65 protein-coding genes and 2 tRNA genes (2 of these 67 only partly in view) are annotated in these 55,839 nt (G+C 47.0%); 47 read left to right on the top strand and 20 right to left on the bottom strand.

What is annotated here, in order from left to right; genetic code table 11:
* The 13 genes from D0C16_RS05660 to D0C16_RS05600 form a co-directional block, all read left to right on the top strand.
* Window positions 1–4,783: the 3' portion of a flagellinolysin gene (locus tag D0C16_RS05660; RefSeq protein ID WP_151031410.1), read on the top strand. It extends 1,241 nt beyond the left edge of the window; only the last 4,783 of its 6,024 coding nucleotides appear in the window; its start codon lies off the left edge, out of view; the stop codon is at window positions 4,781–4,783.
* A gap of 210 nt (window positions 4,784–4,993) precedes the next feature.
* Window positions 4,994–5,620, top strand: coding sequence for a MotA/TolQ/ExbB proton channel family protein (locus D0C16_RS05655; protein WP_151031409.1), 627 nt, complete (start codon window positions 4,994–4,996; stop codon window positions 5,618–5,620).
* Window positions 5,621–5,636: 16 nt separating this feature from the next.
* Window positions 5,637–6,062, top strand: a complete 426-nt coding sequence (locus D0C16_RS05650) for a biopolymer transporter ExbD (protein ID WP_151031408.1) — start codon at window positions 5,637–5,639, stop codon at window positions 6,060–6,062.
* A 120-nt stretch (window positions 6,063–6,182) separates the two neighbouring features.
* Window positions 6,183–7,244, top strand: coding sequence for a tetraacyldisaccharide 4'-kinase (gene lpxK / locus D0C16_RS05645; protein ID WP_225318920.1), 1,062 nt, complete (start codon window positions 6,183–6,185; stop codon window positions 7,242–7,244).
* Between the two features lie 31 nt (window positions 7,245–7,275).
* Window positions 7,276–8,037, top strand: a complete 762-nt coding sequence (gene kdsB / locus D0C16_RS05640; protein WP_151031406.1) for a 3-deoxy-manno-octulosonate cytidylyltransferase — start codon at window positions 7,276–7,278, stop codon at window positions 8,035–8,037.
* 2 nt (window positions 8,038–8,039) lie between these two features.
* On the top strand, window positions 8,040–8,513 hold the full coding sequence (locus D0C16_RS05635; protein ID WP_151031405.1) for a low molecular weight protein-tyrosine-phosphatase: 474 nt from the start codon (window positions 8,040–8,042) through the stop codon (window positions 8,511–8,513).
* A gap of 40 nt (window positions 8,514–8,553) precedes the next feature.
* On the top strand, window positions 8,554–9,576 hold the full coding sequence (gene murB, locus D0C16_RS05630; protein ID WP_151031404.1) for a UDP-N-acetylmuramate dehydrogenase: 1,023 nt from the start codon (window positions 8,554–8,556) through the stop codon (window positions 9,574–9,576).
* Between the two features lie 269 nt (window positions 9,577–9,845).
* The gene (locus tag D0C16_RS05625; protein WP_151031403.1) at window positions 9,846–10,499 is read left to right on the top strand and encodes a response regulator; all 654 of its coding nucleotides are present in this window, start codon (window positions 9,846–9,848) and stop codon (window positions 10,497–10,499) included.
* 33 nt (window positions 10,500–10,532) lie between these two features.
* On the top strand, window positions 10,533–12,371 hold the full coding sequence (gene uvrC, locus D0C16_RS05620; RefSeq protein ID WP_151031402.1) for an excinuclease ABC subunit UvrC: 1,839 nt from the start codon (window positions 10,533–10,535) through the stop codon (window positions 12,369–12,371).
* 105 nt (window positions 12,372–12,476) lie between these two features.
* Entirely contained in the window at window positions 12,477–13,028 is a 552-nt protein-coding gene (gene pgsA / locus D0C16_RS05615) for a CDP-diacylglycerol--glycerol-3-phosphate 3-phosphatidyltransferase (protein WP_151031401.1), read from the top strand.
* A gap of 118 nt (window positions 13,029–13,146) precedes the next feature.
* Window positions 13,147–13,220 (top strand) — tRNA-Cys (locus D0C16_RS05610).
* 36 nt (window positions 13,221–13,256) lie between these two features.
* A tRNA-Leu gene (locus D0C16_RS05605) sits at window positions 13,257–13,343 on the top strand.
* Window positions 13,344–13,499: 156 nt separating this feature from the next.
* A complete protein-coding gene (locus tag D0C16_RS05600; protein WP_151031400.1) occupies window positions 13,500–14,486 on the top strand; it encodes a site-specific integrase in 987 nt (328 codons plus the stop codon).
* A gap of 20 nt (window positions 14,487–14,506) precedes the next feature.
* Here D0C16_RS05600 and D0C16_RS05595 read toward each other — a convergent pair whose 3' ends face one another.
* The 19 genes from D0C16_RS05595 to D0C16_RS05505 all read right to left on the bottom strand — a co-directional run bounded on the left by D0C16_RS05595 (window position 14,507) and on the right by D0C16_RS05505 (window position 26,239).
* Window positions 14,507–14,770 carry an AlpA family transcriptional regulator gene (locus tag D0C16_RS05595; protein ID WP_151031399.1) on the bottom strand — a complete coding sequence of 88 codons (264 nt, stop codon included), beginning with the start codon at window positions 14,768–14,770 and terminating at the stop codon, window positions 14,507–14,509.
* A 10-nt stretch (window positions 14,771–14,780) separates the two neighbouring features.
* On the bottom strand, window positions 14,781–15,254 hold the full coding sequence (locus D0C16_RS05590; RefSeq protein WP_151031398.1) for a hypothetical protein: 474 nt from the start codon (window positions 15,252–15,254) through the stop codon (window positions 14,781–14,783).
* On the bottom strand, window positions 15,251–16,813 hold the full coding sequence (locus D0C16_RS05585; RefSeq protein WP_191968653.1) for a DNA cytosine methyltransferase: 1,563 nt from the start codon (window positions 16,811–16,813) through the stop codon (window positions 15,251–15,253). The genes D0C16_RS05590 and D0C16_RS05585 overlap by 4 nt, the downstream gene beginning before the upstream one ends.
* An 80-nt stretch (window positions 16,814–16,893) precedes the next feature.
* Window positions 16,894–18,087 (bottom strand): RNA-directed DNA polymerase, encoded by a 1,194-nt coding sequence (locus D0C16_RS05580; RefSeq protein ID WP_225318919.1) that lies wholly within the window; start codon window positions 18,085–18,087, stop codon window positions 16,894–16,896.
* A 164-nt stretch (window positions 18,088–18,251) separates the two neighbouring features.
* Entirely contained in the window at window positions 18,252–18,641 is a 390-nt protein-coding gene (locus D0C16_RS05575) for a four helix bundle protein (protein ID WP_151031396.1), read from the bottom strand.
* A gap of 40 nt (window positions 18,642–18,681) precedes the next feature.
* A complete protein-coding gene (locus tag D0C16_RS05570; protein ID WP_225318918.1) occupies window positions 18,682–19,314 on the bottom strand; it encodes a DUF1566 domain-containing protein in 633 nt (210 codons plus the stop codon).
* Window positions 19,315–19,404: 90 nt separating this feature from the next.
* Window positions 19,405–20,232 carry a DUF2303 family protein gene (locus tag D0C16_RS05565; RefSeq protein ID WP_151031395.1) on the bottom strand — a complete coding sequence of 276 codons (828 nt, stop codon included), beginning with the start codon at window positions 20,230–20,232 and terminating at the stop codon, window positions 19,405–19,407.
* A gap of 26 nt (window positions 20,233–20,258) precedes the next feature.
* The gene (locus D0C16_RS05560; protein ID WP_151031394.1) at window positions 20,259–20,591 is read right to left on the bottom strand and encodes a hypothetical protein; all 333 of its coding nucleotides are present in this window, start codon (window positions 20,589–20,591) and stop codon (window positions 20,259–20,261) included.
* A gap of 205 nt (window positions 20,592–20,796) precedes the next feature.
* A complete protein-coding gene (locus D0C16_RS05555) occupies window positions 20,797–21,282 on the bottom strand; it encodes a phage antirepressor KilAC domain-containing protein (protein WP_151031393.1) in 486 nt (161 codons plus the stop codon).
* A 10-nt stretch (window positions 21,283–21,292) separates the two neighbouring features.
* The gene (locus D0C16_RS05550; RefSeq protein ID WP_151031392.1) at window positions 21,293–21,613 is read right to left on the bottom strand and encodes a hypothetical protein; all 321 of its coding nucleotides are present in this window, start codon (window positions 21,611–21,613) and stop codon (window positions 21,293–21,295) included.
* A gap of 2 nt (window positions 21,614–21,615) precedes the next feature.
* The gene (locus D0C16_RS05545; RefSeq protein ID WP_151031391.1) at window positions 21,616–22,164 is read right to left on the bottom strand and encodes a hypothetical protein; all 549 of its coding nucleotides are present in this window, start codon (window positions 22,162–22,164) and stop codon (window positions 21,616–21,618) included.
* A 15-nt stretch (window positions 22,165–22,179) separates the two neighbouring features.
* Window positions 22,180–22,584 (bottom strand): hypothetical protein, encoded by a 405-nt coding sequence (locus D0C16_RS05540; RefSeq protein WP_151031390.1) that lies wholly within the window; start codon window positions 22,582–22,584, stop codon window positions 22,180–22,182.
* Window positions 22,585–22,586: 2 nt separating this feature from the next.
* A complete protein-coding gene (locus D0C16_RS05535; protein WP_151031389.1) occupies window positions 22,587–22,979 on the bottom strand; it encodes a sigma factor-like helix-turn-helix DNA-binding protein in 393 nt (130 codons plus the stop codon).
* Window positions 22,976–23,182 carry a hypothetical protein gene (locus D0C16_RS05530; protein WP_151031388.1) on the bottom strand — a complete coding sequence of 69 codons (207 nt, stop codon included), beginning with the start codon at window positions 23,180–23,182 and terminating at the stop codon, window positions 22,976–22,978. Before D0C16_RS05530 ends, D0C16_RS05535 begins: the two co-directional genes overlap by 4 nt.
* 56 nt (window positions 23,183–23,238) lie before the next feature.
* On the bottom strand, window positions 23,239–23,916 hold the full coding sequence (locus D0C16_RS05525; protein ID WP_151031387.1) for a DUF1566 domain-containing protein: 678 nt from the start codon (window positions 23,914–23,916) through the stop codon (window positions 23,239–23,241).
* 62 nt (window positions 23,917–23,978) lie between these two features.
* On the bottom strand, window positions 23,979–24,482 hold the full coding sequence (locus D0C16_RS05520; protein ID WP_151031386.1) for a DUF1566 domain-containing protein: 504 nt from the start codon (window positions 24,480–24,482) through the stop codon (window positions 23,979–23,981).
* A 62-nt stretch (window positions 24,483–24,544) separates the two neighbouring features.
* On the bottom strand, window positions 24,545–25,141 hold the full coding sequence (locus tag D0C16_RS05515; protein WP_151031385.1) for a DUF1566 domain-containing protein: 597 nt from the start codon (window positions 25,139–25,141) through the stop codon (window positions 24,545–24,547).
* 96 nt (window positions 25,142–25,237) lie between these two features.
* Window positions 25,238–25,696, bottom strand: coding sequence for a zinc ribbon domain-containing protein (locus tag D0C16_RS05510; RefSeq protein ID WP_151031384.1), 459 nt, complete (start codon window positions 25,694–25,696; stop codon window positions 25,238–25,240).
* A 132-nt stretch (window positions 25,697–25,828) separates the two neighbouring features.
* Window positions 25,829–26,239, bottom strand: a complete 411-nt coding sequence (locus D0C16_RS05505; RefSeq protein ID WP_151031383.1) for a helix-turn-helix transcriptional regulator — start codon at window positions 26,237–26,239, stop codon at window positions 25,829–25,831.
* 99 nt (window positions 26,240–26,338) lie between these two features.
* On the opposite strand from D0C16_RS05505, the gene D0C16_RS05500 reads away from it, so the two are divergent.
* Entirely contained in the window at window positions 26,339–26,530 is a 192-nt protein-coding gene (locus tag D0C16_RS05500) for a Cro/CI family transcriptional regulator (RefSeq protein WP_151031382.1), read from the top strand.
* A 428-nt stretch (window positions 26,531–26,958) separates the two neighbouring features.
* Here the strand turns inward: D0C16_RS05500 and D0C16_RS05495 are convergent, their stop codons facing one another.
* Window positions 26,959–27,183, bottom strand: coding sequence for a hypothetical protein (locus D0C16_RS05495; RefSeq protein ID WP_151031381.1), 225 nt, complete (start codon window positions 27,181–27,183; stop codon window positions 26,959–26,961).
* A 137-nt stretch (window positions 27,184–27,320) separates the two neighbouring features.
* On the opposite strand from D0C16_RS05495, the gene D0C16_RS05490 reads away from it, so the two are divergent.
* From D0C16_RS05490 to D0C16_RS05330, 33 genes are all read left to right on the top strand, one after another.
* Window positions 27,321–27,866 carry a hypothetical protein gene (locus D0C16_RS05490; protein ID WP_151031380.1) on the top strand — a complete coding sequence of 182 codons (546 nt, stop codon included), beginning with the start codon at window positions 27,321–27,323 and terminating at the stop codon, window positions 27,864–27,866.
* Between the two features lie 286 nt (window positions 27,867–28,152).
* Window positions 28,153–28,971, top strand: coding sequence for a hypothetical protein (locus D0C16_RS05485; RefSeq protein ID WP_151031379.1), 819 nt, complete (start codon window positions 28,153–28,155; stop codon window positions 28,969–28,971).
* Window positions 28,961–29,308 (top strand): antiterminator Q family protein, encoded by a 348-nt coding sequence (locus tag D0C16_RS05480; protein ID WP_151031378.1) that lies wholly within the window; start codon window positions 28,961–28,963, stop codon window positions 29,306–29,308. Before D0C16_RS05485 ends, D0C16_RS05480 begins: the two co-directional genes overlap by 11 nt.
* A 202-nt stretch (window positions 29,309–29,510) precedes the next feature.
* A complete protein-coding gene (locus tag D0C16_RS05475; protein ID WP_151031377.1) occupies window positions 29,511–29,990 on the top strand; it encodes a hypothetical protein in 480 nt (159 codons plus the stop codon).
* A complete protein-coding gene (locus D0C16_RS05470; protein ID WP_151031376.1) occupies window positions 29,990–30,304 on the top strand; it encodes a phage holin family protein in 315 nt (104 codons plus the stop codon). The genes D0C16_RS05475 and D0C16_RS05470 overlap by 1 nt, the downstream gene beginning before the upstream one ends.
* A 127-nt stretch (window positions 30,305–30,431) precedes the next feature.
* Window positions 30,432–30,875, top strand: coding sequence for a hypothetical protein (locus D0C16_RS05465; RefSeq protein ID WP_151031375.1), 444 nt, complete (start codon window positions 30,432–30,434; stop codon window positions 30,873–30,875).
* Window positions 30,872–31,255 carry a DUF1353 domain-containing protein gene (locus D0C16_RS05460; protein ID WP_151031374.1) on the top strand — a complete coding sequence of 128 codons (384 nt, stop codon included), beginning with the start codon at window positions 30,872–30,874 and terminating at the stop codon, window positions 31,253–31,255. Before D0C16_RS05465 ends, D0C16_RS05460 begins: the two co-directional genes overlap by 4 nt.
* Before the next feature lie 89 nt (window positions 31,256–31,344).
* Entirely contained in the window at window positions 31,345–31,539 is a 195-nt protein-coding gene (locus D0C16_RS05455; protein WP_151031373.1) for a hypothetical protein, read from the top strand.
* Window positions 31,540–31,541: 2 nt separating this feature from the next.
* Window positions 31,542–31,895, top strand: coding sequence for an HNH endonuclease (locus D0C16_RS24750; RefSeq protein ID WP_151031372.1), 354 nt, complete (start codon window positions 31,542–31,544; stop codon window positions 31,893–31,895).
* 104 nt (window positions 31,896–31,999) lie between these two features.
* Window positions 32,000–32,464 (top strand): P27 family phage terminase small subunit, encoded by a 465-nt coding sequence (locus tag D0C16_RS05445; RefSeq protein ID WP_151031371.1) that lies wholly within the window; start codon window positions 32,000–32,002, stop codon window positions 32,462–32,464.
* Window positions 32,461–34,200 (top strand): terminase large subunit, encoded by a 1,740-nt coding sequence (locus tag D0C16_RS05440; protein WP_151031370.1) that lies wholly within the window; start codon window positions 32,461–32,463, stop codon window positions 34,198–34,200. The genes D0C16_RS05445 and D0C16_RS05440 overlap by 4 nt, the downstream gene beginning before the upstream one ends.
* Window positions 34,201–34,346: 146 nt before the next feature.
* Window positions 34,347–35,489, top strand: a complete 1,143-nt coding sequence (locus D0C16_RS05435; RefSeq protein ID WP_255481995.1) for a phage portal protein — start codon at window positions 34,347–34,349, stop codon at window positions 35,487–35,489.
* Complete coding sequence (locus D0C16_RS05430; RefSeq protein ID WP_151031368.1) at window positions 35,479–36,357, top strand: head maturation protease, ClpP-related; 879 nt, start codon at window positions 35,479–35,481, stop codon at window positions 36,355–36,357. The genes D0C16_RS05435 and D0C16_RS05430 overlap by 11 nt, the downstream gene beginning before the upstream one ends.
* Before the next feature lie 7 nt (window positions 36,358–36,364).
* Window positions 36,365–37,756 (top strand): phage major capsid protein, encoded by a 1,392-nt coding sequence (locus tag D0C16_RS05425; protein ID WP_151031367.1) that lies wholly within the window; start codon window positions 36,365–36,367, stop codon window positions 37,754–37,756.
* Between the two features lie 68 nt (window positions 37,757–37,824).
* Complete coding sequence (locus D0C16_RS05420) at window positions 37,825–38,109, top strand: hypothetical protein (RefSeq protein WP_151031366.1); 285 nt, start codon at window positions 37,825–37,827, stop codon at window positions 38,107–38,109.
* A gap of 11 nt (window positions 38,110–38,120) precedes the next feature.
* Entirely contained in the window at window positions 38,121–38,543 is a 423-nt protein-coding gene (locus D0C16_RS23980) for a hypothetical protein (protein ID WP_191968652.1), read from the top strand.
* Window positions 38,544–38,565: 22 nt separating this feature from the next.
* A complete protein-coding gene (locus D0C16_RS05410) occupies window positions 38,566–38,982 on the top strand; it encodes a hypothetical protein (RefSeq protein WP_151031365.1) in 417 nt (138 codons plus the stop codon).
* A 6-nt stretch (window positions 38,983–38,988) separates the two neighbouring features.
* Window positions 38,989–39,786, top strand: coding sequence for a sialate O-acetylesterase (locus tag D0C16_RS05405; RefSeq protein ID WP_151031364.1), 798 nt, complete (start codon window positions 38,989–38,991; stop codon window positions 39,784–39,786).
* Window positions 39,783–41,420 carry a head-tail connector protein gene (locus tag D0C16_RS24385; RefSeq protein ID WP_225318917.1) on the top strand — a complete coding sequence of 546 codons (1,638 nt, stop codon included), beginning with the start codon at window positions 39,783–39,785 and terminating at the stop codon, window positions 41,418–41,420. Before D0C16_RS05405 ends, D0C16_RS24385 begins: the two co-directional genes overlap by 4 nt.
* Window positions 41,421–41,771, top strand: coding sequence for a phage head closure protein (locus D0C16_RS05395; RefSeq protein WP_151031363.1), 351 nt, complete (start codon window positions 41,421–41,423; stop codon window positions 41,769–41,771).
* Window positions 41,771–42,292 (top strand): HK97-gp10 family putative phage morphogenesis protein, encoded by a 522-nt coding sequence (locus D0C16_RS05390; protein ID WP_151031362.1) that lies wholly within the window; start codon window positions 41,771–41,773, stop codon window positions 42,290–42,292. The genes D0C16_RS05395 and D0C16_RS05390 overlap by 1 nt, the downstream gene beginning before the upstream one ends.
* Complete coding sequence (locus tag D0C16_RS05385; protein ID WP_151031361.1) at window positions 42,292–42,654, top strand: DUF3168 domain-containing protein; 363 nt, start codon at window positions 42,292–42,294, stop codon at window positions 42,652–42,654. Before D0C16_RS05390 ends, D0C16_RS05385 begins: the two co-directional genes overlap by 1 nt.
* 159 nt (window positions 42,655–42,813) lie before the next feature.
* Window positions 42,814–43,521 carry a phage tail tube protein gene (locus tag D0C16_RS05380; protein WP_191968651.1) on the top strand — a complete coding sequence of 236 codons (708 nt, stop codon included), beginning with the start codon at window positions 42,814–42,816 and terminating at the stop codon, window positions 43,519–43,521.
* Window positions 43,522–43,658: 137 nt separating this feature from the next.
* Window positions 43,659–44,060, top strand: a complete 402-nt coding sequence (locus tag D0C16_RS05375; protein WP_151031359.1) for a phage tail assembly chaperone family protein, TAC — start codon at window positions 43,659–43,661, stop codon at window positions 44,058–44,060.
* Entirely contained in the window at window positions 44,060–44,335 is a 276-nt protein-coding gene (locus D0C16_RS05370; protein ID WP_225318916.1) for a hypothetical protein, read from the top strand. Before D0C16_RS05375 ends, D0C16_RS05370 begins: the two co-directional genes overlap by 1 nt.
* 4 nt (window positions 44,336–44,339) lie before the next feature.
* On the top strand, window positions 44,340–48,668 hold the full coding sequence (locus D0C16_RS05365; protein ID WP_151031358.1) for a hypothetical protein: 4,329 nt from the start codon (window positions 44,340–44,342) through the stop codon (window positions 48,666–48,668).
* A complete protein-coding gene (locus D0C16_RS05360) occupies window positions 48,665–49,555 on the top strand; it encodes a hypothetical protein (protein ID WP_151031357.1) in 891 nt (296 codons plus the stop codon). The genes D0C16_RS05365 and D0C16_RS05360 overlap by 4 nt, the downstream gene beginning before the upstream one ends.
* Before the next feature lies 1 nt (window position 49,556).
* Complete coding sequence (locus D0C16_RS05355) at window positions 49,557–50,240, top strand: hypothetical protein (protein WP_151031356.1); 684 nt, start codon at window positions 49,557–49,559, stop codon at window positions 50,238–50,240.
* A gap of 10 nt (window positions 50,241–50,250) precedes the next feature.
* Window positions 50,251–51,468 carry a hypothetical protein gene (locus D0C16_RS05350; RefSeq protein WP_151031355.1) on the top strand — a complete coding sequence of 406 codons (1,218 nt, stop codon included), beginning with the start codon at window positions 50,251–50,253 and terminating at the stop codon, window positions 51,466–51,468.
* An 8-nt stretch (window positions 51,469–51,476) separates the two neighbouring features.
* Entirely contained in the window at window positions 51,477–51,887 is a 411-nt protein-coding gene (locus D0C16_RS05345) for a hypothetical protein (RefSeq protein WP_151031354.1), read from the top strand.
* A 633-nt stretch (window positions 51,888–52,520) separates the two neighbouring features.
* Window positions 52,521–53,054: a sigma-70 family RNA polymerase sigma factor gene (locus D0C16_RS05340; RefSeq protein WP_225318915.1), complete on the top strand. Its 534-nt coding sequence runs from the start codon at window positions 52,521–52,523 to the stop codon at window positions 53,052–53,054.
* Window positions 53,051–54,016, top strand: coding sequence for a FecR domain-containing protein (locus tag D0C16_RS05335; RefSeq protein WP_151031353.1), 966 nt, complete (start codon window positions 53,051–53,053; stop codon window positions 54,014–54,016). Before D0C16_RS05340 ends, D0C16_RS05335 begins: the two co-directional genes overlap by 4 nt.
* Window positions 54,017–54,240: 224 nt before the next feature.
* Window positions 54,241–55,839, top strand: the 5' portion of a protein-coding gene (locus D0C16_RS05330) for a TonB-dependent receptor (RefSeq protein ID WP_225318914.1). It continues 786 nt past the right edge of the window; 1,599 of the gene's 2,385 nt are visible here — the first part of the coding sequence; the start codon lies at window positions 54,241–54,243; its stop codon lies off the right edge, out of view.

Here is a 55,839-nt window from a genome sequence, read left to right as displayed (position 1 = left end):
ATCGACAATCACTGTCAAAGCCGCTTTTGACGCATCGGGTAATTTTTCCGCTGGTGCTGTTGAATCCATTAAGTTCCTGAGTGGTGGCGTATGGGATGCTGCAAAAATAAAAGAAGAAGCGAGTAAGATTTATCCAAACTTGATTAGTGGTACTGACTCTAATGATATCTTGATTGGCTCGGGTGCAAATGAAGTCATCGAGGGTGGTGGCGGTGTTGACCAACTTCGCGGTATGGGCGGAGATGACCGTTACATTTTTAATCGTGGTGATGGCATTGATGTTATAGAGGATTCTGGCGGTTTTGATACCTTAGTTTTTTCCGATATTAAATCCACAGATGTTTATGTTCATCGCATCGGAGGAGATAATTATTTCATCCTGAAGAATGGTGAAATGGTCAGGGTTTCCGGTTTCTTGAATGGTGGTGAGCTGGATAAAGGGTACCAAATAGAAAAAGTTATTTTTGCAGATACGGTTTGGGATGCCGCAACCATTGAGCAAAAAGTTCTGGAAAGTCGTGCATTGGCAAACGTTAAGTTTGGCAGCAACTCATGGGATGAGATTGATATTTCTACCGCTAGTTCCGTTGAAATTTATGGGTTGGATGGTGATGATTATCTTCAAGGTGGGGCGGGTAACGATACTATAGACGGGGGTGCTGGATTAAATTTCCTGGAAGGGCGCGAAGGTCGTGATACTTACCTTATTGGGGAAAATATTAGTAAAAATTTTATAGAGAATTTTCGTGGCGATGCGGACCGAGTGCTATTTGCTGAAGGTATATCACCCGACGAGGTTAGGGTAAGGCTCATCCCAGGACGAGACGAATCCTACCTGGAGAAGGGTGTTCTTTATAAATACATCATTCCGCATAATAGATATTGGAATCTTGAACTTGTGTCAGGAGATTCCGTTACCTACATCGATAGCTTATTTAAGTATGATCCTCAAACATATGGCGCTGAACTGGAAAATGCTTCTTTACAAGTCGGTTCTGTGGAGTTTTTTGACGGGACCGTGTGGACATATAGTGACTTGATAAGGCAAGCACTAAAAGCGTCTAGTGTAGATGATGCCATTAACGGCACTATTGCTGCTGATCTTGTCAATGGGTTGGAGGGTGCTGACACAATTAAATCCTATTCAGGAAATGACTCTGTTAATGGTGGCGCGGGTGATGATCGAATTGAAACCGGGCGTGACAATGATGATATTTCCGGCGGGTTAGGTAACGACTCTTTATCGGATGAAATGGGCAATGACCTTTATCGTTTTGCTGCCGGTGATGGGGTAGATACCATTAGTGATTTACACGGCCTTGATGCGCTTATTTTCGGAACGGGAATTACCAAAGAACAAACTTCGTTGACTGTTGAGGGTAATGATCAAATCGTCACATTCGCAAATTCTACTGATAAGATAATTATTAAGAATGGCGCGTTACCTGCTGGCAATAATTATACAGACCAACGAATTGAAATTTTCCGCTTTGAAAATGGCGATGAATGGAATTTTGATCCTAAATCAATACCGCAGCGCAAAGAGGGTAATGCGAATGATGAGGTGTTGGTTGGAGGTTATGGTAACGATACGCTAATAGGAAACCAGGGTAACGATACTTTGCAAGGCGAAGCCGGCGACGATGAATATCACTATAAAACCGGTGATGGATTTGACTTGATACGGGATACCGGCGGTACTGATAAAGTGATATTGGGTGCTGGCATTACGTCAGACAAAGTTAGTATCCGTCGCAGTTTCAATGCGTTTATCGTTAGCGTAGATGGGCAGGAGGCTTTTACTATTGGCAACCCATACAGTACAGACGAATTTGATGGGGACGCTTTTATTGAATCATTGGTGTTTTCAGCAACTGGTGAAGTGTGGGATCAACAAACGATAATTAGCAAATCATTAATATCAACGACCGGCAATGACACCTTATATGGTTCTCACCTAAGTGATGTGATTGTGGGTGATGCAGGCAATGATGAACTCTATGCTGCTCAGGGTAATGATACCTTGATTGGTGGAGTCGGAAATGACTACCTGGTTGGTGGAAAAGGTGATGATGTGTACCGGTTTGAGCAAGGAGCGGGTACGGATGTTATCAATGATATTACTGGCAATGATGTAATTGAATTTGGGAGTGGAATTCTTCCTGCTGATATTAGTGTTACTCGAAATGAGTTCGACTTAATCTTAAAAGTTAAAAATTCCAATCCCATTACTATTAATGGCTTCTTCGAATCTACGGGTAGTGCCATCCGTTCAGTGAATCTCATACAAGCTATTGAAGAGGTGGTTTTCTCGACGAGTGAGCGTTGGTCACTTGATCAGTTATTGGGAAAAATATCATTCCTGGGAACCGATTCTGCCAATACAATTTATGGTTTGGATACCAATAACGTTATTGACGCAAAAGGTGGTAATGATAGTGTATTCGCGGGAGGCGGAAACGACACCGTGATTGGTGGCACTGGTATGGATACTCTACACGGAGAGGCAGGCGACGACCTGTTGCAAGGTGGTGACGGTAATGACTGGTTATATGATGCCTATGGAAGCAATATTTTTGAGGGCGGGAAAGGTAATGACATTATATCAATGTCCTATCCAGGGATTGGACAACAAGCCGGTTCCAGTGTTATCCGTTTTTCTTTGGGTGATGGCGTTGACGAAATCGATGCACCAACATCAAGTCCCGTCGTTATTGAACTCGGTGCGGGTATTACGGCAGATATGCTGGCCTTTAAATCCTATTTTGTGGATGAAAGCGATGGGTCAGTTGAAAACAAAAATCGCATCGATTTACTGATACCAGGAAAAGCAGATCAAATGAATAAGCTGTTGGATAATGGATCCTATAGTTTCAAGTTTGCAGATAATACGTACTGGAATGGTGAGCAGGTCGTTAAAGCGATTAATCAATCTAAGGCTTTTTTATCGAATGACAGGCGAGTAATAATTGGTTCTGCACGACCAAACTCTAAAATATCTATTTCGTATTTAAATAAAGATAACACCCTCACAAAATACCCGATAATTCAATCCGATGCGACGGGGAGCTATCAATTAGATTTTGGTTTTGGAATTGTGGATACCAAGCGGATCATTATTTCCAGCCAGGATTCCAGTGGGAACATATTGCCAATTACGGTGTTTAATCCTGCTATTGATATGAGTATTCCTCCAGCACCAACAGCAGAGCTGGATTCATCGGGTTATGTCATCAACGGTTTTGCTCGCCCGGGAACCTCAATTCATGTGCTAACCAATGGCAACCATTTGGGGTATGCAAGTACTGACAAAATTACGGGTGCTTACTCGTTTATTTCGCCACTAAGGTTGGTTCATGGCGAAACAATTTCAGTGCTTTCAATTGTGAGCGGACTAATTCAATCAGCGCCGGCAACGATATTAGTTCCTAATTCTTCAGTTGCAGCAGATTCAACGCCTCCAAGTATCCCAACAGGTAATTTTGACCCACAAGGAGCGAGTATTAGTGGATCTGCAGAACCGGGAACTTTGGTATTTATAACTCCCGTGTTTGGTTCGCGAGTCCTTGGTAGTGCCATTGTTGGTCAGAATGGTAGCTACGGCATCCAACTAAGTGAATCAATCATTGATGGTAGCTCTGTCAGAGTTGTATCTGTTGACCAGGCCAATAATCGATCTTATGGAGAAATTAAATCTTCGGATTTGACGATTCCGATGCCGGTCTCGGCCAAATTTGATACTACCGGAAAATATATTTCTGGTAGTGCGGAGTCATCAGTAACGGGTGGGCATCAGGTTGTTGTTATGAATAGCACCAATACCACGGTATTGGGGACCATAATGCTTCCAGCATACGAATCAAATTATAAAATCACCTTGACGACCGCGTTAAAAAATAATGAACAGGTTAATGTTTATGTAAAGGATGCCGCCGGTAACACTTCATACGCCACAGCAATCAATGCCCCTGATACAACAAAGCCTTTGGTGCCTGAGGCTGCTTTTGACACAACCGGTAAATACATCACTGGGAAAGCGGAACCTGGTAGTACTGTAATTGTTAAAAATGCTGCTGGCACTCAATTAGAAACAACAACTGCTAATGCCGCTACTGGCGAGTACTCAATCACGTTAAGTACTGCGTTGATTAATAAAGAAACGGTGAAAATCACTGCCAAAGATGCGGCGGGAAATGTATCTGACATCAAGTCGTTAATCGCGCCTGACAAAACGCGTCCTGCTGCACCTTCGGCAAGTATTAATTCTGCCCGTAAAGTAATTACGGGTAGTGCCGAAGCGGGTAGTATTGTGGAGGTTAAAAACACCTCCGGCTCGTTATTGGGTAGTGTGACTGCCAATGCGACCACAGGGGCATACTCCATTACCCTGGGAACGGCGTTGACTGTCAATCAAACGGTGAATATTACGGCGAAAGATGCGGCTGGTAATATTTCATTACCAAAATCGCTTACTGTATCTGCTGTAGCAAAAAATCTCATTCCATCGTCTGTACTTGCTGCTACGTTCGACCTCGGCAGTATGATCGCGAACTATGAGGCGGAGTTTGAAAATGACGCAGTGTTTGAAAATAGCAAGTCGGGGCGAGTAGCTGATGAAACAATTACTTTGCACGACGAGTTAACAAACCTGCGTTCCGGTGGAGTCAATATTGATTCACTCGTTCAGGCTATTGCCAGTTTTGATCCAACTGCTGGAATGAGTTTGCATAATAAAAGCTTACCCATAGATCAACATAACATGATGTTAGCTGTTGAAAGTTAAGCCATTCCAGCTATCCGGCGAAAGACTCATTTCATGATTCGAGTAGCCGGAATCTGAATAGCAGTTTTTTCTCCGCATTCCGACATGAAACTTCTTCACACATTTGCAGACAAAGCAGGCTAGCCCATGGCAATTGGCGTGGCATATGGTATGTTACGCCGCGTTTAAGTCTGGCGCTGCGCCTAGCCCAAGAATAAGAGGAAGCTGTCTGTGATAGAGATTTTTTTAGCCGGTGGTATTTTGATGTGGCCGATCCTGGCCTGCTCGCTGATTGTGATTGCCATTAGCGCAGAGCGCTACTGGACACTTAACCCCGCCAAAATTGCTCCTAAAACCCTGCTTGCACAGGTGTGGACCTGGATTAAAAATAACCAGCTGGATGCAACCAAATTGCGCGAGCTGAAGCAATCTTCTCCTTTGGGTCAAATTTTGGCCGCGGGTCTTAGTAACTCTAAACACGGCCGCGAAGTGATGAAGGATTCGGTACAGGAAGCGGCAAGTCAGGTTATCCATGAACTGGAGCGCTACGTAAATGTATTGGGTACCGTGGCCAATATCGCCCCCTTACTGGGGTTGTTGGGGACTGTGTTCGGGATGATCCAGACCTTTAACGCCATTATGTTGCAAGGTAATGGCGATACAGCGGTATTAGCAGGCGGGATTTCGGTTGCGCTGTATACCACTGCGGCGGGTTTGATTGTGGCAATTCCAGCGACTATTGCGCACCGGTTTTTCCAGCGTCGTATTGATGCGATTGTGGTGACCATGGAAGACGAAGCGATTAAGTTGGTCGATGCGCTGCACAGCGATCGCCGTGTTGATGTGAAATTGGTTTAAGGCGCGGAGTTCTATTGTGAAATTCCGTCGCCAACGCACTGAAGATGAAGGTATCAACCTGACCCCACTGATCGATGTGGTGTTTCTCCTGCTGATTTTTTTTATGGTTTCTACAACCTTTACCAAGCGCACCCAGCTGAGCGTGGATTTGCCAGAAGCGGTGGGGGAGCAGAGCAGTGAATTACCCAAACAAATCGAAATTATGATTGCCGCCGACGGTAGTTATGCGGTCAATGATCAAGTCTTGGTTAATAGCAAGGTGGAAACCTTAAAAACGGCGATTACCAAGCTTTCTGAAGGTAACAACAAGGTGCCTCTGGTGATTACGGCGGATGCCAAAACACCTCACCAGGCCGTGGTTCAGGCGATGGATGCCGCCGGGCAACTCGGCTTTGCGCATCTAAGCATTACTACCCGTCAACCCGAGCCTGAAAAAGACTAGCGACTCGGCTACAATCATCGTCTGGAAGCAATCGACAGATTTTATTTGATTCAGCGAACTTTTTAGCTGGCTGCCACTGCAGCTGGTTGTAAAAGTCCTTTTTGTTTTACAGGCCGCCCATTGAGTTCTCGATCATCCCAAGCTTCATCTAATCCTCAAAGCCCATGGCTCGCCGCTTGGTATGGTGCTGCGCGCTGGACGTTTTGGTTGTTGCCAGTGATGTGGTTGTTTATAGCGCTGGCGGGATTTCGCCGCTTGTTGATATTACGCTACCAGAAAAAAGACCTGCCTACTCCGGTGATTGTAGTGGGGAATATCTCGGTCGGTGGAACTGGAAAAACGCCTTTGATTATTGCCCTGGTGAAAAGACTGCAGGCGCAGGGCTATCACCCGGGGGTGATGAGCCGTGGTTACGGTGGTGAAGCACCTTCTTATCCTTATTTATTAACATCGGCCAGCACTGCCAACGAAGCGGGTGATGAGCCGCTGGCGATTTTCCAGCAAACTAATGCCGCGGTTGTTGTGGGTGCGGATCGTATTGCCAATGGCAAAATGTTGGAGGATCAAGGCTGCGATATTTTGTTAAGCGACGATGGTTTGCAGCATTATCGTTTGGGCCGCGATATCGAAATTGCAGTGGTGGATGGTCAGCGCGGTTTGGGTAATGGTTGGCGTTTACCTGTTGGACCTTTGCGCGAATCTGCGGCGCGTTTGAAAAAAGTCGATTGGGTTGTAGTGAATTCCCCCTCGAACAATTTTGCGCTGCCGGCAGTGAAAGGCGAAACCCTATTTTTTATCCCTATGCAGATCCAGCCGGGCGAATTGATTCAGTTGAATTCAGGCAAAAAAATTGCGCGTACCGATTTGCCAAATCAAATAACGGCGGTTGCCGGTATTGGCAATCCCCAGCGTTTTGTGAATACCCTGGAACAATTGGGATTTCAGCCTCATTTGCATGCGTTTTCTGATCATCATCATTTTGTGGTGGATGATTTTAAATTTTCCAATGAGTTACCTGTGGTAATGACCGAAAAAGATGCGGTTAAATGCCGGGCATTCGCGCGGGACCACTGGTTTTATTTGCCGGTAAGCGCCGAGTTGCCTGAATCATTTTGGTCGGCATTGGCGCAAAAGCTGGAGCGAGTGATTGTGCGTAAACAATCCCGCTTTCCCCTGAAATAATTTTTTTGCATCTTCAGATTGGGTCAAAAATATGAGCTTCTATGTTGTGATTCCAGCGCGCTTTGCCTCTACGCGCTTACCAGCGAAACCACTCAAAGAGATTGCAGGCAAACCCATGATTCAACACGTGTATGAGCGTGCCTGCGAGAGCGATGCGGTAAAAGTTATTATTGCAACTGATGATGCGCGGATTGAGGCGGTGGTGAAAGCGCTTGGTGCGCCTGTCTGTATGACTTCGGTTGCGCATAATTCCGGTACAGATCGTTTACAGGAAGTCGCAGCGAAGCTCGGCTTAAAGCCTGACGACATTATTGTTAACGTGCAAGGCGACGAGCCCTTAATCCCTCCTGCCGTTATTAATCAGGTCGCGAAAAACCTTGCGGAAAACACCTTTGCCAGTGTGGCTACCTTGAGCGAGCCAATTCATACGCTTGAAGATTTTCGCAATCCCAACATCGTAAAAGCCGTTGCGGATCATCAGGGTAGAGCGCTGTATTTCAGTCGCGCGCCCATCCCTTGGCCGCGCGATCATTTTGCGCAGACAGAGGTAAACACTTTGCCTGCAGAGTTTCCGGCGCAACGCCATATTGGTATCTATGCCTACCGAGTGGCATTGTTGAATCGGTTTATTACTTGGCCGCAAGCGGCGCTGGAAAAAATTGAATCCTTGGAGCAATTGCGTGTTCTGGCGAATGGTGAGGCTATTCATATCGACGAAGCCTGTGCGCAGGTTCCCGGCGGTGTAGATACCGAAGCAGATTTGTTGCGTGTAAAAGCCTTGTTGGAAAATTAACTATGACTAAGGTGTTATTTGTCTGCTTGGGTAATATTTGTCGCTCGCCAACGGCGGATGGCATTTTTCGCGAGCTGGTTAAACGTGAAAAATTGGATCAAAAAATTATCGTGGATTCCGCTGGTACCGGGGATTGGCATATCGGTAAAGCTCCTGATTCCCGTACGGTCGCGGCGGCAAAAAAACGCGGCTATGATTTGTCTGTTTTGCGCGCGCGCCAGGTAAGTGGCGCTGATTTTGATGAATTTGATTATGTGCTGGCAATGGATAATGCCAACTTGCGCGATTTGCAGCGACTAAAGCCGGCGCACTATTCTGGCCATCTGGGTTTGTTTTTGGATTATGGTTCAAATAAAAGTCATCGTGAAGTTCCCGATCCGTATTATGGTGGTAGCGATGAGTTTGAATTGGTATTGGATTTGGTAGAAGAGGCCGCTGAAGGTTTGTTGGCTCATATCCGGCAACGCCTCTATTAATGGTCGTTCAATTCACTTTTTAAATTCTGCAGGTTTTGCCGTGCCACTTTTTTTGCCGCATTTTAATATCCAGAAATTTAATACCCTCGCTGTACCAGCGATGGCAAATTTCTTTGTCAGTGTACAAAGTGACGAAGATCTGCGTGAAGCGATTGCATTTTCAAAAACTGAAAAGTTGCCACTGTTGGTTTTAGGTGGTGGTAGCAACATTGTCTTGCGTGACGATTTTCCCGGTTTGGTTCTGCACATGAAAATGCGCGGAATGGATCTGGTTGAAGAGAATGATGAATTTGTCTGGTTAAAGGTGGCGGCGGGTGAGAACTGGCATGGGTTGGTAGAGCACACGCTGGATAACGGTTTTTATGGATTGGAAAATCTGTCGCTCATTCCGGGGAGCGTTGGGGCTGCGCCTATCCAAAATATTGGTGCTTACGGGGTTGAGTTGAAAGATGTATTTTCCGAGTTGAATGCGTTGAATATTCAATCCGGATTGATGGTGACCTTTACGAACGAGAGTTGTCAGTTTGGTTATCGAGATAGTATTTTCAAACAAGCGCTGAAAGATCAGTACATCATCACTTCAGTAACCTTCAAATTGCGCAAAATGCCTCGCTTGAATCTGGAGTATCCAGCACTGCGGGCTGCTATGGCGGGCGTGCCAGTAGAAGAGGTTACTCCGGAGCAGGTGAGTGCGGCCGTTGTTGCCATTCGCCAGTCAAAATTGCCTGATCCGGCACAGATTCCCAATGTAGGTAGTTTCTTTAAGAACCCCATCATTCCCGTTGCTCAATTTGAAAAGCTACAGTCAGTCTTTCCTGCGCTGGTGTCTTATCCGGTTGATACCAGCCACGTAAAACTGGCTGCCGGTTGGTTGATTGATCAGGCCGGCTGGAGGGGGCGGGACGTGCAAGGCGTGAAAGTGCATCAGGACCAAGCACTGGTACTGACAAATCCGGGGAAACTTGAGGGTAAATTTATCCTAGAGTTGGCCGATAGTGTGGTTGCCAGTGTTTGGGAAAAGTTTGGTGTTGAGTTGGAAATGGAGCCCAGGGTCTATCCCTAAAGCCTGCGCCACAGAAAGCTGTGGGCAACGGAAAACTCCCTTCGTTCATCATTTTGGTGCATAACCGAAATTCCTGAAGGATGCGATCTGTATAAAGTAATAAAAAACGTTCATCTTCCTGATTATTGGCATTTAACCAAGCTTAAAAGGGGCATTTAAGAGTGGTAGTTTGTCCAGACACTCACTACAATCTCTAAAAATGTGCCAGCGAATGGTTGGGCATCAATAACAACAGTGTCATGTATCCGGTTTCGGGTTTGGGGGCTAGTTTGACAAAGATTCTCGTAGTCGATGATCACGATCTAGTTCGCATGGGGATAGTGCGTATGCTAGCCGACATAGACGGCTATCAAGTGGTTGGGGACGCCAAGAGCGGTGAAGAGGCGGTCACAAAGGCGCGTATTCTAAAGCCTGATGTAGTCCTGATGGATGTTAAAATGCCGGGGATGGGCGGCCTTGAAGCCACCAAAAAGCTATTGACCGTGAATCCGGTAATTAAAATTATTGCGGTCACTGCGTGTGACGACGACATTTATCCCACTCGTTTGATGCAAGCGGGTGCGGTTGGCTACGTCACCAAGGGCGCTGAATTTACTGAAATCACCGATGCGATCAATAAAGTAACGCGCGGAGATCTCTACATGAGCAATAGCATTGCCCAGCAGCTTGCGCTCAAGACATTCTCTGGCGGAAACAATCAGGAGTCGCCGTTTGAAAAGCTGTCCCAGCGTGAATTGCAAACGGCCATGCTGATTGCCAATGGTCAAAAGGTGAATGATATTGCCAACACCTTTTGTGTTAGCCCTAAAACAGTTAACTCTTACCGCTATCGTATTTTTGAAAAGCTCGATATCAATAGTGATGTGGAGCTGACCTTACTGGCAGTAAAACACAATCTTCTCGATCCGGAAGCAGTTGTATAAACGACTGCTTTTTCTTTCTGCAGACCTGTTTCAATGACGCAAGACAGCGCTGAGTTTTTTGATTCTTCTCGTTTCCTCGCCAATACCACCCAGCAACCAGGTATCTACCAAATGTTTGGTAGTGATGGTGCAATTTTGTACGTGGGTAAAGCTAAAAATTTAAAAGCGCGCCTTTCCAGCTATTTTCGTAAAACCGGTTTAACACCCAAAACCCAGGCGTTGGTTGCACGGATCGCGCGGGTAGAGGTCACCGTCACCGCAAGCGAGACAGAAGCCTTAATCCTCGAACAGAACCTAATCAAATCCAATCGTCCGCCCTACAATATTTTGCTGCGTGACGATAAATCCTATCCCTATATTTTTATTTCCAGCGGTGAAGATTACCCGCGTATTTCATTTCATCGTGGAGCAAAGAAAAAACGTGGCGATTACTTCGGGCCATTTCCCAACGTGGGGGCGGTAAAAGAGAGTTTGAATTTTCTGCAAAAAACTTTTCGTGTGCGTCAGTGCGAAGACAGTGTATTTAATAATCGCACCCGTCCATGCTTGCAGTATCAAATCAAGCGCTGTTCCGCGCCCTGTGTGGAATTTATTTCACCCGACGATTACAAAACCGATTTGCATCATACCCAGCTGTTTCTAACGGGTAATAGCGATAAATTACTCAGCGAGCTTGCGGATCAAATGGATTCTGCCGCACAACAATTGCAGTTTGAGAAGGCGGCTGCTTATCGCGACCAAATTACAGCGTTGCGGACCGTACAGTCACAGCAGGTGATTGAAGAGGGAAATGGTGATATTGATGTGATTGCAGCAGAAATGCGTGCAGCGGCAATTTGTGTACATGTTTTATTTATTCGTCAGGGGCGAATTCTTGGTAGTCGCAGTTTTTATCCATCATCAACTCTGGCTGAAACCCCGGCGGAAATTCTCGCTGAGTTTATTCCGCAATTTTATCTGGCAAGTAGTGGGCGTGAAATTCCGCGCGAAATTATCGTAAGTCAATCGCTCGATGAGGTGGAATTAATCAATGAAGCCTTGCAGCAAGCCGTCGGGCGCCAAGTATTTATTAACCATCAGGTACGCAGTCATCGCGCCAAATGGTTGCAGATGGCGGCAACGGCGGCACTGCAAAATCTCATCGCCCACGTAAACAGCAAGAAAAATTCCCTGGATAGGTTTGTTGCCTTGCAAGAGGCGCTGGGGCTGGATGAAACGCCGCAGCGCTTGGAATGTTTTGATATCAGTCACAGCAGCGGCGAGTTAACCGTTGCAAGCTGCGTAGTGTTTGATACTAATGGGCCGCTCAAATCCGATTATCGTCGGTTCAACATTGAAGGAATTACCGGCGGTGATGATTATGCCGCTATGGAGCAAGCGCTAACACGTCGCTATACACGCATACAGAACGGTGAAGGTAAATTACCTGATATTCTGTTAATCGATGGTGGTAAGGGCCAGCTAGGCAAGGCGATAGAGGTGTTGGGTGAGTTGGGTGTGCAGGGCGTGCAGCTGGTTGGTGTTGCCAAAGGCACCACACGCAAAGCAGGTTTTGAAACCTTGTTTGATGGCGGAACCGGGGCAGAAATCGTATTGCCGGGTGATTCACCTGCTTTGCATTTAATTCAGCATATTCGGGATGAGTCGCATCGTTTTGCCATCACCGGTCACAAGCAGCGACGCGATAAAAAACGTAAGACATCAACCTTGGAGGGTATTCCAGGCATAGGCGCTACGCGCCGGCGGGAATTATTGAGGCATTTTGGCGGCTTGCATGAAGTGCAGAAGGCTAGCGTGGATGATCTGGTGCGCGTGAACGGTATCAGCCAGAAATTGGCGGAAGAAATCCACGCGTTTTTCCATAATGAATGATATTTTTAGTGCGTAACATTTAAGTTGCGGGATGTGTAAGCCGCCTTGCTGGTGTATTATCGCGCTCGTTTTACTGATTTGTTCATCTGGCCCAGAGAATTGCCTATGACGCTTGCCAACCAATTGACCCTGATGCGGATATTCCTGATCCCATTGTTTGTTGTGGTCTTTTACCTGCCATTCGGTTGGGCCCATTTTGTCTCTTCCTTGATTTTTAGCGTCGCTGCAATTACTGATTGGGCGGATGGTTACGTTGCACGCAAATACAATCAAAGCACGCCCTTTGGTGCTTTTCTTGATCCGGTGGCGGACAAACTGATGGTTGCAATTGCGCTGTTGCTATTAGTGACATTGCACCATGATTCGGTATGGTTTGTCGTTGCTGCGGCAGTTATCGTTGGACGTGAGATAATCATTTCGGCGTTGCGGGAGTGGATGGCGGAGTTGGGGCAGCGTGCGAGTGTTGCGGTTTCATACATAGGCAAGATAAAAACTACGCTGCAAATGACTGCCATTATCGTGTTGCTAATGGATGTTCCATTATTGATGCCGCTAGGGTTCATCTCGCTTGCGGGTGCAGCGGCCCTGACACTCTGGTCGATGGTTCTATACTTGCGCGCCGCTTGGCCTTATTTGTTGCCCAAAGCCCCTGATTAATAACGTCTTTTAATCGACTTGCGCGGCATTTGATCAAACCGTAAAAAACCTTTGGTTCAGTTATATAAAAGACTAGGATTTTCAAAATGAGTCCGCTAGAATTGCGGCCTCTCGAAAAGGCGCGATAGCAAAGCGGTTATGCTCTGGATTGCAAATCCAGCTAGTCCGGTTCGACTCCGGATCGCGCCTCCATTTTTTATCTTTTACGTACCGACGTAAAAGCACTCCGCCCGAGTGGTGAAATCGGTAGACACAACAGATTTAAAATCTGTCGATCTTTTGGTCGTGCCGGTTCAAGTCCGGCCTCGGGCACCATGTTACACCTCTCAATTTATCTCAAATAGCCACGAACCCATGCGGTGCAAGGGTTTCATGGTGTTTCTGTCGTTTTCCTTCCTCGCTTTTAAACTCATTTAATCGTATATTCTTACGTATCACTTACGTATTTTTTACGAATGGGTTTACGTATTTATGGCGACTTTTAGGAAAAATGGAGATCGGTGGGTTGCGGAAGTATGTGTTAATGGTATTCGTAAATCAAAGACCAAGGATACAAAGGCTGAGGCTAAGAGCTGGGCTGCACAGGCGGAAATTGATTTTGCTGAGCTGGTGGATGGCTTTAATACTACCATAACGTTCAATGATGTCTTTATACGCTATGCCAATGAGGTTTCAGAAAAGAAGAAGGGCGCGCAGTGGGAGATTGTGCGTCTAAAGATGTTTGCTCGTTTTGCGATTGCTGGTGTTCGCTTGGTTGATTTGCGGCGAGAAAATTTTGACCAGTATATTGATGATAGGCTTGTGACTGTTCAGGCTTCCTCGGTTAATAGAGAGTTGAACCTTATGAGTCATTGCCTAACCCAGGCGCGGCGGTGGCGATTAATGGATCATAATCCAATGACTGATTTGAAGCGGCCAAAGAATCCGCCTCATCGCGATCGGCGTATTTTTGATAAAGAGATAGAGGCGTTGTTGGTTGTTCTCAGGTATAGCGAGCAATCAGAGGTTAGGCAGCAGCAACAGCGGGTCGCGGTCGCATTCCTGTTTGCCATAGAGACAGCAATGCGTCTGGGTGAGATATGCTCACTGGTTGCCGATAATGTGGATCTGGAGGCTCGTACTGCGTTTTTGCCAGATACCAAAAATGGTACATCGCGGACTGTTCCCTTAAGTCGGGAGGCTGTCAGGCTATTGAATCGTCTGCGGCCTTGGCCTGAGCGGGGTGCGATATTGGGCGTGTCATCCAAAACTGTTACTACGTTATTTGCCAGGGCGGTAGGTCTTGCTGGGATAGATGATTTGGTTTTTCATGACTCCAGGCACGAGGGTACAACACGGCTTGCGGGCAAGCTTCCAAACGTATTGGATTTGGCTCGTGTTACTGGGCATAAAGATATTAAGCAATTGATGACCTATTACAATAAAACTGCCGCTGAATTAGCGATGCAATTGGATTGATATTAGATGCAGGTATTCTCTTAGCTGGCTCGTTTGTGAGTGGCTACCCATTCCTGGATGTCAATGGCGTACCAGCGTGCATGCCCTCTGCCGCTGTCGCTGGGCAGCTTGATTGGTGCCGGGAAGTTGTGAGACTTGCTTAGTCGATCAACGTAATGCCGTTCGCTTACCCCTAAATACTCTGCGCATTGCTTAGCTGTCCATATTATTTTATCTGCTGGTGGCAATAGCTGTAGTTTTCGTGCAACGGCATCTGCTAATTTCTCATAGTCAATTTCGTTCATGTTGCTGCCCTTAATTAGCCAATATTGTGGCTTTCCAGCCTTCGTCGTAGATGTGTAATGGGTTTTGTTTTTCTCGCGCAGGATCCCTCACGTTTAAGTTGATAACGTCCTGCAACTTGTTGATCGATGTATTTTTTTCTGTGTATGCGTAGCTGTTTTCGTAATACTCGCCCAGCTGGGTTTTGCAATAGAAGGTGTATTCAACTTCCCAGTGCAAGCTCCATCCGCAAATTGCCTCAATGAGAATGTCGGTGTTTTGATTAAGTAATTGCGTTGCCTGTTCAAAATTTACCGTCTTGATTATTCCGTCTGCCCATGAGTCTATCCATTGCAATTGTCCTCCTATGATTGCGCTTGCCAATATTTTCTTTTGGCATTTGCTGAGTTTGGCTGCGCTATTTGTTGTGATCGGATTGGTTGGTGCTGGGGTTGTTTTTCCTTCTGCCATTGAGTGCCAGGCGGCGTACATTTTTAATTTCATCACGCTGCTTTCCTGTTGGCTTGTGCGTTGAAGTTTGCTCGCACAAGGGCTTCGGAAAGTGCTGGACACACGCTGTTGCCGCACCTAGCAACTTGTTTGTATTTTGGTATTGGAGTCCCGGTTGCGTCGCGATCAATAATGTAATCGCTAGGGAATCCTTGCGCGGCAAATAATTCGTGCGGCTCCAGCATCCGCATGCCGATATCGACAATTTGGTATTGCTCTCCCCGGACTGTCACTAGTCCAAATCGATCTTGTGCGGTCACTGTGTGGAGTGGCTCGCGAAGGCTAACTCCTTCTTTTTCATTGCCGTAGTACTTGATTAAAAATGCGCGTACTTCGCCTACGTGACCGCCACCAGCGGTGAGGGTTGGCAATGGATCTTCTACGCTTCTGCCGTCGCAGTTGTTGCGCAGGTGAATAAGGTTTGTTGTTACCAGTGCATTGTGATCAACGGCAGTTACTGTGTGCAGTGGCTCATCTGTTGATGATCCGGGGCCCGTGTAATTTCCACCGAAGTGTTTGGCCAAAAATGCGCAAACGAGACCAAAGCGGTTCTCAGTGGTTTGGGTTGCAATTGGTTCGGCTAATGCACTGCCGCGCGCCTCTGTTTCGGATTTCGCACCGTAATATTTCGTGATATGTGGCATCACTAGGCAATGTTCTGCCTTGGTGGTGATCGTCGTTAATGGCTGGTCTGTACCATACTGCATTCCGTCTCCGCCAAATCCTTGCTGGCCAATTCGCACAATGAACGGCTTTGGATTATTGATAACGTAACGTTGAATGCCGCGCGCAATTCTGCGTAGCGTGTTTTCCGCGAGTGGCTTCTTGCGGCCAAAAATGGACGGGCAGGGGATTGACCAGTCAATAATATCCGCAGCGGTTTTCCACTTCTTCAAGCCGGATTTTTTAAAATCCAGTCGCGCTGGGTTGCCGTGGGTTGGAATTGGCCAAATAATTGGCAGGCCATCGCGGCGAGCGATAAGGAAAAAACGCTTGCGAATAGTCGGGGCGCCAAAGTCACTGGCGACCAAGTTTCGCCATTCTACTTCATAGCCTAATTGCTCTAATTGACGAACAAAGCTCGCAAAAGTTTTTCCCTTGCGCGCAGGGCAGGGTTTTCCATCAATCACGGGGCCCCAGGTTTTAAACTCTTCCACGTTTTCAAGCATGATAATGCGGGGGTGCACGGTCGCAGCCCAGCGCATTGCAACCCATGCGAGTCCGCGAATTTCTTTATTGACTGGTGTTGCGCCCTTCGCTTTAGAAAAGTGTTTGCAATCGGGAGAAAACCACGCAAGCCCTACCGGTTGGCCATTCGTTACTTCGCGTGGATCAATATCCCAAACGCTCTCGCAATAGTGCTTTGTATGTGGGTGATTAATCGTGTGCATTGCGATTGCGTCAGGATCGTGATTGATTGCAATATCAACCGGGCGGCCAAGTGCCATTTCAATTCCTGTGCTTGCGCCGCCGCCGCCAGCGAAATTATCCACGATTAGTTCATCCAGCCATAAATTAGCTTGCGGACTGCTGCGATATTTTTCAAAAATAGTCATTACTTATCCCCAGTAAATGGCTAGCACAACGCCAAGCAAAATCTGAGCAACAATTGCTGCTATGCAAATAGCATTGATGATCATTGGTTTAATTGGCTTCGGTGACATAGGTATTTTCCATATGTTTTTGTGAGGTTTTGGTTAACGGCTTTTCCCTTTAAAAACAGGGTTTTTGCAAGCTTGCGGCGGGCTTGGAAATTGTTGGTTGCTTGACGCAGCAGGCCAAAATAGCTGTTGGCAGTTTCGCGCAATTCGGTGGCCGGCTTTTTCGCTACCTGGTTTAGTGCGTGATTTAGTGTTTTCTTTCTGGTTGTGCGGTGCCATGGTTTTATGACTTGGCCAACAAAATCCACGCCACGTGAAACTGGCTGCAAGATGGTTTTACTGGTGTTTAATTGCGCTGCTAGTCTTTCCGGTAAAAATTTCTGAATTTTTTTATAGCAATCGTTCAGCCATTGCGCGGATTCGTGAAGTATTACGAAGTCATCAACATAGCGAATGTAATGCCTGGCTTTCAATTCGTGCTTGGCGAATTGGTCCAGCTCATTTAAATAAATGTTGGCAAAAAACTGGCTGCTTAAATTGCCAATAGCGAGGCCTTTGTGTGCAGGCTGGCTGTAAAGGCGCTTATGCGCAGGCACTTTATTTAATGTGTGCGGCGAACAGCGTAGCTGGTAATTTTGTCTTGGGTCGTGGTGCAATATTTTAAGTGTGAGCGCTAGCCACCACGGATCGCTAACTTTTTTTGCGATCAGCTCTGCCAGAATATTTTTATCGATGCTGACAAAAAAGTTCGCGAGGTCACATTTGAGGTAATAGCAGTCTTGCTTCCAGTTTTGAGTAGCGCTGCGAATTTTGGCTTCCAGCCTGTTGGCGCCGTACAATGTGCCCCGGCCTTTAATGCAGGCACAACTGTCAGCAATAAATTGTGCTTCGATTGCTGTGGCTATGTGGTTATACATCAGGTGATGGACAATGCGATCACGAAAATCAGCGGCCCACACTTCGCGTGGTTTTGGATGCGTTATTACAAAGCAAATGCTTTGTCCGATTTTGTAGGTTCCGTTTAGTAATTCATGCTGTAGTTGAACCAGGTTGCGCTCTAAATTTTGCTCAAACAGCAGGGCGCTGCGGCTGTTACGTTTTGCTTTCCGGCAATCGAAATACGCCTGGGCGAGGTCGCCCAGGGTAAAGGGTGCAGCAGTTACATCTGCGGACTGCTCGCGCCGCGTAGCGGCAATTCTTGTTGTTGATGTTCTGGTTGCCGTTCTCAAAGTTCTGATTCCACGCGTTGTTCGCTGAGTACTGGGTTTTGTCATGCTATCTACGTCGCGCTGCCGATTGCTCAGTGGCGAAACTGCGCCGGGCCTATGCGCATGGTGCGATGGTTCCCGTTGTGCGCTTGGCGGTGGCTTTTGGCCAGCGGCATGACCAGATATTAAACGCACAGGCTGAGCTGCCCTGACGGCTCAGCAGCGGGCGCAGCTGCTATTTGCTGTTTTTTCCATCCTTGTGCTTGTTTACCAACTGCATCGGTGTATTCGATAACCTGGGCGTATTGCTTTGTCGATATAAAACGCATATCGCGGGAAAGGCGAAGTGTTAGCTCTATAATTTGCAAATGTTCCAGTAGTTCATCGATATGCGGAATTTTATTGGTGGCCACATTTGCGCGAAAAATTAGCAGTGTGATCGCCATGCACTCCTTCCGAATTTCATCACCCATCAAACGCTTAAAGTCACGTGGAAAGCTTGCAGTGATTTTTATTGCGTTGGTGAGCAGGTCATACGCCGTTTTGTAGATTGGTAGATCCTTGTGTAATGCCATAAAAATATTCGCTAAGCGCGCTGCGCGCGCAGTGAGTTAATTAAATGGTTGAATTGGTTAATGGGTAATATCTGCGGACTGCTCGCGCCGCGTAGCGGCAATCCTTGCTGTCGACGTCCTGGTAGCCGTCCTCAAAGTCCTGAACCCACGCGTTGCCCGCTGAGTACTGGGTACTGCTCCAGTGCCAAACATCATTGAATAATTCCGGGCAGTTCGCATACATCAGTGATTGTTCCCGGCGGGCCGGTAGATAAAAATCGTTATGGCCTTCAATGATTACGCCTGCGGCCCAGGATGCTGCCGGGTGATCGGTGCCGGATTTGAGCAGGGCTGTGGTGTTTGCGAGGCCATCGAATTCAGAATTAGCGCCTTCGGTTTCACTTTCATAACCACCGTATTCAATGCGATCAGTTTTGCCTGCATCATCTGTGGCAATGATCAGGTAATAATCTGGCTTGCCGTTTTCGCCGCGTATGAGGCCTGCGTTAACGCCGCCTTGCTTTGGCCATGGTTGGCCGATTGCTGGGATTGTGAAGATCGCATCATTGATTGCTTGGGTTAATGCGTTTGCTTTCTGGCTTGCGACAGTTTGTTCTGCGCAGCCAGGTATTGATTCAATAGCGAGGCTTACTTCATGGCTTTGCATTAATAATGGATGGCGTGAAATATCCATGGTTTTCTCCGTTAGTGGTTGTTGGGCAGGTTTAAGCACTCTTTAAAAAAGTGTTTAAACCTGCCCACCGCGTGTGCAGTGAGCGATTTTTTATCCTTTGAACGTTCCGATGTAAGTTGGAATTTTGGGGTCAAGCGTAGCCAGATTTTTTTCAATTACTGACTTGAATTCTTCGGTCATCTCCTCCTTGTGTGTCTCGGCTTTAATTAGTCGTAGTGTTAGCATTGGTGAGCGGTCGGTTAATACGCCGAGGCGCAGCGCAAATGCTCTTGCTGGAAGTTCTTTGTATGGTGTGCATGTGAATACGATGATGGCTGGCGGCATGTTCTCGCTTTTCACGTCGATACTTTCCATTGTGCTTTTGCTTGCCCCAAAGTCTCTATCGTCGCTTTGGCTTTTGGCGATGGCTTCAATGGTTATGCTGCGGATTGCGTGGAGCGCTTTGGATATCTTAATTGCGTCGCGCTCGCCGTCTTCATTTTCTTGCCCGAAGCAGGTAATGAAATCTCGCCAATCTTCAATGAATTCTGCAACACTTTTTTGCGAAAGCTGAGATCCTATTATTTTATTGAGTGCGATATAAGGCGCGGTTTGCTCCAGCTGAACAATGGCTTTGTTGTCGCAGTGGCCTGGTGTTTCTTCATCGCCAAAATTAAAAATTGCGGTTGCGTTCATTTCGTCTGCGTTAATAAAGCAGGCTGTACCATTTTTGTTTTTAGATTTTGCGTAGTTTGCAAAAGCGGTTACTGATTTTGTGCTCATCAGTCCGCGAAAGCGATTGCGGATCTCTTCGTACTGCTCGAGATTGTGAATTACAAAATCATTCGGTAGGGCTGCTAATTTTTGGGATGTAAGAGCGTTATTTGCATTTTCAATTTGCTTGCCCAATTGAATTTGCTCTATTGCTGACTTATCCATTTTGGTTTCCTGTGGTTTGGTGGTGATTAAGATTTTACTTCTGTTTTTCCGCGCATATCGAACATCTGTGTTTGATTCTCGGGGAAGAGACTGAGCTTGCCTTTCTGGCCAACATACATAACAGTATCCGTTGTGTTCTTTTCGGATTTTTGCCCGTTAAGTGTTGGTGCTTTAAAGTCAATACTGTGCGTTACTTTTGCTTGGCTGCTGCTAATAGGCTTCATTTTAAATTTGATTGTCACTTCGCCTTCGCGGTTATTGGTCATTACCAATGAGGCCGTTTCATTGATTGTGCGTTGCAGCTTTTCTTCAAAGGTGCCTGCGCCAAGCTCCGCTAAAAATTCAGATATTTCGCTCATTCCGATTTTCTCCGTTGGTTGTGAAAGTGTTCTTCGCAAACTTGCTTTGCTTCGTCCAGCGTTCCTTTATAGGAAAGTGCTGGAGTCTCTGTTTTACTGCCCGGTGACCAGGCGGCGTATTGGCCTGGACATTTACTGGTTGCTTTACTGATGCGGTAACCGGCATCGCTTTGCATGAACCAATTGGTTTTCTGTTGCCATTCCACTAACTTGCTTTGCCCCATAGGGTTTGTTGCAGTTCTGCCATTGTTTGCTCGCGTGACTTATCGCTTGCTGCGCGGTCAAACGGTGCCTCCCTGTCTGGTTCTTGATGATCATCGGTTTGGTTTGATTGCGGGTTCGCTTCTGGTGACTTTTCCACAACAACCAGGCGCGTCTTTTTAATTTCAGCCGCTGCCGATTTCATGCGTTCTATTTCAATTTTTAGTGCGGCAAATCCGATTTGCGTCAGCAGCATTACGCGATAACTTTTACTGATTTCTTTTTTCCCTTTGAGGCAGTAGCCGCGCTCTTGTGTGCATAAAAATCCGTTATTTGCAAATTCTCTACGCGGCAAGTTGATTGCATCGCCGCTTACATTGAGCCAGCCCAATTCGCGCATGGTTTTTAGAAGTGCGCGCTTGCTTATGCCAAGTAACTTGGCAGCGGCTTCTGCATCGTGACAACCCGCGGGTAGGTGGTTCTGGCTCATGGTTATATCCTTACTGGTGCGTGCTATCAGCTACGCTGCGCGCGTGGAGCATTGATGCGTAGGTGATAACGGCGGTTAGGTCGCCACGGTTGTAGGCGGCATCAAGCAGGTTTTGAAGGTGCTCTGTGTTGCACTCCTTTTCGTTCCACCATCCTTGTTTGCCTTTTTTGCGTGCTGTTTCCAGTTCGCTGCGGATTACCTGGCGGGAGAAGTTTGCAAGCTCGCGATCCGCGCGGTCTTCTGCTAGAAATCGCTCGGTGGTCGCAAGGCTTTTGCGGATTGCAAGCATCTGCATGGCAAATATTTGATTGGGTGAGGTTCTGTTGATCATGGTTACGCGGCCTGTTTTTGGTTGGTGAGGTTTGGCAAAATCGCTTTTATGTCTGCACCGGTAGTGTTGATACCTAGCGGAATGCTCAGGTCATCCGGATGTTTATTTAGAAAATGGATTGGGGTTTTGTTGTCGTAGTGACAAAGATGGATTAACAGGCCGCCAGCGCTTCTCAGCCATTCAGCTTCCATTTCGGTTTTAATTCCGGATACCAGGTGGCCGTTAAAGATTTGTGCGTGCATGGTGCAGGCTGATTGTTTAATGGCGGATTCTGCTCGCTTGATAAAAAATGTTTTATTCATGGCTCGTAGATTAAATGCCAGGGAGGCTTCCGCATCGGCAATGGTGGTACCCAGGTTTTCAATGAGCATTGTTTGGGGTGTGTCATGTTCCAATTCGGTGGAGTGAATGCCGGTTAGTGCTGCTAGCATATCCAGCACAGGTTGGCGCATGTTGATGTGCTCAATGTTGTAGTGCTCAGTGATAGTGCTTGCTGCGTTTCGCGCAACAGCATTTGTAGGGCTGCTAATTCCGATTAGAATTTTTTTCATTGTCGTGATTCCTTTTTAAAGTGGTAATGCCAAAACGTCAGTGCGCTTTAGCAGTTTTGCGCCAGAGCTTTTATCGGTTACTGCAACGGTTATTGCTCCGTCTGCTACTCGGCGAGTTATCCACGACCTTGATTTGTTAATAAGCTTTGCTGCCATGGTGATGCTAAGTAATTCGTGATCGTTGTTGCATGACTTTCTTGGTCGTGGCGTTCCCATTGATTCTGGGGTTTCTCCAACAATGACTGCGCCATGCGCTACCGCGCCAATGCTGCTGTTAATTTCTTTAATGGATCCGCCGCGTTGCAGGAAAGTATTAATCTGCTTTTCAAGTTCTTCGTGCGTAAGCTTTTCATTCGTATTTGAAGAGCTTTGGCAGTCAAAGCGTTTTTGAAATTCCGGCCGGTGTGCGTGTGGCTGCATAATTAACCCCATAGTTTTTTATTGTTTCCGCCGCGCTGGATGCGAGCGGTTTGTGTTGTTCTGGTGCGTGGAATTCGAACATTGGTGTTACTATCTGGCGGGTTAATACCAAAAATTCCAACGAAAAAAAGAGCAAATGACAGCATGCGTAATGTCTGGCTTAAAAATGCCTTGGTTACCAATTCGCTGCTGCTATTCGCCTTCAGCTTGAAAAATAATATGTTGATGGCCTGCTCAACATTTGCAGCGCTGCATTGCAGAGTGCTGGCGATTTCTTTTGCGGTAAGGCCGAGTGCGCGCATTAATAGAATTTGGCTTTGCCGTGGCGGCAGGCCTTCAACAATTAAATTGCCTAGGGTGTAGCCGGTTTCAGTGCGTTGCGGTAACGGTCTCATGCTGCGCGGCCTCCGCCATCAAACGGTGGGTGATCAAATGTTTTGTAATGAGTTGGTTTGGTGTCACGCATTTGTGGCTTTTTGCCATTTTTTTGCACTAACACACCAAATGTTTTTCCAATTACAGCGCGCAATCCGGTGTTTTCTTGCAGTTCTGCAATGCAGTTCGGATTCGTTGCTGTGGGGTGAATTAAAACGCTCACACACACCTCCAAAATCGTAAAGCGCTGCGCGCTATTGGTGAAATTAAATGGTTGAATTACTCAATGATTAATATTCTGCGGACTGCTCGCGCCGCGTAGCGGCAACCCTTGCTGTCGACGTCCTGGTGGCCGTCCTCAAAGCCCTGATTCCACGCGCGGTTCGCTGAGAACTGGGTACTGCTCCAGTGCCATTCCGGTTTCAGGTGTTCTGGTAGGTTGGCGAATAACAAATTGTTTTCGCATTCGCTTGGCCAGTAGTAATCTTTGTGTCCGCCAATTAAAAGGCTGCTGATGTGGCTCGCAATTTTATTTTCGGGGTCGGCGGCCAAAATTAATCGGGTGTTGTTTTTCCCATCGCGGCGACTGAATTCACCAGGAATTTGCGAATTAGATTTCCCCCATTCGCCTTTAATTTCTATTTCGACGGACGGAATAATTTTTTTGCATTGGTCGCCAAGCGCGGTTACATCAACAGCATCTACGGCGAGGATCAAATGCCATTGGCGGCTTCCGTCGCGCATGATTCCTGCGTAGTAGCCGCCTTGACCGCTCCAATAATCGCCAATGCGAGGTGGTTTATTTGAGATTTCTTCCGTTGGGTTTTCTGATTTGTAATTGCCCATGCACAAATCCAGTGTTCCTGAGCTATTGGTTAGGCTAATGCGTAGCGATTCACCTGCACCAGGTGCAGATAGCGCGGATTTAACTGCATCAATAAGAGCGTTATGGTTCATGGCTTTTCCTTTAAAAGGAATCGTAAAGCGCTGCGCGCTATTGGTTAGGTTAAATGGCTGAATTACTCAATGATTAATCTGCGGACTGCTCGCGCCGCGTAGCGGCAACCCTTGCTGTCGATGAGCTGGCCGCCGTACTCAAAGTCCTGAAACCACGCGGTGATCGCTGAGTACTGGGTACTGCTCCAGTGCCAAACTTTTTCAACGTGTGCTTGCGCGTTTGCGCAGATGAGGTTTTGTTCAAAATTTGCAGGTAGGTAAAAATCGGTGTGGCCATCTGCTTCGTGCTTGGTGATATCCAGCAGCAGTTGGTTTTCTGGTTCGGCAGCCAGGATTAATTGGGAGTTGTGTTGACCATTGCTAAAGCTGAATTCGCCCGGGATGGTCTCGCCATAGTTGCCCCATTCACCTTCAAAGGGTTTGGTCGCCATAATTAGTGCGATTTGTGTTTCGCCATCCAGCATTTGGCCAATATAAATACCGCCTTGGCCGGGCCAGTAGGTGCCTATGCGGGGCGGGGTTAAATTATTTTTTTCTGCACTAACTTTTTCTTGGTTGTTTTGCATGGTTATCTCCGAAAAAACGTAAAGCGCTGCGCGCATTTGAATGCAGTTTTTAAATGGTTGAATTACTCAATGATTAAAATTCTGCGGACTGCTCGCGCCGCGTAGCGGCAATTCTTGCCGTCGACGTTCTGGAAGCCGTACTCAAAGGCCTGAGTCCACGCGTTGTCCGCTGAGTACTGGGTACTGCTCCAGTGCCAATCTTTTTTGAAGTGGCCTTGCAGGTTGATGCAGCAGAGGTTTTGTTCGAATTGCGATGGCCAGTAAAAATCGTTGTGGCCTTCGATATTGAGTGAGGTGCAGTGCAGTGCGATTTTGTTGGTTGGGTCGGCAGCCAAAATTAATTTGGTGTTGTGCAGGCCGTCGCGGGTGCTGAATTCGCCTGGTATTTCCACGCCCATTTGACTCCATTCAGCGTCTTCAATAAGTGCATCGCTGGTGATGGGAAGGATCAAATGCCAGTGGCGTAATTGGTCGAAGATAACTCCGGCGTACATGCCGCCTTGGCTGGGCCAGTAGGTGCCTATGCGTGGTGGGGTGAGTGTTTGCGCGGCGTCGCCAAAGTCGATGTTTTCATCGGTGCTATTGGCAATAAGCGGGTTTACCTGGGTGGATTCTGCGCTGAGCAGGGTGGAAAGCGTGGTTTTGGTTGTGTCTTGCATGGTGTTTCCCCATCGGTTGGTGATACGATGGGGATAAATATAAGCAATGCTTTTATATTTGTAAACAGCATTGCTTATATTTTGTTTGTGGCGGCGTTACTTTGTGCTGTTAACTGTGATTAATGTTCCGTCCAGCTTTGCTGTGGCAATAATGTTTTCGACTGCATATCCGCCAAAGCTGTTCTTGGCTCGGTATTTCATGGAGATGGTAACTGTGTCGCCTTTATCGCTATATCTGGTTTCTATGTGTTCGTATGAGTCTGGGTCTTTGAGATTTTTCTTAACGTAGGCTTCTAGCTGCCGGTGTGAGCCATCCCAGGGGCTAAACGCTTTTTCAACAGTTTCGCGTCTTAACTCTTCTGGTGTTTTTGGTTTGTCTGGTGCTTTTGGTTTTTCGGTGCATTGGGAATAGATGATTGATATAAAGATGATCAGGACGATCATTGACCCGCATCCGAATTCCTTGTTACGCAAAAGCTCTTTGCCGCAGTGGGGGCATGATTTTGCTGAGCTACTTATTTGAGTTCCGCATTCTTTGCATTTAACCAAGGCCATATGGTTTCTCCAGTCAAATTATTGGCTATAAATAAACATCGCAATATATCAATTTTAGATTGGATTATTAAAAAGGGGATGTTTTTGTGACTGAAGAAGAGTTTTTGGTGATTGCGTTTAGATCTATGAATCCTAATCAGAGGGAGTTGTTTTTGCGGTATGCTCAAGCGTTACGCGATAGGCTGGAGACAGTTCCGCAACTTGAAGCAGAGCTTTTTTACTTGCTTCGTCATGACGGCCAGTCATGTCCCTGTAAGCTGCGATAAGGGCTTTTTCTTCTGGGGTTATGGGTAGGATGTGCTCGCAGTCTGGGTCTAAATCCTGGAGAGTGCATCCAAATTCTTTGGCGAGCAATATAAGCGCTGGAAGGTTAAATGGGATTTCGCCGTTGAGGTACTGACCTATAGCGCTTTGGCTCATCCCTACGGCATCTGCCAGTTTTGACTGTGTAAGCCCGTTGTCTTTTTTACACCGTTGAAAATGTGCCATCGCACGCTGTGCAATTTCTAATTCTGCTGGTGATAGTTCGCGTCGTTTTTTCATCTTCAAATTTTAATAAGTCATGCTAATAACAACAAACAAGCATTGCTGTTGACTAAAATACAAGTATTGCTTATATTTCATCTCTCAAGAGAGGTGTATATGAAGAAAATTCCCCTAAGTGAGTTTTGTAGTAATCAGTCTCAGTTGAGAGCGGCGGAAATCATTGGGTGTTCGCAGAGTGCTGTATCTCAGATGCTCGCCAGTAAAAGGGCTGTGTTCATAATTGAAAATGATGATGGCTCTTTTGGTTGTGAAGAAATCAGAAAGCCGAAAGCCAAAAAGGCCGCTTAACCGTCCTCCCTGTGGGTGCGACGGCTTTTTTGTTTCTGTGCGTTTTGCCTGGTGCATAAGGTTCTCCGGTTGATGGAGTGCATTGTGCTATTTCGCGCCAGTGTTGTTCAGTCTGGTGATTAATATGTTTTTTTATACAGGGGGTTGTTATGGATTTGTCGGCTGTTCTGATTTGTGTGGCTTTTGTTGCTTTTAATTCTTGGAGTCTTTGGTGTGGAAAAAAGAGCCGTGACAAATTTTATGCCGATGATATTCAGCGGCTTACTCGTTACATTGAGGCGTGCCAATGGGTTGCATCCATGCGTGTGAGCCCGGTTGATATCGATTGTTACTCATTATTTAGGATGAGTGAATCAATGCGAAGGTGGGCTGACGAAACGGGTAAAAATCCATTGGAAATTTCCAGCTTTAGGGATTATTGCAATTGGTTAATAACACCCGTTAAGCCTGAGAATTCCTAGATAGAACGTTCCGCATCCCAATGCAGTTGACCAAACCCATTTCCAGTGCTCAAGGTAAAAATTCCAAAGATTATGTGCAAGCTTGGAGGTCCAATGTTTTTGATGAATACCGAAAACAAGAGGACTGTTTGGTGGCTCCGGAATGTAGGTTCCTATCCACCATGTTTTGATCTGCTCAAGCAGTTTTTTCATGATTAATCCTCCGAAGATTAATTTTGAGAAAGGGGCTGGGTGCTCTAACACCTAGCTCCACCTTTTTTTAGGCGGAATTGCCAATACTGTCGGCTTTTTTAGTTCTTGTATAGAAATTTTCTTTTATAGGTAATTTGATGAAAGATTTCACTCCAACAAAAGAAACGATAAGTCTGCATGGCCTTGGATTTATCCAGCTCAAGCTTGGCGGTAACCAGCGCCTGCATGTGTGGCACCCTGATTTGCCGCGCCGTAAGTGCTTTGATTTTAGCGCTATTCATAATCACCGATTTAGCTTCACTAGTCGGGTTCTGAAAGGTGTTCAGAAAAATATGCGTGTCGATATTGAATTGGCAAAAGGTGGTTCGCACCAGGTTATTAGCCACAATGGCCCGCGCAGCGAGCGTGGAGGGCGGGCTAGCTACCCGGTTGCTGAATGCAATATTTATCGGCGCGATGCTGAAGAATATTGCGCTGGTGAGCGTTATGTAATGCCTGCGTATGAATATCACTGCACGCCTTGTGATGGCATTGTGATTACGTTGATGCAAAAGCACGAGGAAGGGCAAGTTCACGCGAATAGTTTAATTGTGAGTGGGGTGGATTTTGATTACGACTTTGATCGTTTTCAGTTGTCCCCGGCGCAGCTTTATGAGTTTGTTGTTGATGCATTTAATAGTTAGTGTGGGTGCTTAAAATGAATTTTCGCGATTTATTTGGGTTTCCAAAAAAGCAAAGTGCTAACCGGTTTGATCCGTGGGCTTCTGATGCTGCTGCCAGGCGTGCTGCGGGTTGCGTAGATGGTTATGCGCATGTGCATTCAATGCCTTGCGTTGAATCGTGCAGGGTGCATGGTATTACACTTGCGCAATTGTATAGCGCGCGTAATGGCTATATGAGTCAGCGCAATACCAGGGCATTAGTTGGTTTTATATGAATTGGAGTTGGAGTGCTGAGGAAGATGCGGCAATGGATTACTTGCCACACGCAGCCCAGGTGCTCTATTTGCGCGTTCTGCGGCGGCGTATGGATTTTAATACTGGTGTTGTTGGTATCACCTGTAGATTAAGTTACAAGCTTATTGGTGAGTGGTTGGAGGTTCGGCCACCGGCAAAGAGTACTAAGCCAATCATTAGGCTTACTGTACAAGCTATTAGGACTGCATTGGAGCAGTTAGAAAAAGCTGGCTTGATTAAGCGTGTTGAGAGCGATGGTGAGGTGCTTCCGCTTGTTTTTTTGCTCCCGTTTGCACGCACGGGATTAATCCGCGAGAAATATGAACAACAGGATGAGCAACAGCAGGGCCACGTAAGAGCAACAGCAATTGACGGTGCAGCTAAGCAGATAATTAAAACGCTTTTTTTATCAAATAATTCAAGTTGTTATCAATCAAAAAGTGCTGTGGATAACTTGCCAAAAACATCCCTAAAAATGGCAATGAGCAACAGCAAAAAACCGGATGAACAACAGGATGAGCAACAGACCTCCGGTATGTCTAGTCTTGGTCTAATTAATAATATATCTACTGCGCGCGGTAATAATTGTTTGATTGCGGATGACTGGTTGCCCGGTATTGCAGTAGTTGAACAGGTTGTAATTGATTTTGGGTTGCCTCCGGTTTTTATAAAACGCAAAGCAATAGAGTTCAGGATTTTGTGGCGTGAGCAGAATGTGATTGCCCTGGACTGGGATCGTTATTTTTACGGTGCGTGTAAAAACAAAATATCTGAGGCTGATGGGGAGTTCTTATCAGCAATAAAAAACAACAGGAGGCCGCATGCCGGGTAATGATATTGATTCGATTTTGCGTGAGTGGGCCAAATGGAGTAGGGGTGGCTTTGGGGCCTTGGGTGCGAGCGCGTCAAGCTGGGTTGTTGATGTGCGTAAGGGTGTGGTGCCGAATATTAGTGATGATCTTGCGTTGCAGGTTGATGCGGCTGTGATCGCGCTGGGTGAGCATGATAAAAATCTACGTTACGTTATCGAGCTGAGTTATGTGCGGCGGCTTGGTGTTATTGAGATTGGGCTGAAGTTGAATTGCTCTCGGTCAAAAGTTGATAAGTTTATTGCTCAAGGCTGTGGGTTTATTTCCGGTCGTTTAAGTGTGTTTAGTGATGCCGCTTAAAAATATTTTTGAAAAAAGCTTGAAAAGTGCGGCAGTGCAAGTGTAAATTCTCGCTATGCTTGTGCAGAGCTACACACTAAAGGCCGGTTGAAGAAATTCACCGGCCTTTTTGTTTGCCTTGTGCTTGCTGTGTGTGTTGAATTTACAATGAGTCCTGCCCTGGAGTGATTGGCTTCAGGGCTTTTTTATTTCTGGGGTTTGCATGATTGGATATGGTTTGGTTTCGCTAGCGCATGTGAAGCATTACGCCCAGGCTGTGTGCAATATTCTTGGCTCTGGTGAACAAAATGCTGCGGTTTATTTGTTGTGTGAGACGGCGGCAGCAGAAACCCAATTTGGAACCTATGCAGATCCCACCCCAAATGGCGCTGGTCGCGGCCTCTATCAATGTGATCAGCTGCCCTTCAAAGATGTTCAGTCACGTACAAGTGCTGCGGATGCAGCGGCAATCAAATTGGCGTTTGATATCGATATTAAAACTGTCCAATGGGATGATCTGAATTTTTCCCCGTTACTCGCAACCATTATTGCGAGATTGCATTACAAGTTACGCCCTGGGGCAATACCTCAGACCTTGAAGCAGCGTGCTGCTTACTGGAAGAAGCATTACAACAGTGTTCTTGGCAAGGGTACGGTTGAGCATTACGTCGATAGTTCTCTCAAGTACAGGAATTATTACTGATGGACAATAACGGCGATCACAACTGGCTCGGCTATTTGCTGTGCCTTGGTATTAGCTTGTGGGGTGGTTTAATTAATTACTTGAGTCGCCTTCGCGGCAATGGTGTTTTATTCAGTTGGGCAGAGTTTGTGATTGAGATTGCGGTTTCTATGTTCGCGGGTTTTATTGTCGGCTTGGTTGCTATGTCGTGGGATTTGAACATCATGATGGCCATGGCATTGGCTGGCATTGGTGGTCATGCCGGGAGTCGTACTTTATTTTTGTGTACTCGAATTTTTCATAAGCGCCTGGAGTCGTGGGCGGATAAGGGTTAGTGCATGAGGGCAGTTAAGGTTGTTGCGAGCTCAGTTGTTATATTTTATGCGGTTGTTGGTGCGTTAGTGCTTTGTTCTTTTTTGGTTCCAATTCAATAGCTGATTAATCAGTATCCGGGTAAATCCTATGAAAAATATTATCGAATTGATGAAGGTGTTATGCGCCTTCTCTCTGGCTGGCCTTTGCCTGTTGGTTTTGCCTGCTTGTGAAAGTGTTAGTGGGCGCAATGATTTATTGGTTGATATCGGTGTTAGCCAGGGAGTTATTCGTTATGTTGAGGCTGGATCCACGCCTGCTGCTGATGCGCAGCGGCGCGAGAGTTTAATTGCGGCGCTGAGTGTGGCCCGGCAATTCGTTCAGAGCGATGAGTATTTTGATTCGTTGAGCTGGGCTGATGGTTTTGTTCGTCTCATGGATTGGGATTCGTTGAGTGTTGCCGATCAGGTGTTGTTGTCACAGGTTATTGATTTGGTCAGGCAAGAAATAGCGGGGCGTATCGGTGATGCTGAGGTGAGGATTTATCTCGGGCGCGTGATTGATGTGGCAATTAATACGGCGAGCAAGTTGTGAGTAGTTTTATTGATAAGTCACCGCTTGATATTGGCGAGCGTTCTTCTCAGTGGTTAACGACGAAAGTTATTCGTTATGAGTCTGATGTTGCTGGGCGTGTGATTGAGATTCCTGCCGGGTTTGAAACTGATTTAGCAAGTATTCCTCGTTCGTTTACTGCGTTGATTCCGGTGAATGGTAAGCATCGAAATGCGGCCATTGTTCATGATTATCTGTATGTGGCTAAGCCTGATTGGTGTAACCGCTCAATGGCTGATTCAATATTCCTTGAGGCAATGGAAGTGCTTGGTGAAGTTCGTTGGCGCCGTATGGCGATGTATTCGGCTGTGCGTGTTGGTGGCTGGTTGTATTGGCGCAAATGTAGCAAGTGTGAGCATTGATATGGCATGCGTTGGGTGCGATAAACGCCGAGAGGCGTTAAAAAGCGCAATTGATTACATTGCCAGAGTGGCAAAAGAGCGGGCGGCATATGTCCTTGGAAGATCAGTTGACGGCACTTCTAATGGTGCAACAGAAGACATTGGAAGCAATTCAATTGCTGACGCTGGAGATAGGCGAGTCGAACAGGATTTGCAGTGATTGCCTGATTCTTTTGACGGAATTGGTTTCTGGTGATGAGCAGGAATCCGGCCAAATTGGTGATGATAAATATTTGGATAGTTAGTTATGCCTGCTAAGCCTGGTCGTTGGTGTGCCTGTTGTCGGGCTGTGCATAGCGATCGATGCCCGCAATCGCAGCCGTGGGTTAAGCCGGTTCACAAACGGTCTGGTCGTGGTGGCAGGCCGTGGCAGCGCAAGCGGGAGCGTGTTTTTGAGCGTGATGGATTTGTTTGTCAGATATGTTTATCGAAAGGTATTGAGACCATCGTTACATTGCATGGCGAGTTAGGTGGTGTTTGTGATCACATCATTCCGAAAGCTGAAGGTGGTAATGATGATGAAACTAATCTGCAAACGATTTGCAAAAGCTGCGACAAAATCAAAACTCATGCTGAGTCGGTGCGGGGGAGGGGTGGTTAAAAACCTCCGTGCCCTCGTAGCGAACACCGCCCCCTCAATGAGATTTTTACGCGCGTTGAATTGAAAAGAAATTCACCACTCGATGGTGGATTGGGAATTGTTTTATGGTCGGTAGATACTCTGAAAACGTTGTTGCAAAGCATCCGGCGTTTGATCAGGGCGCGGCTGCTGCTGCGGAAAATGAAGAGGCGCATATCCAGCGCGCGAAAGAGTTGATGCCGCGCGGAATGAATGCGGATGAAAAACGTGTGTGGAATCGCATCGCCCCGGAATTAAGTCGCCTTGGTCGATTGAAAAAGCATTTCGTAGATTTTGTGCAAGAGTACTGCGTTGTAAAAGTTCGGATGGATGCAACGCGCTGCCAGCTTGATAAAGACAATTGGACTTACATCACCACTGGTCGTCACGGCGTGCAGCACAAAAGCCGTCCCGAGGTTGCGCAATTGAATGACGACTGGCGCAAGTGGAATTCTCTGGTCGCGCAGCTGGGGCTATCACCGGCAACTGAGTTGCGGTTTAACGACCGTCAGGGGTCTTTATTTGGTGATGACGAATTCGGGAGTATATGAGTCAACACCTGCACGATATTCAGGCTTATTGCGATTCAGTAACGTCCGGGGCTCGCCCGGCGTGCAAGTGGGAACGGTTGGCGGTACAGCGACACCTGAATGATTTACAGCGCCAGGGGACGAAGGATTTTCCCTACATTTTCGATGAAAAAAAGGCTCAGCGGCCAATCAATTTTGGGCAATTATTTCCGCATGTAAAAGGTAAGTGGGCTGCAAAAGTAGGCAAGGAAAATCGCATCAAACTTGAGCCTTGGCAAAAGTTTAATTTCGCGATGATCTTCGGCTGGGTAAACATGTACACCGGCCTGCGTAAGTACCGAATTATTTACCTGTGTGTTCCGCGAAAAAATGCAAAGTCCGTTAAAGCCGCAATCATCGGGTTGTTCATGCTGGTTGAGGATGGCGAGTTTGGTGCGGAAATTTATTGCGGTGCCACCAGCGAAAAGCAGGCGTGGGAAGTGTTCAGACCTGCGCAGAAAATGGCAGAAAAGCAGCCGTCTTTCCGTCGCACCTATGGTGTTACCAGTCATGCCAAGCGGTTGGAGTGTGATAACACCGGCACTAAGCCGTTGCTTGATGGGCGTAAGCGTACGGCAGATGGTAGTCGTTTTGAGCCGGTGATTGGTAAGCCTGGTGACGGTGCATCACCAAGCTGCGCAATTCTCGATGAGGTGCATGAACATCAGGATGACACGCTTTACGACACTATGTTGACGGGCATGGGCGCACGTGAACAACCTTTGTTAGTGGGTATTACAACCGCCGGTTCAAACATTGCCGGCCCTTGTTATTCGCTGCAAAAAGAAGTTGAGCGGATGCTGGAGGGTGAGGTTAATGAAGAGTTGTACGGGATGATCTACACCGTAGATGATCCTGAAAAAGAATGGATGACTGATGAGGGAATTTTAAAAGCAAATCCCAATGTGGGAATTTCAGTTGATTGGGATTTCCTGCGCGCGCGCGTGAAGGATGCAATACGCAGTCCGCGCAAGCGCAGTATTGTAATGACCAAGCACTTTAACATTTGGGTTACGGCAAAAAATGCCTGGCTTAATATGCTTGATTGGTCGCGCGCGGCAGATCAAACATTAAGTGCAGATGATTTCATTGGTGAGTCGGCAAAGCTCGGTATAGACCTTTCTGAGTCTGACGATTTAACCGCGGCTGTTAAATGTTTTCGTCGCAACATTGATGGCCTTGATCACTATTATTTTTTCGGTCGCTACTACACCACGGAAGCCAAAGCGGCTGAGCATGATCACTATGACGGCTGGATTCGTGAAGGTTATCTAGAATCCTGCGATGGCGATCATATCGACACCGAAGATGTAGAGGATCACATCAAGGCGGACTCTGAACTTTATTCCATTGCTCAGGTTTTTTATGACCCGCACGGCGCTGCGGATCTGGCGTTGCGCTTGCAAAAAAATCATGAAATGGAAGCGGTGAAGGTTGGGCAAACCTATTCAAACTTTTCGGCGCCCATGCGTGATTTTGAACGGCTGCTTAAAGCCGGTCGCATTCATCATGATGGTAATCCCTGCTTGACTTGGATGTTCGGCAATGTGGTCGCAAAAGAAACGGATGACGGAAAAATGATGCGGCCTGTAAAAGAATCCCGTGATAACAAAATTGACGGCGCAGTTGCTGCGCTAATGTCGTTCATCGCTGCGTACACGCCAGACGATGATGACGGCGACCTCGACGACTTTATTTTGGATCCGATAATCGTATGACACCACAAACAAAAAAACCGGGGCGCATAAAGTCGGCGATCTTGAATTACTTGGGTATTCCAATTTCGCTAACTGATTCGGCGTTTTGGTCTGCGTGGAATTCGTCGGTCGAGTCTGCTGGACAGCCGGTTAATGAGAAAACGGTTATGTCTCTGTCCGCGGCATGGGCCTGTATGCGTTTGATTGCTGAAACCGCATCGACCCTGCCGTTGAAAGTGTACGAGCGCACACCAACGGGTCGTAAGCCGGCCAACAATCACCCGCTGTATAGCATTTTGCATAATCAGCCCAATGCCTATTCGACACCGGTAACTTTTTGGGAGTCGATGGTTACCGCGATTGGTTTGCGTGGTAACGGATTTGCCGAGCAAAAAGAACTGGGCGGCAGAATGGTTGCGCTCGATTTTCTGGTTCCAAGTCGATTAACGCCAAAAGATAAGGCTGGAAAAGTTTGGGTGTATCGTGATCCAGATGGCACAAGCCGTGACATTCCATGGGGCAAGATTTTCCACATACCTGGTTATTCGTTGGATGGTCGTTGGGGTGTTTCTGTTATTGCCTACGGTGCATCAATCTTTGGCGGTGCGTTAGCTGCCAGTACTGCAGCTAACAGTGCGTTTAAAAATGGATTATTACCGAAAGTTTATTTCACGTTAGATCGCGTCCTGCAAAAGCAGCAGCGCGAAGATTTTCGCGAAAGCCTTAAGGATGTTAAGGGGGCGATTAATGCAGGCGAATCGCCACTGCTTGAAGGCGGGATGGATGCAAAAGCAATTGGCATTAATCCAAAAGATGCTCAGTTGTTGGAGTCGCGCGCGTTTTCTGTGGAGGAGGTTTGCCGCTGGTTTCGTGTGGATCCGTCCATGGTTGGTCATGGCCAGGCGGTGAGTAATTTCGGTACCGGGCTGGAGCAAAAATTAATTGCTTTCTTGACGTTTACCTTGAGGCCCTGGTTGGTGCGTATTGAGCAGTCCATCAACATGCAGCTACTGTCGCCCGTTGATCGCGCCAAATATTACGTTGAGTTTTCAATTGAAGGTTTGTTGCGGGCGGACAGTCCGGCGCGCGCACAGTTTTATTCGGTGCTTGTTAATAACGGCATTATGACTCGCGATGAAGTTCGTGTTCTTGAAAACCTTTCGCCACGTGGCGGCAATGCAGATGAGCTAACTGTTCAATCTGCCATGACCACCATTGACAATATTGGTAAAACAAATCAAAGCGAGCGTGCTGGTGCTGCGCTGGCTGCATGGTTAAAACAATTTGAGGAAGAAAAAAATGTCGCTTAGTCAATTGCTCGCCATGCGCGCCACTGTGCCAAAAAGCTTGAGTATGGATTTATCACCTATTGCCCTTAATGCATGGAATCCGGGGTTGCGTGCTGAGGTTGCTGAGCAAGAGGCCACCATCAGCATCATGGATGTAATTGGTTATGACTGGTGGACGGGTGAGGGTACAACTGCAAAGCGCATTGCAGGCGCACTGCGCTCCATTGGTGCTGAAAAAGATGTAACGGTTTATATCAATTCGCCTGGTGGTGATTTGTTTGAGGGGTTGGCAATTCACAACCTGCTTAAAGATCACAAGGGAAAAGTGACTGTAAAAATTATTGGTGTTGCCGCCAGTGCTGCATCAGTCATTGCGGTGGCTGGTGATGATGTGCAGATAGCGCGCGCGGCGTTTTACATGGTGCATAACAGTTGGGTCGTCGCTGCGGGTAACCGCCATGAATTGCGTGATGTGGCTGATTGGTTAGAGCCGTTTGATTATGCAATGGCGGATTTGTACGCGGAGCGTAGCGGCGAGGATATCAAGGCCATGCAAAAACTGATGGATGCAGAGAGTTGGTTGGCCGGCGCTCAATCTGTTGAGTTGGGTTTGGCTGATTCCATTATCGATATTAAAACCAGTGAGGGTGATGCGGATGCGCAAGCTTCTGCACTGAAGAAAATGGAGGTGGCATTGGCGCGTGCCGGTCTTTCTCGCTCGGATCGTCGCTCGCTCATGAATGAATTCAAAACCAGTATGCCGGGCGCTACTGGTTCCGGTATGCCGGGCGCTACCGGGAATACTGCTGGCAACAATGCTGGCTTAAACGTGCAGTTGGGTGGTTTGACTAGCCTTGCTGCAAATTTATCTGCAAGTCTCAATAGTTGAGGTGATTATGAAGAAGTTGAAATTAAGCCCGGTATTTATGTTGTCGGTAATTTTTATTGCGGCAATCATCCCGGTGGTTTCTGGTTTAGAGCCGATGAGTTTTGTTGCCTCTGGCGCATTTGTTGCAGCAACCACGTTCCTGATTGATAAAACGCCTGTTGCTCTATTCCGCAAGCACGCCCAGGCGGGTGAGGTAGGTGAGGATCTGAAGCGTGTTGAAGCTGAATACAAACAGGTTGGTGCTCAATTAAAACAAATTGGTGATGATTTAAAAGCTCAGGCCGAGGCATCGCAAAAAGAGCTGAAGAAAAACGCTGAGCTTTCTGCGGAAACGAAAACCAATGTCGATAAGTTATTGACTGAGCAGGGTGTTCTGCAAGCGCGGTTAACCGCGGCGGAGCAAAAGTTGGTGCAGGTTGAGGGTAATTCCAATGAGCCGAGTCGCGTTTTATCGCTCGGTCAGCATGTTGTTCAATCTGAAAAATTTGAAGGTGTTGACTGGAATGTAACTTCAAAACTGTCAATTGGAATTAATGCAGCAATTACCAGTTTAGACACCTCTGCTGGTTCGCTGGTTGTTCCTGATCGTCAGCCAGGTATTGTAGGTTTGCCGCAGCGTCGCCTCACTATTCGTGACTTGATTGCGCCGGGCCGCACTGGCTCAAACATGATTGAGTATGTGAAAGAGACTGGCTTTACAAACAATGCAGCACCGGTCAGTGAGAATCCGACTAATGATAAGCCGGAATCTGATATTGATTTTGAGCTGGTGCAAAGTGGTGTAAAAACCATTGCACACCTGGTGCGTGCCAGTAAGCAAATTCTGGATGATGCTGCGCAATTGTCCAGTTATATCGATGCGCGCTTACGTTACGGTTTGCAGCTGAAAGAAGAGCTTCAGTTGCTTAAGGGTTCTGGTACCGGTAATAACTTGAATGGTATTTACACTCAAGCGGTGGCCTATGCAAACCCTGGTGTTACTGTTCAAAACCAAACTTGGATTGATCAGTTGCGTTTAGCGTTGTTGCAAGCAGAGCTGGCTGAGTACTACGCCGATGGCATTGTGCTTAGCCCAATTGATTGGGCTTCCATTGAGCTCACCAAAGACACCCAAAATAAATACATTTTGGCGAATCCGTTTGGTTTGACTATGCCGACCTTGTGGTCGCGTCCGGTTGTTGCTACTCAGTCCATGGATGCAGGTGACTTTCTGGTCGGTGCTTTTAAATTGGGTGCTCAGGTCTATGACCGTGAGGATGCGAACGTGGTTATCTCTACTGAAGATAAAGACAACTTCAGTAAAAATATGATCACCATTCGTGCGGAAGAGCGATTGGCGCTGGCTGTGTATCGCCCAGAGGCATTCGTTAAAGGTGAGTTTGAAGTAGCCAGCGCATAAAAAGCGATTGGTTAAAAATAAAGGCAGCTTCGGCTGCCTTTTTTACTGGGCTAATTTGGATTTTTATTATGGCGAACTACAAAGCAAATCATGGTTTTGATGATGATCGCTTGGGAAAAGTTAATCGCGATCAGCCGTTGGATTTAACGGAAGCCCAAGCTAAGCCCTACGAGCGTGCGGGGCTGATTCGTTTGGTTGCTGGTACTTCGCTTGGTGATTCTTCGTTAAACCCTATTCCGGCCGCTGGCACAGTGCAGTCTGCATCGCGAGCGGCCCCAGTCTCACCAAAGACGACTGCAACAAAGCAAAAGCGTGGGCGCAAGCCGACAGCGGGAGAGCAGTCTTCGTCGTAAATTCGACGTTTATGTTGTGCCCTTGGGCGGATGCGTTATATGCAATGGATCGTGTGTGGTGGGATAAATATCACACGCGATTAAAGAAAGAATTTTCAGGTGCGCTTTTCACTTGTATGAGCGGTTGTTATTCCGCCATTCATGCGCCTGTGCATCATTATCACAATAGTGGCGCTGGTGTAATTGCATTGGCGGCTTACCTTGGTGTTAAACGGGTAATTATGTTGGGTTATGACATGCAACACACAGGTGGAAAAACGCACTGGCACGGCGATCACCCTAAGGGGTTGGCTAATGCAGGAAAAGTTAACAAATGGCCTGTGCAGTTTGATTATCTTAAAAATAATCTTGGTGATGTTGAAATCATAAATGCTTCATCGGTGAGCGCGCTTACATGTTTTAAGCGTGTCAGTTTGGATGAAGCGCTTGCTTAATATTTATTGTTTGGAGTGAATCATGACAATTACTGCGGCAATTACGAACGCATATAAAGCTGATATTCAGGATGGAGTTCACCAGCCCGGTGATGATTACAGAATTGCATTGTACTCATCGTCGGCAACTTTAAACGTTGATACGGCAGCGTACACGGCTACGGGGGAGGTTGTCGGAACAGGTTATACGGCTGGCGGAAAAAGTCTTTCTGGGCGTGCAGTTGGTGGTGCTTCTAATGTTCGATGGGTTGATTTTTCGGATCCGGTTTGGAGCGGTGCATCTATTACTGCGCGTGGTGCTTTGATTTACAACGCAACACGTTCAAATAAGGCTATTGCTGTGCTGGATTTTGGTGCTGACATTTCGGCATCTGGTGCGCCTTTTACGGTTGAATTTCCAGTTCCGGCAGCGGCTACTGCGCTGATTCGTATTGGGTAGTTGCAAATGATTTTGCTCAAGTCTGATTTGAGTGTGAAGGTTTTTTCTAGTGGTGGTGTTTATATTTCTAATCCGCCAGCAAGATACGGCTACGATATTTTTTGGATGACAAAAGCTCAGTCGAACACGATCGGTAGGGCGCCTATTCGCGCAGGTATCGATGATGATTATTCGGCTGTAATCGGTAAAGTTTTTCAATTCGGTTACAACTCGCAAGCGGTTTCCGCAGCTACAAATCCGCTTGACCAGGTTAACGAAAATGCAGGGCAAATGGGGCTTTGGCTGGAATTCTGCAAAGCTATTGTTCCAACGCTTGCCGGAAATAGGAAAATATTGCTGGTCCCTTGCGCGCAAGGGGGAACGTCTTTTAACGGTGGCCATTGGAATGCCGGCAATTCGCTTGATAACAGTTCAAAAGCTAGATTAGCGGCCGCAATGGCTTTGCCTGGCGGTACCAATCGGCTTTGTGGGGTTTTGACGCTTCTTGGTGAATCTGATGCTGATGCAGGCGCAACTGCTTCAGGTTTATTTGAGGGCAGATATCAAGCGGCATATAACGATTATCTTGCAAACGTTCCTGGTATTAGTTCCGCCACGCCTTGGATCATGGGGACGATAAAGCCAGATAAAGCAAACGCAACAACGATTAATGCAGCGTTAGCAAACCTTGATGCGGCAAACGCTGGAATGCATCTTGTAACCTGTACTGACTTGGCTTGGTTGGACTCGGACCATTACGACGCGGCAAGCTTGGCGACTATTGGTCAGAGGTTTGCGCAAAAATACTTGGAGGTCGCACCGTGACCATAGTGCTAGGGGATAATTCAACGTCTGGTTTTACCGGGTCTGCATTTAACTTGACGACCCCAAAACAGCTTGAGGGTGGTATACATGAAATTGTGCTGCCGGCAGGTCAAAAAATTACAGAGTTTGGATTGCTATGGATGGCTACGCCAGCAAATGGGACGACGGGAACAAGATCGTTTCAAATGGGTATCTACGACCTGGACACCGAAACGCTAATTTCCAGCACGGCCACGACAATAAGTTACAACACGGCGACACTGGTTGCCGGCGGAGCAAATGTTCATGTTAAATCTTCAGGATTGAGTATTGATTTATCAGCCTACGCAGGCAAGCGTATTGGTATTGGTCTAGCATCGCCTTCCGCTGGTTCTGGTTCTGGTTTTGTTGTGGGAATCAGGACCCTTGCAGGTTCAACCCGCAACAACCACAGTACGGCCCAGGCGTCTTTACCGGCTACATTTGCAGTTACCTCGAGCACGGCTAACTCAAGCTGGGGTGCCTACGCGATTCTTGATGATGTATCTCCGCCTTCGGTGAGTTTGGATAGCGTAACGCCGAGCCCTGTAACCAATGCCCAAACACTAACGGCGATTATTTCTGGAAATATGGCTTCCGGCTCGGCCAGTTTGGTATCGGGGGGCTTGGAGGTTTCACAAGCGGTTGGGTCTTGGGCGTATGACTCCGGAACGGGAAAGACTACGGTTGTTGCTCCCGTGGTCCAAGGCGGCTTGGCGTTTGGAGTAATAACAGCAAAATACGTGTCAGGTGCGACAACGCTTACACAAAGTATTACGCTTTCGCCCATTGCTGGAAATATTCAGGTAGCGATTTCTGGCGGGTTGACTGATCCCGGTTACATTTTTGAGCAGCTTGCGTCTGGCAGTGTGGGCAATGTATCCCACGTTGAGCACACAGATTCACCGAATACGGTAGTGAGTGCTCAGGGGGCAATTTCACAATCCATTGTGCGGCCTTTCCAAGCGCGTGCTCGCGATGGTTCAGATAATACTTGGGGTCCATTTTCAACGATTTATACCGTTGCTACGGCGGTCGCCAATGGCGTTAGTGCTGTTGCGTCGGTGGGTGCTGTAGCTGCTTCTGGTGCCGTTGTCGCGAGGCCGGTTGGATTGGGTGTTGCTGCATCAATTGGCGATGCCATTGGTCTTGGTCAGGCTATTGTGCAGCCGACCGGTGTGGCTGCTTTTTGCCAGGTTGGTACTTTCGTTCCATATGTTCCTGGGTTTTCGGCTCCGTTGGGTGTTATGTGTGTGTGTGATGTTGGTGGTGTTGTTGCCAGTGCTACTGTGTCTGGCGTTTCACTCCAGCAAGTAAAAAACTACCTTGATGTTATTCATGATGGCGATGATGAAAAGCTTCAGTTGTTGTTGGATGCGGCAAGTGATGAAGCCATGAATTTTATGGATCGGACTAATCTGGAATATTGGGGGGCTGGGTCGTGCTGTGATTCAGTGGATATTTCTACGTTATCGCGTGACATGCCGCCTTCAGTTAAGTTGGGAATATTAATTCTTGTTCAGGCTGCTTATCAGGCTTCTCCTGTTGATCAAGAGCAGTTGCGCAAAGTGGCTGAAGTTAAGTTAATGCCACACCGTTGTAGGTTGGGGGTTTAAATGTTGTCGCATCGCCTTCGTCACCGCGTACAATTTCAGGCGCTTACTGAAACCAGAAATACCGCCACGGGCGAGCGCATTAAGAATTGGTTACCCGCTGTTGCTGGCGGCGTTCAGTTGGTGTCGGTACCGGCGGAGGTATTAACGGGGTCCGGAAAAGAGGTGGTAAAAAACGCATCGCTTACCGCCGATATTGCAGCGCGAATTAATGTTCGTTGGTTCCCAGGGTTAGACCCAAGCTGGCGTATTGTTTGGGATGGTTTGATTTTTAATATTGCCAGTTGGGATACCGATATAACCGCGCGGCAAGAATACCGCATTAAGTGTTCAGCATTTGTGGATAAAAAGTAATGGACTCTTTTGATTTCAAATTGCAGGGTGTTGATTCTCTGCAAAAAAAACTAAAAGCTGTTAGTGATGAAATTCGTTATAAAGGTGGCAGAGCGGGCTTGCGAAAAGCGGCCAATTTTGTGCGGGATGTTGCGAAGCAAAATGCAGAGCGTTTTAATGATCCTAACACAGCAGAAAGCATACCGTTGAATATGGCAGTTCGATGGTCATCTCGTCGATTTAAGACAACAGGGGATTTGATGTTTCGTGTCGGTGTAATGGGGGGCGCGATGAATTACGCTGACTCTCGGGAAAATCGGAGATTGGGTCGCTCTGGAAAAGTGTATAAAACTGGTGGTAGTAAGAAAAATCCAGGGGGCGACACCTATTACTGGCGATATAAAGAGTTTGGAACGCAGCATATTCCTGCTGCTCCTTTTATGCGGCCAGCGTTAGCAGATAATATTGATAGGGTAACAAGCATCGTGGCTGTTGAAACTGACAAAGCAATTGATCGTGCGCTTAAGCGGGCGGGTAAATAATGTTTGCGCCTATTTATGAAAAATGCCAGGCGGATCCAGCTGTGCGTGCATTGCTGGGTGACCCTATTCGGCTGGATATGTTTGGCGAGGCGCCGCAAGAAAAAATCTATCCATACGCTGTGTGGCAAACCATCGGCGGCGAACCAAACAATAATTTGGCGGATGCACCTACGGATGATGAATTTCGTTTGCAGGTGGATGTTTACGGTAAATCCGCATCGTCCGTGCGTGCTGTTGCTGTTGTTCTGCGAAACTGCATTGAGCAATTTGCATTTGTGGAAAGTTGGCGCGGTGAGGCCTTTGATGCAGAAACGGATGTGTACCGTTTTAGTTTTGATGTCTCCTGGCTTTGTTATCGATAGATTTACTGTTTTGTAGTAAAGCCGCGTTTAGCTTGCTGTGAAGCGCTGCGAAAACGCGCACTAATTTGAGTGTGAACGAGCCCGCCTTGTGCGGGTTTTTTTATGCCCATGCAAACCAAACGCGCCGAGAGGCGATTTAGTCCTAAAGGGGAAAATGTTATGGCAAAGTTTACCAAGGGCACTCAACTGTTTGTTTACCAGGCAAGTGCAAGTGCGGACAAAGTTTTTAAAGTGGATTGCCCGAAAACCATTACCGGAATTAGCGCCACTAAATCTGAAATTGATACAACCTGTTTGGATTCTGAAGGAATGGAATCTGTACCGGGCATGGCGACAGGTGGCACTGCCAATATTGGATTGGATTTTGATCCTGCCGTTGTGTCACACGTTCGCATCAATGACATTTTTGAAGCGGATGAAACCGTGCAATGGTTGATTGGGTGGAGTGATGGCACTGCTGCACCAACATATTCCTCCTCGGGTTCTGTGTCTGCTGTTGCGGTTACGGCCGGCGGTACCGGTTATGTAACTGCGCCTACTGTTTCTTTCACGGGTGGTGGTGGTACGGGTGCTGCTGGTACGGCGGTAATTGATTCCGGTGCAGTCGTTGCTGTGAATATTACTAACCCTGGCACTGGTTATACATCCGCACCCACTGTTGGATTTAGCGGTGGTAGCGGAACGGGTGCGGCAGCAACTGCAACCTATTCTCCTGCTGGTTTGGTGTTGCCAAACACGCGAACCTGGGTGTCGTTTACCGGTTATGTGCAAGATGTGCCATTTGATTTTGCAACTAACTCTGTGGTTGGTTCGGCGGTCACGGTTAAGTTATCCGGAATTCGCAAGCTGGTTCCAAAAGCAGTTTAGTATCAAGTCGCGTTTAGTCCCGCTGTGAAGCGCCACGACAACGCGCATTAATTTGAGCCTGAAAAAAGCCCGCCGTTGTGCGGGTTTTTTTATGCTCATTCAACGCGCCGTTGGGCGGCTCTATTTGTGAGGTAAATATGAATTTAAATTTGAGTGAGTTGTTAACCAAGGGTTCTGCTGTTGCTGGTGCGTTAAAAAAGGTGCCGGTTACCTGGGTGGATACGGATGATGATGGCAAAGAGGTAGAAACAAAGTTTGATATTTATGTGCGTACAAAAATTCCATTCGCTGCCAATGACCGTATTTTTAATAGCCCGGTTAATGGTGATGAAGATTCGCGCAATTCGCGCATTATTTCCGAGCTGGTTCGCTTTGGTGATGGCACTGAGCAAATGAGTATTGAGGAGGCGGCAAATTTAAAGCCAACGCTGGGTTATGTATTGGTTAATGCCGTGTTTGCCAGCATGCCAAAGCGTACGGCGGAAGATGCTCCGGCAAAAAAGAAATCAGCCCGGGCGAAGAGGTCTGGCACGAATTAGTGCTGTGCGGCATTGGTGGGCGGACCATTGCTGAAGCCAAAGAAAACATGGATGTGGATGAGTTTGCGCAGTGGGTTGCATACCGTGCGTTGCGCGGCTCACTGAACCCCGGGCGACGTATGGAGCAATCCGCTGCGGTGGTGGCGTTACAAATAAATAATGGTAATGGCGGAAAGGCTCGACTCGTTGATTTTCTCCCGCATGAAAAACAGGCGGTAGAAGTTGATGATGATGAAGAGTTAACGACTGATCTTTTAATGAAAATGCTTGGGTGATGATATGGCAGCTGGCTCGCTTGGCACATTAACGCTGGATTTAATTGCAAAGATTGGCGGATTTATCGGGCCAATGGATAAGGCTAGTCGTAATGCCAAAAAGAATTCGGATGATATTAGTAAAAGTTTAAAAGGTATTGCAACGGCGGCTAGTGCGGTTGGTGTTGCGGCGGCGGCCGGTTTTTCTGTAATGGTTAAGTCATCGCTCAATGCGGCAGATGAGCTTTATAAGCAGTCGCAAATTGTTGGCATGAGTGTGGAGGAGTTGTCTGCGCTTACGTTCACGGCGGGCGAGGCTGGTGTTGAATTTGATTTGCTGTCGGGCTCTCTGGGTAAATTTAATAAAAATATTGATGCGGCAACTAAGGGAAAGGGGGCTGCGTTTGAGGCTTTCTCTGATTTGGGGATTGGCCTTAAAAATGCCAATGGTGAGTTAAAAACCACTGCTGTGCTGTTTGAGGAGGTGGCGGGTGCATTATCGCAACTGGAAGATGGTGCAACAAAAACCGCGTTAGCTCAGGATTTATTGGGTAAAAGCGGTAAGGATTTAATTCCATTGTTAAATGCGGGTGCGGAGGGTTTGCGAGATGGCGCTGAGGAGGCGGCCCGGCTTAACCAGGTGATGAGTACTGAAGGTGCGAAAGCGGCGGAAGAATTTAACGATAATTTGAGCCGCCTGCAAAAATCCATTAGCGGCATTGGTAATGCCGCGGCTATGGAGGCAGCGCCCGGCTTGGCGGAGATGACGGCTGTATTTGCTGATCCGGAAGTGCAGCAAGGTATTGCTGCAATTGCTGGCGGATTGATTAATATTGGTACTGCTTCGGTAAAGGTTTTGGCGGAATTGCATAATTTTGCTACTTGGGTTGGTGAGGAAATTGCAGCTCGTGTAAATGGAATTAACTCAGATGATGTTGTTCGTTTGGAGCAATTACTTTCATCGTTGGAGGCTCAAAGAGAGAAAGGTTTTTTTACTAGGGCCTACAACTATCAGGATGACAATGTTCTTGAGGATGCAATTAATAAAACAAAAAAACAAATAGGCCTGCTTTATGAGCAGCAAGAGGCGGCTAGCTTGGCTGCAAGAAAATCTGCCGAGGAGGCGGCACTGCTTGCTGATCTTGAGGCCAATGGATATGAGGACGCTTTTAATGATCTGAATAATCTAACTGCTGCTCAAATTGAGGCGGGGCGTATTGCCAGGGAGGCGGCAGAAGAGCAAGAAAAGCTTGCGGCTGAGGCAAGTAAAAACTTCGAAAGAATGCGTGCGGACCTGCAAAAAGAAATCGACTTGTGGGGTAATAAATCAAAAGCGGTTGAACTGGCGTATGACCTTGAGCGTGGCTTGATTGAGGGGTTGGACCCTGCCAGGCAAAGAGAATTGGTTGCGTTGCAACGACAAGTTGATCTGCGTGAATGGGGTCTTGGATTGTTGGAGCGAGAGGCTTCACTTAATCGTGAATTGAATGAAATTATTGATGGGCATGTAGATTCTTATAATAAGGCCCAAAAAGAATTAGCAGCGTCATCCGGTTTAACTGAGGATGCATTTGAGCGAATTAACGCAACAGCATCCGATATCTGGTTTAACTACGCCAATGGTGCTGAGAATGCGCTCAGTGGTGTTAAAGACATGTTTACCCGCACACTGGCGGAGATGGCGCATGAGGCTATTAGTAAGCCGATACTGCTTAACTTCCAGCAAAAATTGTCATCGGGCGAAGGTCAAGCGGCCGCCAGTCAGGCTGGGCAGGCGGCTGGTGCTATTGGTCAGGGTGGTTGGTACGCCGCTATTGCTGTGGCGGTTATCGCGGGTGTGAGTGAATGGAATCAAACACAAAACGAAAAATTTGAAAAAATGACGGCGGAATTTCGCCAGTCCAGCCAATCGCTGGGCACGATTTTGGGTGAGGGAAATATAAAATCTGAATCCATCAATGCTGCCATAGAAAGCTTGGGTGGTGTTGCAGGGGATTCATTGGGTGTTAATCACCAAATGCTTTCTGCGTTGCTTGATATTCGTAGTGGGATTGCGGGGGTAGCTGCGGGTTTTGCGCGGCAGTTTGGGATAGATGGGGTGGGTGATTCTTTATCTGTGCAGGAGTCTGGTACGTTTGGGTTGATTGGTACCGCAAAAAATATTGGTGAGACCTTATTCAGGGGGCTGGATCCTGGCTCTGTGATGTTTGGAATAGATAATCCAATTGATGATTTTATAGTTGGGTTTATGGATGGGTTGACTGACAAAGTTGGAAAGAATCTCTACAGCAAAAAAGTAAAAGTTATTGATTCCGGTATAAATTTTGTCGGGCAGTCATTGGCTGATATTTTGGCTGGTGGGGTGGTGGATGCATTTGCGTATGCTGATGTTCAAACAAAGAAAAAGACGCTAGGCATTACTACTTCTAACAAAGTAAAAACCGTATCGGAATCGCTTGATGAAATACTGTTGGGGCAGTTTGCTGGCGTATTTGAAGGGGCTGGCGACGCGCTAGACCAATCGGCTGCAATATTTGGTATTGAGTTCGATAATTATGTGGATAGCTTGTTGGTTGATCCACAAAAGTTATCTCTGAAGAATTTGGAGGGTGCGGATTTAGTTGCGGAGATTGAAGGTTTTTTCAGTAGCACCCTGGATGGCTGGGCGGGTGTGTTATTGGATGGTACTGATGTGCTCAAAAAATACCAGGAAGTAGGTGAGGGTGCATTTGAAACCATGCTGCGCTTGGCAGGTGAAACGGCGGCATTTAGTGACGCGGCCAAGCTTCTGGATTTAAATTTTGTTGCCGTTGGCATGTCCGCTGTGGATGCAGTGCAAGGCCTTGCGGATGCGGCTGGTGGTTTTGATTCGCTATCCAGTGGTTTGAGTAATTACGCCAATAAATTTTTGGATGATGCGGACAAGTTTGAAAATGCACAGGAAAAGGTGACTGAAAGTTTTGCCGCGCTTGGTTTGCAAATACCAAAAACGCGTGATGAGTTCAAAGACTTGATTGAAAATGGAGTGTCTGACCCTGAGTTATTTGCATCGTTATTGGGATTGGTGGATGCAACAGACTATTACCTTTCTGCTTTGGATAAACAAGCTAAGGCGACTATGGATGCGGTTGATGCGGGGAATAAACTGTCTGATGCGCTAGCTAGTTTTATGGAGCCGTTTGAGGATCAGATTGCTAAGTCAGGTATGGATGAGTTCGCAGCGGCTATTTTTGATGTAAATAAGGCGCTGGAAGATTCTATTTTTCGCGCTCAGGAGTTGGGGGCTAGTGAGGCTCAATTGTCCACTATTCGCCAGGCTTCGCTATTGGAAATTCAAAATATTATGCAGGGCCAAACAGATGCAGCGCTCTCCGATTTGCGTATGGCAATTGACGCAGAGGCCGCAAGAAAATCTGAAGAGGCCGGCTCAAAAATAGAGGCCATTGCAGCTGCGCGAGATGCCAGTATTGAGGCGGCTAATTCTGCGTTGCAGGGTCGTATTGAAAGTGCCAATGCGTGGATGAAAACCCAGATTGATCACTATAAAAATCAGATTGATTCCCTGTCTGATTCGGTGAGTGGTTTGCGTGATTTATCTAGCGGTTTGCGTAACACGGTGGAAGATCTTCTTGGTGTGGATGCCTCTTCTGCTGATCGTATGCGTGAGTTGGCGCTTTTACAGTTGGAGGGTGTCATTGATGCTGCTCGAAGCGGAAAAATGCCGGGGCAGGATGACATTGAATCGATTATTGGTGCGATTGGCGTCAGTGAATCCAGTTTTTCAACGCTGGAAGATTATGCATATGAGGCGGCGCGAACCGCATCGCGAGTTTCTGAGTTGGCGGATTTGGCGGATTCGCAGGCAACGGCGGAAGAGTTAATTATAGAGCAGTTGCGTGGTTCTCAGATTGCGGCGGGTGAAAATACAGACCGCCTGATTGTCCGGTACCAGGAAGAAGCGCAGGAGCAGATTGAGGCAATTAATAATTCTGCTCAATCGGAAATGGATTTAATTCAAAAAATTAGTGACAGCGAAATTGCTGAACTGGAGAAGCAATATACTGCATTTGAACAGCAAATAAACGCATTGCGCGGTATTGATACCAGTGTGAAAACGGTTGCTGATGCAATCGCCCGATTGACTGAGTTGGTGCGAGAAGAGTCGGTTTTTTACCCTCGTGTGGCGGCGCAGGATGTGGCGGGCGAAGTTGCTAAAAACAATGCTGAATTGCTTGCTCAGATCACGGCGTTGCGGCAAGAAAGTTACATGTTTAATGCGCAGGGGCGTAGAGACTCCGAAGACACTGTGACCTTATTGCGTGAAATTCAATACCAGGGGGAGGCGGCTGCATGAGGTATATAAAGCCGATTAATATCGGAGATGATCAGCTGGTTAGTTCTAATGTTGCTGAAACTTCCCCTGCTTTATGGAGTTCTGTCGAGGATTACGTAACCGGTGACCAGGTTAGGGTTGGTCATGTTGTTTATAAGGCTGCATCTAATAATACTAATAAAGCCCCTGCTGATGATGCTAACCGTGCTGTTTGGCCGGTGTTTGGGGTTACTAATCGTTGGCATATGTTTGATATGACTCGCGGTTCAGAAATTCAAACGGAAAATTCAGAAAGTATTGTTGTTGAAATTGAGCCTGGGGAACTTTATTCGTCACTTGCGTTATTTGGACTAAGCGCGAAAACTTTATTGATTGAAATTATTGATGATGGTTCACTGGTTTGGTCTAGTGAAAATATTTCTTTGCAAAGTACGCAGGGAATTAATTATTTTTTTGCATGGTTCAATGCGCCAATCCAGCGTAAAGAGCAATTCGTCACTTTTTCATTGCCGTATTATTCTGGGGCGGTTGTTCGAGTTACTATTTCTCGCCCTGGTGGTGTTGCTAAATGCGGTAAGCTGGTAATAGGCTGGGGGCGTGAACTTGGTTGTACCAAGTGGGGTTTGCAGCCTCGGTATCAGGATTTTAGTGACATTCGTTACGACACATTTGGGAATTTAAAATTAAATAAGCGGCGCAAAGCGAGACAGCGTGATTTTATTGTAGTGGTTGATAGTTCGCGATTAGCGTTTGTTGAATCGCAGCTAATTAGCCTTGGTGGTGATCCAACTGTTTTTGTTGGGTCGCCCAATCATGAAATCAGCATTATTTTGGGCGTGGTTTCTGATTTTTCGTCGACTTATGAGTTTGGTAAGTCAAATTACAATTTAAAAATACTGGGGTTGTAATATGCCTGTATCGTCTCCTCCGTTATTGACGCCATTCATTGAGCCTGGTCCTAATCGTGGGCAGGATGAAGATGAATTCGATACAAATCAGCAGAATTTTGTTAACTCACAATTTAACAATGTGATTGAACAAAATGCGTTGGCTGGATGGATTATGGGGGCTGCAAATTTTACGGAAAATAAAGCGAGTGAGGCTGAGGAAAGCGCTAATGCAGCGGCTGAAAGTGAAAGTTTTGTTTTGACCGCCGCATCATTTAAAGGGGCCTGGTCAGGATTATCAGGTGCTCTCGCTGTTCCGGCAACGGTTTATCATAACGATAAGTATTGGCAGCTCTTGGTGAGTGTTGAAAATGTTGTGGCTAATGAGCCGGGGGTTAGTTCTGCTTGGGCCGTTTCATCGCAATCGGTGGGGCGTACAGAAATAACTGCACCAACAACAATTCAGATTCCTGGGCGTTACTACGTAAAGGGTTCTGGCGTAGTAAATATGCCATCTATCGCGGGTATTCCTGGTGGGCAAACGTTTGATCTGGCATTTCAGATGCCTTCAAAGTCATTAATTCTTCAGGCGGCGGCAAATGGTTTTTCTACCAGAAAGGGCAATACGGATCAGTTGTTGTGCAACAAGGCGTATTGCGAAATCGTTGTGGATACGACGCTAAACAAATATCGCGTGCTGGCGTAGGAGATTTGAAATGGCTATTGCATTAAGTGCTTTGGTTTCGTCCGATGACAAAATCGGTGTGGATAGATCATTTACCGACAAGGGTACTTCCTTTTTTGATATTGATGGTTCTGAATGGCTGCGCTCTGGTTCATTGGCTTTGGCGTCCTCGTATCCTGAGGCGGCTGGCCTTGATTTTTTAAAATGTTTGGGTTCGGCTGGCTTCATAGCCGACCCATTAAATATTTCTGATGTGGCCACAAATTTTTCGTCTGGTGGTGGCATTGTAATTGTGTGCAATGGCTCTTCCACCCTCAGGGTATCCGTTAACGGTGGGCTGACTTTTGTTGATGTAGTACTTTCTGGCAATGTTGATAGCGTTTCGTATAGTCCTACCTTGGATGTGTGGGTTGCTGTAGGTAATAGTTCCTCTCAATGGTTCGCCTGGAGCCAGACTACCGCAAACATAACATCCGCATGGACGTCGCGCACAGCGCCTGCCGTGAGCTCCAGTTCCGCAACTGCTCTAGTAAGGTGGTGCGGCACTGCTTTTGTGGCCGGGTGTGCGGGTTCAACTACTGCCGGATCGATCAGATCTACAGATGGGACTTCTTGGTTGGCGGCTAATTTTGCAACAATCTTTTCGGGCAGAGCAAAAATAGCTTTTGATGGTGTTGCAACCGTTTTAATTGCGGGTAGTTCGGGAGCTGGGTCTGTGAATAGATCTACTAATACGGGTGCAGCTTTTTCTTCTGTATCGTTACCAATATCCTCTGTTGTAAATATTAGTTTTTGTTTTGGTAAATTTGTTGGTTTGTATGCAACTAATAACGGGTCATTAGGCTTGATTCATTCGGTAAATGGTGCCGCAGCTTCGTGGACTGATAGGGGGAACGTTTTTCAGCTTGCTGGCTGGGCTGGAAATATATCCGGGGCAGATTTTGATGGTGCTCGCCTTTGCGTTCCTGTGGGTGGTAGCGCTTCTTCAGGGGCGGCCTTTTTATATACAGCTGACCCAAATTTTAATTCTTGGAAGATTAAGTATTCGGCGGTTAATTTCTCATCTGCATCAAATTTAGTGTATCGGGGAGGGGGTGGGAAAAGTGTTGCGGTAGCGTCAAATAATTCACTAACGCTCATTAGTGCTGATTTTAATACTCCTGTGTATATAGGTTACCCGTTGACAATTAGGTCTTCGCCGCAATCGGCGTCGGACTCTGGCGTAAGTTACACAAAAATAGCTGAATAGGTATTGTTATGAGCATATCGAATATTGTTCCTTCATTCACTTCCGGTGCTGATAATTTGTACAAGGTTTCAGGCCTGGATCAAACGGAATTTAGGCGATTGTATACGGCTGTAGAGCAAATGGATCTGGATGAATGCGAGGCTCGCATAGATGACCCTTCTTACAGCGCTGTTGGTGGTGAAGTTGGGCTTGATGATGATGCGTCAGCGGCTGGGTTTCCTGGCGAGACGTATCGTAAGCTTATGCGAAGTGGATTTGTCTCTTATCGGCTGGCGATCCGTTCAGGCATAAACTTGAGCGATCCGCAGGTTTTGCTAGGGTGGAAAATTCAGCTTATGTTGGGGTATATCAAGGATCCCTTGCGATTAAATGATCTCTCTATCGGGCGCCCGGCGTACGACAGATTATCTTCGGAATGATCTTCGGAAAATCTTTGCTTGAGAGTGTGTACTTACTTGGAAGGCTTGGAAAATATGGGGTGGCTGATGGGGATCGAACCCACGACCACTGGAATCACAATCCTAGTTTCTGGCCCTGTTCAAGTCCTAAATTCTGACTTTAATCGATGATTAATTTGGGTGTTCTTTTTAGGGTTGAAATACTTATAATTTACGTATTTTTGTTTTTAACTCTCCAATATAGCGGTAATTGGTGTCCGGCCTCGGGCACCATGTACTAAACCATAGACAAATAGTTTTCATCTCCAACGCCTACAAGTTATAGACTTGTGGGCGTTTTTGCTTTCGACCTTACTGGCTTCCTTGCGCTTAATTGTTTGTGTCTGCTGAGCCCCCACGCTTTATTACGTGGGGATTAGGTTTTTCTGAGGCAACTTTCCGAAAAATTGGTGACCGCTGGAGCGCCGAGGTGTATGTGAATGGCATTCGCAAATCAGTTGCCTGACTCAGGTGTATCGTCTTTGACTGGATTATGAGAATTTTAGGTCGCTTATGTGATTTGGAAACCCATGGTGGCTTGTTGTCAATTCGATAATTAATTATGATTACAAACAAGAATCATTTTCAATTGCAGGTTTGTAAGGGAGAGTCCTTGTGCCGCCAGATGCTATACCTGACCAGCAATTCAATAGTATTTACTCATGTCATAACGACTGGCTGCAGCGTTGGCTCAGACGTCGATTAGAGGACAAATTTACCGCAGCGGATTTGGCTCATGACACCTTTTTACGGGTGTGGCTAAAGTCCCGGGCTGATAAAGCATTTGAATTGCAGGAGCCAAGGGCTTATCTCACAACTGTGGCCCGGCGGTTGTTGATTAATCATTATGAGCGGCAATCACTTGAGCGTGCATTCACAGAAACCTTGGCGTATTTGCTTGAGCCTCTGGTTCCCTCCGTTGAAGAGCAGGCTGTTGTTTTGGAAACTCTGCATGAGTTAGATGTACTGTTATATGAGTTGCCCGCACCAGTTCGTAGTGCATTTCTAATGTCCCAATTGGAAGGTTTAACCTACGAGCAGATAGCGCGACGTTTGTGCGTAAATGTACGTACGGTTACGCGCTATATGGCGCAGGGTTTTCGTCAATGCCTGCGTTTAATGCTCACGGTTGATTCGCCTGTATCATGAATAATTCTCGCGATGAACAGACTAGTACTCGCGTAATTGACGAGGCAGCCGAGTGGTTGGCGCGCTTGCATAGCAACACGTTATCCGATTTGGAAAAAAATGCGTTGGAGCAATGGCTGCAGCAAGATGCAGAGCATCAACGTGTTTGGCAGCGCGCTGAATTATTGGTGAGCCAGTTCGGCAGTATTAGTCCGCAATTAGGTATGTCTGTGTTGGGGCGTGAACGCGGGCAGGCATCGCGGCGCAAGTTGGTGCGTAATATCGCTGCGCTGTTGCTTTTGCCCTCGGCGAGCTGGTTAGGCGTTGATTTTTTCCAGACCAGTCGCCCGAATTTTTATCGCACCGCGGTGGGTGAGCGGCGCGAAATTATCCTGGCTGACAGCAGCAAAGTTGCTCTGAATACCGCTTCCACATTAAACGTAATATTTGATGCGAGCCAGCGGTTACTGGAGCATATTGCCGGCGAGGTTTTCATAAAAACGGCTTCCGATGCTCACTTTCCCCATCGCCCGTTTTTAGTTGAAACTGAAAATGGCCGTATGCGCGCATTGGGTACCGAATTTGTTGTACGAGAGAGTAATAAGGGGACGCACTTGTCGGTGCTGGAAGGTGCTGTCGAGGTGGTCACTGGTTCCGGCCAATCCAGTGTTATTGTCAATGCGGGCCAGCGAGTGCAATTTAATATGATGTCGATTGAACCTGCTATGCCGATTCAAGTAGGTGTGGATGCCTGGCGCAATGGGGTTCTTTATGCAAAGGCGATGCGACTTGCCGATTTTGCCCTGGAGCTTGCTCGATATCGCCCCGGTTTGTTGCGCTGCGATCCTGCGGTTGCTGATTTGAAAGTCACTGGTGCTTTTCGCCTGGCGAATACCGATACCATCCTGCGTTTGCTTGAAGATACGCTGCCCGTTACGGTGGACACACGCACGCGCTATTGGGTGACCATTAATCCCCGCTAGTATCCGCAAAAATATATTTTTTAAAAAACCTAATGCGTGTGTCCTGTTTTCCAGTTTCACCTGTCATGTTCTTTGAAAAACTCACTCAATGACTTTTGACATGGATAAAACTGATGTTTGAATACTGCACTTGTTCTCTGTTTTCTGCCCGTCGAATTAACCTTCGTTGCGCAGCTACTCGTTCCGCTTTTCTTGTTTGCACAGCTCTCGCAGCCAATGTTCTAGTGCCTGGTGTTTGGGCTCAGGATGTAGTTGCCATAGGTGCGGTTAATGTTTCTGAATTAAAAACCTACCACATTCCAGCGGGGCCATTGGAGCGAGCCTTAATAGCCTTTGCCGGTCAGGCCGGGGTAAATTTGTCGGTCAACAGTGATCGCTTGCAGGGGCATATTACTGCTGGGCTCACCGGTAATTTTTTGGTGGAAGACGGTTTCGCCCGGTTATTGGAAAATACCAATCTGCGTGTTGTGAAATTGGAGGAAGGCAATTACACGGTTGAGGCTAATCCTGCAGCAGTATCGGTGAAAACGCTGCAAAAAGTGGTTATCACAGCGCGCTCAGACAGTGAAATTATTGAGCCGTCGCGTTCGGTAACCCTGATTGAAAAAGAGGAATTGGATAAATTGCGGCAGGGCTCAGACAGCCTCGCCACCTTGCTTGGAAAAGCAATTGCCGGGCTAGCTGACTCCACCCATACGATTACTGAATACGGTCAAACTCTTCGTGGGCGGGAAACCCTGGTGTTGGTCGATGGTGTACCGCTCAATACCAACCGTGGTTCGTCGCGCAATCTCGCGAATATCAACCTCGCCGATGTCGAGCAAATCGAAGTGTTGCGCGGCAGTAGTTCAATTTATGGCAGCAGTGCGGCGGGTGGGATTATTTCAATTCGCACACGTAAACCAGAAGGGGAAATTCGCGCACAAACAACCATTACCGGTGTTGTTCCACTATCAAAAATAGGTACATCGGGATTGGGCGGGGAGGTCCAGCATTATATCTCTGGCGCAAAAGAAGTAATTGATTACACCCTCAGTATGGGGGCTCGCCATGTGGGTGGTTCATTTGATGCAAAAGGAAATCGTATTGCACCCGAGCCAAGTCAAGGTGATATGTTTGATTCAAATATCTACAGCACTGCCGCGAAGTTGGGTTTTAAAATTGATGAAAATCAACGCCTGCAATTCTCCGCGAGTTATTACGACCTCAGCCAGGACACTGACTACGCAACAGATCCCAGAGTGGCAACATTGCCTGCCAATAGTGTGCCCGCTCGTTCGATAAAAGGGCTGGAACTTGAGGAGCAAAATCGCGTTGAAAATACACTGCTGGGTGTGGATTACGAACATCGCAACCTCGCCGGTCATACACTCGCTGCGCAGCTTTACTATCGCGATTTTTTTACGCGCTTTGCACCATTCGATGCGCGCAAAGTGACGGTGCGTGGCGGTAATGTTGATCAGTCAATGCAAAACTCTGAAGTCTACGGTGGTCGCTTGACGGTTAAATCGCCACTGGGCGATAACAAAACTACCCAACTGGTGTGGGGCGGCGATTTCCACAACGAAGCTACCGATATGCCGCTGGATATTTTTGATCCAAAAATTTATGACGCCAGTGGCGGTTTGGTTTTTAGGAAAATTGGCAAAATAATTTACATGCCTGAAGTAACTACACAAACTTCAGGTGCATTTGCGCAATTGGAGCATCGCTTTAACGAGCGCTGGTCTGTTGAAGCAGGTACTCGCTATGATCGGGCGGAAGGAAGTTTTGATGATTTTATTCCTTTGTCGCAATCGCGTCTGGCGAATCCGGGTACAGTC

Origin of the sequence: Cellvibrio sp. KY-GH-1 (assembly GCF_008806975.1) — a bacterium.
In the GTDB taxonomy this organism is placed as follows: Bacteria; Pseudomonadota; Gammaproteobacteria; order Pseudomonadales; family Cellvibrionaceae; genus Cellvibrio.
The sequence above is the reverse complement of the archived record's forward strand: the minus strand, read 5'-3'. Positions and strand labels throughout refer to the sequence as shown.

Excerpts from the sequence above, each read along its gene's own strand:
- D0C16_RS05425 (WP_151031367.1), top strand. The coding sequence starts at position 36,365 with ATGAAGAAGTTGAAATTAAGCCCGGTATTTATGTTGTCGGTAATTTTT.
- kdsB (WP_151031406.1), top strand. The coding sequence starts at position 7,276 with ATGAGCTTCTATGTTGTGATTCCAGCGCGCTTTGCCTCTACGCGCTTA.
- D0C16_RS05555 (WP_151031393.1), bottom strand. The coding sequence starts at position 21,282 with ATGAGCCAGAACCACCTACCCGCGGGTTGTCACGATGCAGAAGCCGCT.
- uvrC (WP_151031402.1), top strand. The coding sequence starts at position 10,533 with ATGACGCAAGACAGCGCTGAGTTTTTTGATTCTTCTCGTTTCCTCGCC.
- D0C16_RS05575 (WP_151031396.1), bottom strand. The coding sequence starts at position 18,641 with ATGGCATTACACAAGGATCTACCAATCTACAAAACGGCGTATGACCTG.
- D0C16_RS05410 (WP_151031365.1), top strand. The coding sequence starts at position 38,566 with ATGACAATTACTGCGGCAATTACGAACGCATATAAAGCTGATATTCAG.
- D0C16_RS05495 (WP_151031381.1), bottom strand. The coding sequence starts at position 27,183 with ATGAAAAAACTGCTTGAGCAGATCAAAACATGGTGGATAGGAACCTAC.
- D0C16_RS05545 (WP_151031391.1), bottom strand. The coding sequence starts at position 22,164 with ATGAAAAAAATTCTAATCGGAATTAGCAGCCCTACAAATGCTGTTGCG.
- D0C16_RS05475 (WP_151031377.1), top strand. The coding sequence starts at position 29,511 with ATGATTGGATATGGTTTGGTTTCGCTAGCGCATGTGAAGCATTACGCC.
- D0C16_RS05395 (WP_151031363.1), top strand. The coding sequence starts at position 41,421 with ATGTTGTCGCATCGCCTTCGTCACCGCGTACAATTTCAGGCGCTTACT.
- D0C16_RS05385 (WP_151031361.1), top strand. The coding sequence starts at position 42,292 with ATGTTTGCGCCTATTTATGAAAAATGCCAGGCGGATCCAGCTGTGCGT.
- D0C16_RS24750 (WP_151031372.1), top strand. The coding sequence starts at position 31,542 with ATGCCTGCTAAGCCTGGTCGTTGGTGTGCCTGTTGTCGGGCTGTGCAT.
- D0C16_RS05360 (WP_151031357.1), top strand. The coding sequence starts at position 48,665 with ATGAGGTATATAAAGCCGATTAATATCGGAGATGATCAGCTGGTTAGT.
- D0C16_RS05490 (WP_151031380.1), top strand. The coding sequence starts at position 27,321 with ATGAAAGATTTCACTCCAACAAAAGAAACGATAAGTCTGCATGGCCTT.
- D0C16_RS05390 (WP_151031362.1), top strand. The coding sequence starts at position 41,771 with ATGGACTCTTTTGATTTCAAATTGCAGGGTGTTGATTCTCTGCAAAAA.
- pgsA (WP_151031401.1), top strand. The coding sequence starts at position 12,477 with ATGACGCTTGCCAACCAATTGACCCTGATGCGGATATTCCTGATCCCA.
- D0C16_RS05420 (WP_151031366.1), top strand. The coding sequence starts at position 37,825 with ATGGCGAACTACAAAGCAAATCATGGTTTTGATGATGATCGCTTGGGA.
- D0C16_RS05520 (WP_151031386.1), bottom strand. The coding sequence starts at position 24,482 with ATGCAAAACAACCAAGAAAAAGTTAGTGCAGAAAAAAATAATTTAACC.
- D0C16_RS05435 (WP_255481995.1), top strand. The coding sequence starts at position 34,347 with ATGTCTCTGTCCGCGGCATGGGCCTGTATGCGTTTGATTGCTGAAACC.
- D0C16_RS05430 (WP_151031368.1), top strand. The coding sequence starts at position 35,479 with ATGTCGCTTAGTCAATTGCTCGCCATGCGCGCCACTGTGCCAAAAAGC.
- D0C16_RS05595 (WP_151031399.1), bottom strand. The coding sequence starts at position 14,770 with ATGAACGAAATTGACTATGAGAAATTAGCAGATGCCGTTGCACGAAAA.
- D0C16_RS05550 (WP_151031392.1), bottom strand. The coding sequence starts at position 21,613 with ATGATCAACAGAACCTCACCCAATCAAATATTTGCCATGCAGATGCTT.
- D0C16_RS05465 (WP_151031375.1), top strand. The coding sequence starts at position 30,432 with ATGAAAAATATTATCGAATTGATGAAGGTGTTATGCGCCTTCTCTCTG.
- D0C16_RS05405 (WP_151031364.1), top strand. The coding sequence starts at position 38,989 with ATGATTTTGCTCAAGTCTGATTTGAGTGTGAAGGTTTTTTCTAGTGGT.
- D0C16_RS05585 (WP_191968653.1), bottom strand. The coding sequence starts at position 16,813 with ATGACTATTTTTGAAAAATATCGCAGCAGTCCGCAAGCTAATTTATGG.
- D0C16_RS05565 (WP_151031395.1), bottom strand. The coding sequence starts at position 20,232 with ATGGATAAGTCAGCAATAGAGCAAATTCAATTGGGCAAGCAAATTGAA.
- D0C16_RS05480 (WP_151031378.1), top strand. The coding sequence starts at position 28,961 with ATGCCGGGTAATGATATTGATTCGATTTTGCGTGAGTGGGCCAAATGG.
- D0C16_RS05485 (WP_151031379.1), top strand. The coding sequence starts at position 28,153 with ATGGATTACTTGCCACACGCAGCCCAGGTGCTCTATTTGCGCGTTCTG.
- D0C16_RS05470 (WP_151031376.1), top strand. The coding sequence starts at position 29,990 with ATGGACAATAACGGCGATCACAACTGGCTCGGCTATTTGCTGTGCCTT.
- D0C16_RS05525 (WP_151031387.1), bottom strand. The coding sequence starts at position 23,916 with ATGAACCATAACGCTCTTATTGATGCAGTTAAATCCGCGCTATCTGCA.
- D0C16_RS05535 (WP_151031389.1), bottom strand. The coding sequence starts at position 22,979 with ATGAGACCGTTACCGCAACGCACTGAAACCGGCTACACCCTAGGCAAT.
- D0C16_RS05515 (WP_151031385.1), bottom strand. The coding sequence starts at position 25,141 with ATGCAAGACACAACCAAAACCACGCTTTCCACCCTGCTCAGCGCAGAA.
- D0C16_RS05380 (WP_191968651.1), top strand. The coding sequence starts at position 42,814 with ATGGCAAAGTTTACCAAGGGCACTCAACTGTTTGTTTACCAGGCAAGT.
- D0C16_RS05540 (WP_151031390.1), bottom strand. The coding sequence starts at position 22,584 with ATGCAGCCACACGCACACCGGCCGGAATTTCAAAAACGCTTTGACTGC.
- D0C16_RS05600 (WP_151031400.1), top strand. The coding sequence starts at position 13,500 with ATGGCGACTTTTAGGAAAAATGGAGATCGGTGGGTTGCGGAAGTATGT.
- D0C16_RS05375 (WP_151031359.1), top strand. The coding sequence starts at position 43,659 with ATGAATTTAAATTTGAGTGAGTTGTTAACCAAGGGTTCTGCTGTTGCT.
- D0C16_RS05355 (WP_151031356.1), top strand. The coding sequence starts at position 49,557 with ATGCCTGTATCGTCTCCTCCGTTATTGACGCCATTCATTGAGCCTGGT.
- D0C16_RS05440 (WP_151031370.1), top strand. The coding sequence starts at position 32,461 with ATGAGTCAACACCTGCACGATATTCAGGCTTATTGCGATTCAGTAACG.
- D0C16_RS05445 (WP_151031371.1), top strand. The coding sequence starts at position 32,000 with ATGGTCGGTAGATACTCTGAAAACGTTGTTGCAAAGCATCCGGCGTTT.
- D0C16_RS05345 (WP_151031354.1), top strand. The coding sequence starts at position 51,477 with ATGAGCATATCGAATATTGTTCCTTCATTCACTTCCGGTGCTGATAAT.
- D0C16_RS05560 (WP_151031394.1), bottom strand. The coding sequence starts at position 20,591 with ATGAGCGAAATATCTGAATTTTTAGCGGAGCTTGGCGCAGGCACCTTT.
- D0C16_RS05510 (WP_151031384.1), bottom strand. The coding sequence starts at position 25,696 with ATGGCCTTGGTTAAATGCAAAGAATGCGGAACTCAAATAAGTAGCTCA.
- D0C16_RS23980 (WP_191968652.1), top strand. The coding sequence starts at position 38,121 with ATGTTGTGCCCTTGGGCGGATGCGTTATATGCAATGGATCGTGTGTGG.
- D0C16_RS05570 (WP_225318918.1), bottom strand. The coding sequence starts at position 19,314 with ATGGATATTTCACGCCATCCATTATTAATGCAAAGCCATGAAGTAAGC.
- D0C16_RS05365 (WP_151031358.1), top strand. The coding sequence starts at position 44,340 with ATGGCAGCTGGCTCGCTTGGCACATTAACGCTGGATTTAATTGCAAAG.
- D0C16_RS05335 (WP_151031353.1), top strand. The coding sequence starts at position 53,051 with ATGAATAATTCTCGCGATGAACAGACTAGTACTCGCGTAATTGACGAG.
- D0C16_RS05350 (WP_151031355.1), top strand. The coding sequence starts at position 50,251 with ATGGCTATTGCATTAAGTGCTTTGGTTTCGTCCGATGACAAAATCGGT.
- D0C16_RS05455 (WP_151031373.1), top strand. The coding sequence starts at position 31,345 with ATGTCCTTGGAAGATCAGTTGACGGCACTTCTAATGGTGCAACAGAAG.
- D0C16_RS05505 (WP_151031383.1), bottom strand. The coding sequence starts at position 26,239 with ATGAAAAAACGACGCGAACTATCACCAGCAGAATTAGAAATTGCACAG.
- D0C16_RS05635 (WP_151031405.1), top strand. The coding sequence starts at position 8,040 with ATGACTAAGGTGTTATTTGTCTGCTTGGGTAATATTTGTCGCTCGCCA.
- D0C16_RS05500 (WP_151031382.1), top strand. The coding sequence starts at position 26,339 with ATGAAGAAAATTCCCCTAAGTGAGTTTTGTAGTAATCAGTCTCAGTTG.